This is a genomic window from Sphingomonas jinjuensis, assembly GCF_014197105.1.
Taxonomy (GTDB): domain Bacteria; phylum Pseudomonadota; class Alphaproteobacteria; order Sphingomonadales; family Sphingomonadaceae; genus Sphingomonas; species Sphingomonas jinjuensis.
The window spans coordinates 314126-371796 of the sequence record NZ_JACIEV010000004.1 but is presented as its reverse complement, the minus strand read 5'-3'; the positions used below and the strand labels follow the sequence as shown (position 1 = coordinate 371796).

The 57671-nt window shown below is 68.6% G+C and carries 44 protein-coding genes (2 of these 44 running past the window's edge); 21 read left to right on the top strand and 23 right to left on the bottom strand.

Annotated elements, in window-relative coordinates; all coding sequences use genetic code 11:
• A protein-coding gene (locus GGQ80_RS09265) for a TonB-dependent receptor (RefSeq protein WP_183983997.1) crosses the window boundary here: on the top strand, positions 1-255 show its end. The gene continues 2019 nt to the left of window position 1, outside the view; the window shows 255 of its 2274 coding nt (coding positions 2020-2274); the start codon falls outside the window, past its left edge; its stop codon occupies positions 253-255.
• A 21-nt stretch (positions 256-276) separates the two neighbouring features.
• On the opposite strand, the gene GGQ80_RS09260 is transcribed toward GGQ80_RS09265, so the two are convergent.
• From GGQ80_RS09260 to GGQ80_RS09245, 4 genes are read right to left on the bottom strand one after another with little or no spacing between them, the layout of a single operon-like run.
• Positions 277-1950, bottom strand: coding sequence for a GMC family oxidoreductase (locus GGQ80_RS09260; RefSeq protein WP_183983995.1), 1674 nt, complete (start codon positions 1948-1950; stop codon positions 277-279).
• A gap of 46 nt (positions 1951-1996) precedes the next feature.
• The gene (locus GGQ80_RS09255) at positions 1997-2764 is read right to left on the bottom strand and encodes a TetR/AcrR family transcriptional regulator (RefSeq protein ID WP_343050979.1); all 768 of its coding nucleotides are present in this window, start codon (positions 2762-2764) and stop codon (positions 1997-1999) included.
• Between the two features lie 4 nt (positions 2765-2768).
• Positions 2769-4355 (bottom strand): AMP-binding protein, encoded by a 1587-nt coding sequence (locus GGQ80_RS09250; protein WP_183983993.1) that lies wholly within the window; start codon positions 4353-4355, stop codon positions 2769-2771.
• Between the two features lie 59 nt (positions 4356-4414).
• Positions 4415-6679, bottom strand: coding sequence for a TonB-dependent receptor (locus GGQ80_RS09245; protein WP_183983991.1), 2265 nt, complete (start codon positions 6677-6679; stop codon positions 4415-4417).
• A gap of 209 nt (positions 6680-6888) precedes the next feature.
• Here GGQ80_RS09245 and GGQ80_RS09240 point away from each other — a divergent pair, with 209 nt between their 5' ends.
• On the top strand, positions 6889-8406 hold the full coding sequence (locus GGQ80_RS09240) for a carboxylesterase/lipase family protein (protein WP_183983989.1): 1518 nt from the start codon (positions 6889-6891) through the stop codon (positions 8404-8406).
• Between the two features lie 31 nt (positions 8407-8437).
• Here the strand turns inward: GGQ80_RS09240 and GGQ80_RS09235 are convergent, their stop codons facing one another.
• Positions 8438-9067 carry a TMEM175 family protein gene (locus GGQ80_RS09235; RefSeq protein WP_183983987.1) on the bottom strand — a complete coding sequence of 210 codons (630 nt, stop codon included), beginning with the start codon at positions 9065-9067 and terminating at the stop codon, positions 8438-8440.
• Positions 9068-9363: 296 nt separating this feature from the next.
• On the opposite strand from GGQ80_RS09235, the gene GGQ80_RS09230 reads away from it, so the two are divergent.
• From GGQ80_RS09230 to GGQ80_RS09190, 9 genes are all read left to right on the top strand, one after another.
• Positions 9364-9570 carry a cold-shock protein gene (locus GGQ80_RS09230; RefSeq protein WP_183983985.1) on the top strand — a complete coding sequence of 69 codons (207 nt, stop codon included), beginning with the start codon at positions 9364-9366 and terminating at the stop codon, positions 9568-9570.
• Between the two features lie 68 nt (positions 9571-9638).
• Positions 9639-9839: a hypothetical protein gene (locus GGQ80_RS09225; protein WP_183983983.1), complete on the top strand. Its 201-nt coding sequence runs from the start codon at positions 9639-9641 to the stop codon at positions 9837-9839.
• Positions 9840-9841: 2 nt separating this feature from the next.
• The gene (locus GGQ80_RS09220; protein ID WP_183983981.1) at positions 9842-10591 is read left to right on the top strand and encodes a spermidine synthase family protein; all 750 of its coding nucleotides are present in this window, start codon (positions 9842-9844) and stop codon (positions 10589-10591) included.
• Between the two features lie 94 nt (positions 10592-10685).
• A complete protein-coding gene (gene epsC, locus GGQ80_RS09215; RefSeq protein ID WP_183984117.1) occupies positions 10686-11636 on the top strand; it encodes a serine O-acetyltransferase EpsC in 951 nt (316 codons plus the stop codon).
• Positions 11636-12394, top strand: coding sequence for a gamma-glutamyl-gamma-aminobutyrate hydrolase family protein (locus GGQ80_RS09210; RefSeq protein WP_183983979.1), 759 nt, complete (start codon positions 11636-11638; stop codon positions 12392-12394). Before epsC ends, GGQ80_RS09210 begins: the two co-directional genes overlap by 1 nt.
• Complete coding sequence (locus tag GGQ80_RS09205; RefSeq protein WP_183983977.1) at positions 12391-12627, top strand: hypothetical protein; 237 nt, start codon at positions 12391-12393, stop codon at positions 12625-12627. Before GGQ80_RS09210 ends, GGQ80_RS09205 begins: the two co-directional genes overlap by 4 nt.
• Before the next feature lie 139 nt (positions 12628-12766).
• Positions 12767-13093 (top strand): DUF485 domain-containing protein, encoded by a 327-nt coding sequence (locus GGQ80_RS09200; RefSeq protein ID WP_183983975.1) that lies wholly within the window; start codon positions 12767-12769, stop codon positions 13091-13093.
• Complete coding sequence (locus tag GGQ80_RS09195) at positions 13090-14793, top strand: cation acetate symporter (protein ID WP_183983973.1); 1704 nt, start codon at positions 13090-13092, stop codon at positions 14791-14793. The genes GGQ80_RS09200 and GGQ80_RS09195 overlap by 4 nt, the downstream gene beginning before the upstream one ends.
• A gap of 10 nt (positions 14794-14803) precedes the next feature.
• Positions 14804-16111, top strand: a complete 1308-nt coding sequence (locus GGQ80_RS09190; RefSeq protein WP_183983971.1) for an MFS transporter — start codon at positions 14804-14806, stop codon at positions 16109-16111.
• A gap of 2 nt (positions 16112-16113) precedes the next feature.
• Here GGQ80_RS09190 and GGQ80_RS09185 read toward each other — a convergent pair whose 3' ends face one another.
• A complete protein-coding gene (locus tag GGQ80_RS09185; RefSeq protein WP_183984115.1) occupies positions 16114-16989 on the bottom strand; it encodes a LysR family transcriptional regulator in 876 nt (291 codons plus the stop codon).
• Between the two features lie 97 nt (positions 16990-17086).
• Between GGQ80_RS09185 and bla the strand changes: the two genes are divergently transcribed.
• A complete protein-coding gene (bla, locus tag GGQ80_RS09180; RefSeq protein ID WP_183983969.1) occupies positions 17087-17953 on the top strand; it encodes a subclass B3 metallo-beta-lactamase in 867 nt (288 codons plus the stop codon).
• Positions 17954-17956: 3 nt separating this feature from the next.
• Here bla and GGQ80_RS09175 read toward each other — a convergent pair whose 3' ends face one another.
• The gene (locus GGQ80_RS09175; RefSeq protein ID WP_183983967.1) at positions 17957-19753 is read right to left on the bottom strand and encodes a DUF885 domain-containing protein; all 1797 of its coding nucleotides are present in this window, start codon (positions 19751-19753) and stop codon (positions 17957-17959) included.
• Between the two features lie 55 nt (positions 19754-19808).
• The gene (locus tag GGQ80_RS09170; RefSeq protein WP_183983965.1) at positions 19809-21137 is read right to left on the bottom strand and encodes a M24 family metallopeptidase; all 1329 of its coding nucleotides are present in this window, start codon (positions 21135-21137) and stop codon (positions 19809-19811) included.
• Positions 21138-21207: 70 nt separating this feature from the next.
• Here GGQ80_RS09170 and GGQ80_RS09165 point away from each other — a divergent pair, with 70 nt between their 5' ends.
• Together GGQ80_RS09165 and GGQ80_RS09160 are read left to right on the top strand one after the other, a co-directional pair.
• The gene (locus tag GGQ80_RS09165; RefSeq protein WP_221364287.1) at positions 21208-22137 is read left to right on the top strand and encodes an ABC transporter ATP-binding protein; all 930 of its coding nucleotides are present in this window, start codon (positions 21208-21210) and stop codon (positions 22135-22137) included.
• A gap of 11 nt (positions 22138-22148) precedes the next feature.
• The gene (locus GGQ80_RS09160; RefSeq protein WP_183983963.1) at positions 22149-25730 is read left to right on the top strand and encodes an ABC transporter permease/M1 family aminopeptidase; all 3582 of its coding nucleotides are present in this window, start codon (positions 22149-22151) and stop codon (positions 25728-25730) included.
• Positions 25731-25743: 13 nt separating this feature from the next.
• Here the strand turns inward: GGQ80_RS09160 and GGQ80_RS09155 are convergent, their stop codons facing one another.
• From GGQ80_RS09155 to GGQ80_RS09140, 4 genes are read right to left on the bottom strand one after another with little or no spacing between them, the layout of a single operon-like run.
• The gene (locus GGQ80_RS09155; RefSeq protein ID WP_183983961.1) at positions 25744-27291 is read right to left on the bottom strand and encodes a phospholipase D-like domain-containing protein; all 1548 of its coding nucleotides are present in this window, start codon (positions 27289-27291) and stop codon (positions 25744-25746) included.
• Between the two features lie 46 nt (positions 27292-27337).
• The gene (locus tag GGQ80_RS09150; protein WP_183983959.1) at positions 27338-28609 is read right to left on the bottom strand and encodes an Hsp70 family protein; all 1272 of its coding nucleotides are present in this window, start codon (positions 28607-28609) and stop codon (positions 27338-27340) included.
• Positions 28610-28669: 60 nt separating this feature from the next.
• Positions 28670-30265 carry a carboxylesterase/lipase family protein gene (locus GGQ80_RS09145; RefSeq protein WP_183983957.1) on the bottom strand — a complete coding sequence of 532 codons (1596 nt, stop codon included), beginning with the start codon at positions 30263-30265 and terminating at the stop codon, positions 28670-28672.
• Complete coding sequence (locus GGQ80_RS09140) at positions 30262-31557, bottom strand: spinster family MFS transporter (RefSeq protein WP_343050975.1); 1296 nt, start codon at positions 31555-31557, stop codon at positions 30262-30264. The genes GGQ80_RS09145 and GGQ80_RS09140 overlap by 4 nt, the downstream gene beginning before the upstream one ends.
• Before the next feature lie 139 nt (positions 31558-31696).
• Between GGQ80_RS09140 and GGQ80_RS09135 the strand changes: the two genes are divergently transcribed.
• From GGQ80_RS09135 to GGQ80_RS09130, 3 genes are all read left to right on the top strand, one after another.
• Positions 31697-32587, top strand: coding sequence for an SDR family NAD(P)-dependent oxidoreductase (locus GGQ80_RS09135; protein ID WP_183983955.1), 891 nt, complete (start codon positions 31697-31699; stop codon positions 32585-32587).
• A 25-nt stretch (positions 32588-32612) separates the two neighbouring features.
• On the top strand, positions 32613-32891 hold the full coding sequence (locus GGQ80_RS18300) for a hypothetical protein (RefSeq protein ID WP_221364286.1): 279 nt from the start codon (positions 32613-32615) through the stop codon (positions 32889-32891).
• 105 nt (positions 32892-32996) lie between these two features.
• Positions 32997-33899, top strand: coding sequence for a CE1 family esterase (locus GGQ80_RS09130; protein WP_183983953.1), 903 nt, complete (start codon positions 32997-32999; stop codon positions 33897-33899).
• Between the two features lie 74 nt (positions 33900-33973).
• On the opposite strand, the gene aqpZ is transcribed toward GGQ80_RS09130, so the two are convergent.
• The 5 genes from aqpZ to GGQ80_RS09105 form a co-directional block, all read right to left on the bottom strand.
• Complete coding sequence (gene aqpZ, locus GGQ80_RS09125; protein ID WP_183983951.1) at positions 33974-34786, bottom strand: aquaporin Z; 813 nt, start codon at positions 34784-34786, stop codon at positions 33974-33976.
• Positions 34787-34896: 110 nt separating this feature from the next.
• Positions 34897-35181, bottom strand: coding sequence for a CsbD family protein (locus GGQ80_RS09120; protein ID WP_183983949.1), 285 nt, complete (start codon positions 35179-35181; stop codon positions 34897-34899).
• A 98-nt stretch (positions 35182-35279) separates the two neighbouring features.
• On the bottom strand, positions 35280-36833 hold the full coding sequence (locus GGQ80_RS09115; protein ID WP_221364285.1) for a methyl-accepting chemotaxis protein: 1554 nt from the start codon (positions 36831-36833) through the stop codon (positions 35280-35282).
• A gap of 181 nt (positions 36834-37014) precedes the next feature.
• Entirely contained in the window at positions 37015-40161 is a 3147-nt protein-coding gene (locus tag GGQ80_RS09110; RefSeq protein ID WP_183983945.1) for a TRCF domain-containing protein, read from the bottom strand.
• 121 nt (positions 40162-40282) lie between these two features.
• On the bottom strand, positions 40283-40504 hold the full coding sequence (locus tag GGQ80_RS09105; RefSeq protein WP_183983943.1) for a hypothetical protein: 222 nt from the start codon (positions 40502-40504) through the stop codon (positions 40283-40285).
• A 163-nt stretch (positions 40505-40667) separates the two neighbouring features.
• On the opposite strand from GGQ80_RS09105, the gene GGQ80_RS09100 reads away from it, so the two are divergent.
• The 3 genes from GGQ80_RS09100 (at position 40668) to GGQ80_RS09090 (ending at position 46875) form a co-directional block, all read left to right on the top strand.
• On the top strand, positions 40668-42890 hold the full coding sequence (locus tag GGQ80_RS09100) for an alpha-galactosidase (protein ID WP_183983941.1): 2223 nt from the start codon (positions 40668-40670) through the stop codon (positions 42888-42890).
• A 161-nt stretch (positions 42891-43051) separates the two neighbouring features.
• Positions 43052-45838 carry a TonB-dependent receptor gene (locus tag GGQ80_RS09095; RefSeq protein ID WP_183983939.1) on the top strand — a complete coding sequence of 929 codons (2787 nt, stop codon included), beginning with the start codon at positions 43052-43054 and terminating at the stop codon, positions 45836-45838.
• A 14-nt stretch (positions 45839-45852) separates the two neighbouring features.
• Positions 45853-46875 (top strand): aldose epimerase family protein, encoded by a 1023-nt coding sequence (locus GGQ80_RS09090; RefSeq protein WP_183983937.1) that lies wholly within the window; start codon positions 45853-45855, stop codon positions 46873-46875.
• Positions 46876-46983: 108 nt separating this feature from the next.
• Here GGQ80_RS09090 and GGQ80_RS09085 read toward each other — a convergent pair whose 3' ends face one another.
• The gene (locus tag GGQ80_RS09085; RefSeq protein WP_183983935.1) at positions 46984-49209 is read right to left on the bottom strand and encodes a penicillin acylase family protein; all 2226 of its coding nucleotides are present in this window, start codon (positions 49207-49209) and stop codon (positions 46984-46986) included.
• 59 nt (positions 49210-49268) lie between these two features.
• Here GGQ80_RS09085 and GGQ80_RS09080 point away from each other — a divergent pair, with 59 nt between their 5' ends.
• The gene (locus GGQ80_RS09080; RefSeq protein WP_221364284.1) at positions 49269-50630 is read left to right on the top strand and encodes a M24 family metallopeptidase; all 1362 of its coding nucleotides are present in this window, start codon (positions 49269-49271) and stop codon (positions 50628-50630) included.
• Positions 50631-50758: 128 nt separating this feature from the next.
• On the opposite strand, the gene GGQ80_RS09075 is transcribed toward GGQ80_RS09080, so the two are convergent.
• The 5 genes from GGQ80_RS09075 to ptsP all read right to left on the bottom strand — a co-directional run.
• Entirely contained in the window at positions 50759-51088 is a 330-nt protein-coding gene (locus GGQ80_RS09075) for an L-rhamnose mutarotase (protein WP_183983931.1), read from the bottom strand.
• Positions 51088-51948 carry an IclR family transcriptional regulator gene (locus GGQ80_RS09070; protein WP_183983929.1) on the bottom strand — a complete coding sequence of 287 codons (861 nt, stop codon included), beginning with the start codon at positions 51946-51948 and terminating at the stop codon, positions 51088-51090. Before GGQ80_RS09070 ends, GGQ80_RS09075 begins: the two co-directional genes overlap by 1 nt.
• A 93-nt stretch (positions 51949-52041) precedes the next feature.
• Positions 52042-55128 carry a TonB-dependent receptor plug domain-containing protein gene (locus GGQ80_RS09065; protein WP_343050974.1) on the bottom strand — a complete coding sequence of 1029 codons (3087 nt, stop codon included), beginning with the start codon at positions 55126-55128 and terminating at the stop codon, positions 52042-52044.
• 164 nt (positions 55129-55292) lie between these two features.
• Complete coding sequence (gene nagE / locus GGQ80_RS09060) at positions 55293-56975, bottom strand: N-acetylglucosamine-specific PTS transporter subunit IIBC (protein ID WP_183983927.1); 1683 nt, start codon at positions 56973-56975, stop codon at positions 55293-55295.
• Positions 56972-57671 carry the 3' end of a phosphoenolpyruvate--protein phosphotransferase gene (gene ptsP / locus GGQ80_RS09055; protein ID WP_183983925.1) on the bottom strand. Its footprint extends 1760 nt past the window's final position, so 700 of the gene's 2460 nt are visible here — the last part of the coding sequence; the start codon falls outside the window, past its right edge; its stop codon occupies positions 56972-56974. Before ptsP ends, nagE begins: the two co-directional genes overlap by 4 nt.

Below are 57671 nucleotides of genomic sequence, written 5' to 3'. Positions count from 1 at the left end.
ACCGGCGATCGGATCAGCGACTATGCCAACCGCTTCCCCAAGCGACTGGGCGCGTTCACGACGTTCGACCTGCGCGCCGGCGTGCAGACCGGTGCCATCTCGCTGTCGGTGTTCGCGCGTAACATCACCGACAAGCGCGCCTATCTGATCACGCAGCAGCAGGGGCTGGCGCCGAGCAACACCTCGGGCGCCTTCTACGCCGCAGCGGTCAACCAACCGCGCCTGATCGGGGCGGAGGCCGCGTTCCGCTTCTGACTCGGCGACGTCGCCCGGCGCTCAGGTGGCGTCGCGGCGGCGGTCGGCGAGGATCATGTCGCTAGCCTTTTCGGCGATCATGATCGTCGGTGCGTTGGTGTTGCCCGAGGTGAGGCGCGGCATGATGCTGGCGTCGACGACGCGCAGGCCCGCGATGCCGTGGACGCGCAGGGCAGGGTCGACGACGGCCTGGCGGCCGTGGCCCATCGCGCAGGTGCCGACGGGGTGATAGATGGTCGCCCCGGCGGCGCGCGCGAAGTCGAGCAGTGCGGCATCGTCGCCGACGGCTGGACCTGGCACCGTCTCGCGCTCGATCAGCGCCGCCAGGGCCGGCTGCGCGGCGATCGCGCGGCCCTGCTTCAGCCCGGCGACGATCGTCTCGCGATCGAGCGGATCGAAGAGGTAGTTGGCGCGGATCGCCGGATGCTCGGCGGCGTCGGTCGAGCGAAGCCGTACCCAGCCGCGCGACTCGGGGCGCAGCTGGCACACGCCGAAGGTGAGGCCGGGCTCGCGCTCCAGCTCCATCGCGCCGCCGGTCGCCAGCTTCTGGCCATCGAGCGTCGCGGGCAGGATGTGGAACTGGAGATCAGGCGCCGCCAGTCCTTCGCGCGAACGGGTGAAGGCGGCGACGTGCGCGGCGGACAGCGTCAGCAGCCCGGTGCGGCTGACCAGGTAGCGCAGCACCTCCCGCCCCAGCGCCAGCCCGCGCGACTGGGCGTTGACCGAGGGTACGCCGCGCTTCAGCCGGAACTGCTCGCCGACGACATAATGGTCCTGCAGATTCTCGCCGACGCCGGGCAGGTCGGCGACGACGGGGATGCCGTGGTCTGCCAGCAGCGCGGGTGCGCCGATGCCCGACAGTTGCAGCAGTTGCGGCGAGCCGATGCTGCCGGTGCAGACGATCACCTCGCCGGCGGCGCGCGCCACCTGCCGCCGGCCATCGGCGACGAACTGCACCGCGCTCGTGCGGCCGCCCTCGATGACGATCCGCTCGGCATGGGCGCGGGTCACGATGCGCAGGTTGGCGCGGCTGCGGGCGGGGTTGAGATAGGCAGAGGCGGCCGACCAGCGGCGGCCGTTCTTCACCGTCAGCTGGAACCAGTCGACGCCCTCCTGCTCGGGCCCGTTGATGTCGCGATGGGGCAGCCCCCATTGCCGGCACGCCTCGATCACCGCCGCCGAGACGGGGTGCTTCGACGTCGGATCGGAGACGTGGAGCGGGCCACCCGCGCCATGGACCGCGTCCTCGCCGCCGAGCCGGTCTTCGCTGCGGCGGAAATAGGGCTCGACGTCGTCCGCGCTCCAGCCTTCGCAGCCGAGCTGTCGCCAGCCGTCATAGTCCGCCGCCTGACCGCGGATGTAGAGCAGGCCGTTGATCGACGATGATCCGCCCAGCACCTTGCCACGCGGCCAGACATGCTCGCGCCCGCCGGTCTCGGGATCGGGATCGGTGCGGTATAGCCAGTTGACCCGAGGGTCCTTCAGATTGGCGGCGTAGCCGACGGGGATGTGGATGTTGAGGTTGGCGGTGAATTGCCCCCGCTCCTTGCCGGGCCGGTCGTCGCCGCCTGCCTCGAGCAATAGCACTCGGCTCCTGCCGTCGGCGGACAAGCGGTTGGCGAGAACGCATCCCGCCGATCCTGCGCCGACGATGATATAATCGGCCGACCAGTCGGCGGTATCGTCGCGTCGCATGCGCTCTCTCTCCTAAACGCCGCTATTACCGGTCGTTAGGGGGACGCTAGATCATCGGCGGCGGCGCACCAAGCGGTTGCTTGCGCGCCGCGCACGTCGCGATGAACCCGGCGGCCATGAAGCGCGCCATGCGTTCCTTGACCGCGGCGAAATCCTCCGACCGGCACAGCCCGCCCGACAGCTTGTCGATCCGCCCGGTGCGCCCCAGCGTCAGCATCAGCGCGCCGGTGACGAAGTGATAGCCCCAGAACAGATCCTCCTCGGGGCAGTCGGGCAGCGCCTGCTTGAGGATCGCGATCAGGCGCAGCACGACGGCGTCGAAGTGGGTGTCCATCAGCTCGGCGCCCCATTCGGCGGTGTTGCTCATCTGCGCGCCGAGGCGGCCGAAATGGCGCCAGCCGATGTCGCCGCTGCCATAAAGGTCGAGGTCGGCATCGAGATAGGCGTGGAGCGCGCCCTCGACCGTGGGCTTGCCCGCCGCGTCGCGCTCATAGGCGTCGAGCGTGGCGAGCCGGCGCTCGATCGTCACCGGCGCCCGGCGCGCGATCACCGCGTCGAACAGCTCCTTCTTGTCCTTGAAGTAATAGTGAAGCAGCGTTTGGTGGACGCCGACCTGCTGCGCCACCTCCTTCAGCGTCACGCCATAGAGCCCGCGCTGCGCGAACAGCGCCTCGGCGGCGTCGAAGATCTGCTCCATCGTCTCCGCGCGCTGTTCGGCCTTCTTGTTCGGCCGGCGGGTGGGACGGGTCGGCGCGTCGGTCATGCTGCTCCTCTGCAGGCCCGCCGTCACCGCGGCAGGGGCCAGCGCGGTCATGGCCTCACCCATGCTCGGCCCGCAAGCGCATCTTGTCGATCTTGCCCGTCAAGGCCAGCGGCATGGCGGCGACGCGGACGATCGTTTCGGGCATCCACCAGCTGGCGATGCGCCCGCGCAGCGCGTCGAGCAGCGTTTCGTCGGAGAGCGCGGCGCCCTGGCGTTCCTCGACGATCAGCACCGGACGCTCGCCCCATTTGGGATGCGCGCGGCCGACCACGGCGACGAGCGCGACGTCGGGCAGCGCGCCGACGATCGCCTCGATCTCGCCGGGATTGATCCATTCGCCGCCCGACTTGATGAGGTCCTTGGCGCGACCGGTGATGCTGAGGTTGCCGTCGGCATCGATCCGCGCGAGATCGCCGGTGTCGAACCAGCCGTCGGCGTCGGTCGCCGGTTCGTTTTGGCCGAAATAGCGCTCGACCGCGCTGGCGCCGCGCACCCACAGCCGCCCCTCGCCGCCGCGCTGGTCGGCGAGCGGCACCCCCGCCTCGTCGGTCAGGCGCAGGTCGACGCCGAGCGGCGGGCGACCCGATTTCGACGACAGGCGGGTCGGCTGGGTGGCGGGGGTGACAGTGCCGACCGGCGACAGCTCGGTCATTCCCCAGCTGGTCTGGACGATGACGCCAAGCCGCTCCTCCAGCCGATCCATCAACGCCTGCGGCACCGACGAGCCGCCGAGCAGGACGCGCTGGAGCGAGGGGAGCGTGGCGCCGGTGTGGTCGAGATGGTCGACCAGCCCCAGCCATACGGTGGCGACGCCGGCGGCGACGGTCACGCCTTCGTCGGCGATCAGCCGCGCTAGGCTCGCGCCATCCTGGTGGCGGCCGGGCAGTACCAGCTTCGCGCCCGCCGCCGGTCCGGCGAAGGCGAAGCCCCAGCCGTTGGCATGGAACATCGGCACCGCGACCAGCACCACGTCGTGCACACCGATCCCGATCACATCGGCCGCCAGCGAGTGCATGGTGTGGAGATAGTTGGACCGGTGGGTATAGGTAACGCCCTTGGGCGAGCCGGTCGTCCCCGAGGTGAAGCAGAGCCCCGCAGGCGCGTTCTCGTCGAACCCGCCCCAGGGCATCGCCGCGCCATGGGCGTCGAGCAGCTCGTCGAGCCGCCAGATGCGGACGCGGTCGGACTGCGGCAGCGACGCTTGCGTGCCGGCTTCGTCGAACAGCACGACATGCTCGATCGTCGGGCAGCGCTCGAGCAGTTCCTCGACCAGCGGCGCGAGGCTTGGGCTGACCGCGAGCAGGCGATTGCCCGCCTGGTGGATCATCGCGGCGAGATGGGCGGGGGCGAGGCGCGGGTTGAGCGTATGGCAGACGATGCCGATGCCCATCGCGCCGTACCAGCATTCCATGTGCGCCTGGCTGTTCCAGGCCAGCGTGGCGAGGTTATCGCCGGCCGTAAGCCCGAGCGCGGCGAAGGCGCCCGACAGGCGGTTGGCCCGGTCCCGCAGGCTTGCGTAGTCGATCCGGCTGCTGCCGTCGTCGCCACCGGTCACGACCTCGGTCCCTCCGTGCCACTTCGCGGCGTGGTCGATGAACTTGTCGAGGGTCAGTGCATAGGGCTGCATCGAGCCGGGGGTCATGGTGGCGTCTTTCCGAAGCTGGTGGGGGCGCGGCCGGCGTGGCCGCGCCCGTCCGACGATCAGAACTTGGTGCTGACGCGGATGCCGTACTGGCGCGGCGGTGCGGCGAAGCGGCGGATGCCGTTGAGCGAGCCGATATAGTGCTGGTCGGTCAGGTTGGTGGAGAACCCAGCGATCGACCAGGTGCCGTTGTCGAGCGTCAGCTGCGCGTTGACGATGTTGCGCTCCGCCAGCCGGTCGCCGAGCTGCGGCTGCTGGAACAGCGTGCCCCAGACCGCGGCGATATGGGCATAGTCGACGCGCGGCGTCAGCGTCAGCCCGTCGGCGAGCGGGATGGCGTACTGGCCACCGAGGCTGAGCGTGAAGGCTGGCGAATAGCTCTGCCGACGCCCGCCCAGGTCGATGCAGGTCGCGGTCGCCGGGCCCGAGGTGGCGTTGCACGTGCCGGTGGTGGTGCGACGTGGATCGCGGGCGAAGAACTGGCCGAGCTCGGACTTCGACAGCGAGGCCGAGACGTCGAACAGGAAGCGGTCGAACGACCCTTGAGCCGATGCCTCGACGCCGTACAGCTTGGTGGCGCGCGGCACGTTGAAGATCGAATTGAAGTTGGGCGTCTGCGGGTCGACGATCGTGACCTGGAAGTTCTTGTAGACGTTGTAATAGCCGCCGAGCTGGGTGCGCAGGCGGCCACCCATCAGCGTGCCCTTCCACCCCAGTTCGTAATCGGTCACCTTTTCAGGCACGAAGGCGCGCGGGGTGACGCCGAACAGGTTGGCGCCGTTGAGGCCGCCTGCCTTCGTGCCGGTGGCGACGAAGGCGTACAGGAAGTGGTCGGGGTTGATCGTCCAGTTCAGCGCCAGCTTGCCGTCGACGTTGCTGTTGGCGTTGAAGTCGTTCTGGACCAGCGTCGTCTTGAACGTCGGCAGCGCGCCGAGGAACAGCTCGATCGGATAGCGCACGTCGTTGCGCGACGTGGTGCGCGACCAGCGCCCGCCGAGCGTCACCTGAAGCGCGTCGGTCAGGTGATAGCCGACCTGGCCGAAGGCGGCGGTGGCGGTGTGGGGGTTGGTGCCCTCGATGCGGAGCGAGCGCACCACGCCGGTCGGCGACAGCGAGACATAGCCGTTGCCGACGGGGAACTCGTATTTGTCATACTGGTAATAGGCGCCGACGAGCCAGGTGAACGGGCCCTTGTCGGGGGAGATGATGTTCACCTCCTGCGACCAGATATGCTCGTTGGCGAAATCCTGGAACGTGTCGCTGCGCGCCGCGGTGCCGTCGGCGTCGAGCGTTTCCTGGAGCGTGCCCTTCTGGAAACCGCTGATCGAGCGGATCATCAGCCCGCTGTCGAAGGTGTAGCTGATGTTCGCCGAGATGCGGCCGAACTCGTCCTGCCCCGACAGATAGGTGTTGCTGCTGATGACGAACGGGTCGCTGGTGTTGAGCGTCGGCGCGTTGGCGGTGCCGAAATACGCCGGGCTGTTGGGGTAACCGCCGACGTTGATCTTGTTGTAGTCGCCCTTGATCAGCACGCGCAGATGGGTGTCGGGCTGCCACAACAGGCTGGCGCGGCCGCTTTCCGAATGGAGGTTGCCGGGGTTGCCCGTCCACGGCCCGGTGATGGTGAAGAAGGTGTCGCGCTTTTCCAGATTGGTGGCGAGGCGGATCGCCAGCGTGTCGCTGAGCGGAATGTTGATCGCGCCCTGCGCCTTCAGCTGGTTGTAGTTGCCGTACTGGGCGGTGGCGAAACCCTTGATCTTGTCGGTGGTCGGGTTGGTCTCGGTGATGAACACCGCGCCGCCGGTCGCATTGCCGCCCGCGAAGGTGCCCTGCGGCCCGCGCAGCACCTCGACCGACTGGATGTCGTAATAGGGCTCGGTCTGGAAATAGCCCGGGAACGTGGCGACGCCGTCGCGATAGGTGACGACGCCGACACCGACCGAGCTCGAGATTTCCGACTTGCCGATGCCGCGGATGTTGAAGCTGTTCGCTTGGCCCGAGGTGTTGACGGTCAGCGACGGGGTGGCGAACTGGAGCTGCTCGACGCTGTTGACGCTCTTGCGGACCAGGTCTTCGCCGGTCAGCACCGAGGCGGCGACGCCGGTGCGCTGGAGGCTGGTCGAACGGCGTTCGGCGGTGACGACGACGTCGTCGCCGATCGTGCCGGGGATTGCGTTGGGATCGGCCGCATCGACCGGGTTCTGCGACGCCTGGGGCGTCTTCTGGGCGGTGGTCGCGGGCGAATCGGCGGGGCCGACCTGCGCCATGGCGGAACCCGACGTCATCATGGCGATCACCGACGCCGACAGCAGCAACGTGCGCATCCTATGTCCTCTCCGATTAGCGCGCTCTGCGGCGCGTCCGGTCATTGATTGACATCGCTGAAGGGCCGCTGTCAACTTTCATTATACGACTAGTGAAGATTATTTTTTAGGATAGGATGATGGTCGTGACGTCGCTCGAGCGGCGCGCGTGGAGAGGATGGTCGGCGGCTCGCGCTTGGTGGTCCGCCGCACGAAAGGACAAACGCGTCATGCGGATCGGGCATTTGCTAGGGATGGCGACGGCATTGGTCGCGGCGTCGGGAGTGGCGGCACAGGCGCCCGTCGCGCGGATCGATACCGGCAGCCTGCGCGGTGCCCGCGCGGGCGACACGATCGCGTTCAAGGGCATTCCCTATGCCGCGCCGCCGGTCGGCGCGATGCGCTGGCGACCCCCGGCACGACCGGCGTCGTGGCCGGGCACCCGCGAGGCGACGTCCTTTGGTGCCGCCTGTCCGCAGGGGCCGGAGCATCGCGAGCCTTGGGCGCAGGTCGGCCCCATGAGCGAGGACTGCCTGTTCCTAAACGTGTGGCGGCCGGTGCGGGCGGGGCGCTATCCGGTGATGGTCTTCATCCACGGCGGTGGCTTCACCTATGGCGCGGCGGGCGTGCCGCTGTACGACGGCGCGGCGCTGGCGGCGCGCGGGGCTGTGATCGTCACGATCAACTATCGGCTCGGCCGGCTCGGCTTCTTTGCGCATCCGGCGCTGACCGCGGAGGATCCGGGCGGGCGGCTGGGCAACTATGCGATCATGGACCAAGTCGCGGCGCTCGAATGGGTGAAGCGCAACGCCGCCGCCTTTGCCGGCGATCCGGGCAACGTCACCATCTTCGGCGAGTCGGCAGGCGCCGGCAGCGTCCAGCTGTTGATGGGGTCACCCGCGGGGCGCGGGCTGTTCCACAAGGCGATCTCGCAGTCGGGTTCGGGGTCGAGCGCCTTGTTCCCGATCCGCGGCGGCGCGATCAATGCCGAGAGATTGGGCGCGATGTGGGCGGAAAGCATCGGGTTGAAGGACGCGACGCCGGCACAGCTGCGCGCGGTGCCGCTGGCCGAGGTGGTGCGGAACGGCCGCGCCTTTCCCTGCATCGACGGCACGGTCGTCACGCAGAGTCCCGGCGAGCCCTTCTATCGCCAGGCTGAGATGCGCATCCCGCTGATGATCGGCGGCAATTCAAACGAATCCAGCCTGGGCGGGATGACCGAGGCGGCGGCAAGGGGGCTGCTGGGTCCCGATTTCCAGCCGCTGTTCGACGGCTATGTCGCGATGACCGGCAAGCCGCCGGCGTCGGCGGCGGTCGATCTGGCGGAGGATGTCGGCTTCGTGCTGCCTTCTTACGCCCTCGCCGATCGCCATGCGGCGGCGGGCAATCCGACCTTCGCCTATTATGTCGACCAGGTGCCGGTCGACCAGCGGGCTGGTGCGGCGGGGACCGATCATGGCGGCGAGCTGGAATATGTCTTCGGCACCAGGCCGGTCGAGCATCGCTGGGATGCGCGCGATACCGAGGTGGCGAGGCTGATGGGCGATTACTGGGTCCGCTTCGCGCGCACCGGCAACCCGAATGGCGGCGGCGCACCTCGCTGGCCGGCGGTGGGGAACCGGCCGACCGAGCGGCTGGTGATCGGCGCCGCAACCGGGGCGGCGCGGCTGCAGCCGGTGCAGGAACGGGCGAAGGACGCCGCGATGGCCGATGCGCGGCGCAAATGGACGGCGATGCCGCGGCCGTAAGCCCTGCCGCCGCCGGCCGCCGCCGGCGGGCTCAGCGGCGGCGTAGGATGTAGGAGATGATCGGGCTGCCGATGGCGAGGACCGCAAGCCCGGCGAACGGAAAAGCGATGCCGGCGGCGAATGCCAGGGTGCCGATGACGATCGGGATCCAGCTGGCGCGCAGCAGCGGGCGCAGCGCCTCCGCGCCGCTGCGCGGATCGTGGAGGTCGGGATCGGAAATGCCGATGCGGATGATCCGCTGGTTGAGCAGCCCCAGCAGCACCAGCCAGGCTGAATAGAAGCCGACGCCGACGCGCAGCTGCGCGAATTCCGCGACCACCGCGGTGGGGAAGGGCATGAACGCGACCGCGAGGAGAAGGAGCAGGTTCGCCCACAACAGGCGCAGGTTCGTCGCGCGCAAGGTGCCGAGGACGACATGGTGCGACACCCAGAAGCGGGCCAGCACGAGGAAGCTGATCAGGAAACCGACATAGCTGGGGACCAGGCTGAGCAGGGCATTGCCGAGCGACGCATCGTCGAAGCGCGTGACATGCGGCAGCTTCACCTCGATCACCAGCAGCGTCATCGCGATCGCGAACACCGCATCCGAGAAAAACGCCATCCGCTCCAGCTGCGCCTTGGCATGCGCGCGACTGTCGGCCTCGTCATCGTTGGTTTGCATCGTCTTGCCCCCTGGCTCACCCCGCGGCGGGGGAAGCCATGGGCGACGGGAGGCTGTCAAACCAAATACGTGCCCGACGCATCTTCGAGCGCGGAAATGGCCGCGCGGCACGCTCATTTCGCCCGAAGCGGATGCGTGCCCTATCTTTTTCGCCGTTAGCGTCTATATCCAGGGGGCTGACGTCGCCTGCGACGGATACCGGACCGCTAACGCCCTCCTTTGTCCTTTCTAGCCTCACGACGCCGGGATGCGCCACGTCGGCGCATGCCCGTCACCCCATGGACAAGGATACGCCCATGATCACCGGAACCGTAAAATTCTTCAACGCCGACAAGGGCTATGGCTTCATCGCGCCCGAAACCGGCGGCGCTGACGCCTTCGTGCATATCAGCGCGGTCGAGCGTGCGGGCATGAGCACGCTCGATAAGGACCAGCGCGTCTCGTACGAGCTCGAGACCGATCGGCGTGGCAAGACGAGTGCGGTAAACCTGCAGTCGGCTTGACCCGTGGTTGGGCGGGCGACCCCATCGGGGACGTCCGCCCGCCGTTCCCACGTTCCAGGAGGCGCCTCATGTCACCCACGGTTTTCTACCGAGCCCAGGCCGAGCAGCAACAGCAGGCCGCCGACGATGCCGACCTCGACAATGTGCGCGATCGCTGCCAGCGCGCCTCCGATGCCTGGACCGCCCTCGCCAAGCGCAGCGAGCGTAGCGACAATGCGCGGACCAAGGCGGATGCCGAACGGCTGCTTCCGGACGAGCCTGGCGCCTGATCTTGGACGTTCAGACCGCGGCGCGACCGGGCGCCGATGATCCGTTCCCCTGGGGCGAACTGATCGACACCGCCGACATTCCTGGCGGCGGCAAGCTGCATCTCTACCGTCACGAGGACGATTACGAGATATTGTTCGGCGAAGACCAGCTGATGGGCAGCTGGGCCTATCGCTCCGAAGAAGCCCTGGCGACGCTGGTCGCGGACCGGTTGGACGGTGCCGTGGACCGGGTGCTGATCGGCGGACTCGGCATGGGCTTCACCCTGGCTTCCGCACGCGCCGCCTTTGCCCCGCCGACGCGGATCGTCGTATCCGAACTGGTGCCGCAGGTCGTCGCTTGGGCGAAGGGCCATCTGGCGAGCATCGTCGGCAACTCGCTGCTCGATCCGCGCGTCACCGTCGAGATCGCCGACGTCCACGACATGATCGTCGCCGGCCACGGCCAGTATGATGCGATCCTGCTCGACGTCGACAACGGGCCGGACGGGCTGATCCACCTCGCCAACGAGCGGCTGTATTGCGACTGGGGGCTTCGCGCCGCCCACGCCGCCCTGCGTCCCGGCGGCATGCTGGCGATCTGGTCGGCCTATCCCGACGATGCCTTCAGCCACCGGCTGCGCAAGGCCGGCTTCAGGGTCGAAACCCGCGACGTCGATGGCGGCAACGAATCCGAACCGCCGCACGTCATCTGGCTCGCGGCCAGAGAACAGACGTCTGCGACAGCGGCGACGGTCGGCCTGATCCAGCTTTAGTCCGCCCAAGCTTTTCTTGCAATCCCTATCGGAATGATGGGATATGCTGGCGGGCAGGAGGTGACTCGTGCCGCCAACGACCGACGCCCCGGCATTGCCCGGGCTCCACCGGATCGAACGCCGGGGCCAGCCCGCGATCGATGCCGCCATATCCGCACTGCGCGCCAGCCGCGGCGCCTGGCGTGAGCGACAGGACCCGCTGCGGCGGGTCGACAGCTTTCCGGCACGCGCGGCACTGGGCCGGATCGTCGATCTGCTGGCCGCGGCGCTTTACCCGCGGCGGCTAGGCGGCTTTCGCGGCGCCGACCGCGACGAGGACGCCTTCGTGGCCGCCAAGCTGATTTCGGCCTTCGCCGAGCTGGAGAAGGAAATCGGGCGGGAGCTCGGCTATTGGCAGGCGGAGGCGAGCGCACCGTTCGACGCCGACCAGCCCGGCACGATCGTCCGGCTGTTCGCGACGACGCTGGGCGAGGTGCGTCGCCGGATCGACAGCGATGTCGAGGCCGCCTTCCACGGCGATCCCGCCGCACGCAGCGTCGACGAGGTGTTGCTGTGCTACCCCGGCGCTATCGCCAGCCTGCACCATCGCATCGCCCACGAGCTGTACGAGCTTGGCGTGCCGATCATCGCCCGGATCATCTCCGAACTGGCGAACGAGCGGACCGGGATCGACATCCATCCCGGCGCGACGATCGGCGACGGGCTGTTCATCGACCACGGCACCGGCGTCGTCATCGGCGAGACGGCGATCATCGGCGCGCGCGTCCGGCTGTACCAGCATGTCACGCTGGGCGCGGCGGCACGCTCCATTGCCAGTCCTCGCGAGCGCCACGCCCGCCATCCCATCGTCGAGGACGATGCGGTGATCTATGCCGGGGCGACGATCCTGGGTCGGGTCACGATCGGCGCGCGGGCGGTGATCGGCGGCAACGTCTGGCTGCTCGACGACGTGCCGGCGGACGCGCAGGTCTTTCAGCCGGAAGCGGCGCAGCTGTCGCATCAGGACCAGCCGTCACCCCGCCTGCCGATCGCGCGGGGGCACTGATGGGCAGCCGCCGCCCGATCGTCGGCGTCATGTGCTGCAACGAGCAGACGTCGCGGCCCATCCAGGCGGTGGCGACGCGCTTCGTCCGGCCGCTGGCCGATATCGCCGGGGCGTCGGTGGTGCTGGTGCCGGCGGTCGCGGATGCAGTCGACGCGCCGTCGGTTGCCGATACACTCGACGGATTGTTGCTGACGGGCTCGCGCTCCAATGTCGCAGGCCATCGCTACGCCGGCCCGAGCGACCCGGACGAACCGGTCGACGAGGAACGCGACGAGGTCGCGTTGCGGATGGGTGCGGCGATGATCGAGCGCGGGCGACCGGTATTCGGCATCTGTCGGGGCATGCAGGAGATCAACGTGCTGTTCGGCGGCACGCTGTCGCGCGAGGCGTGCGGGGATCGTCACCTCAGCGGGTCGTGGGACGATCACGAGGCGATCTTCGCGCACCGGCACGATGTGGTGCTGACCGACGGCGGGCTATTGTCGCGGAGCATCGGTCATCGCCGCATCAGCGTGAACTCGATCCACGAACAGGGTGTCGCCCGGCTCGGCACGGGCTTGCGGATCGAGGCGATCGCGCCCGGCGACGGACTGGTCGAGGCGGTGGCGACCGATGCCGGCGATGCTGCGGTGCTGGCGGTGCAATGGCATCCGGAATGCGATCTGGCGGCACCCGCGGGTGCCAGCTTCTTCACCTTGCTCGGCGCGGCGGTGCGCGGGGCATCGATCCATTCGTTTTCAACAAGGGGACTGCAATGAAGACCGTAATTTCCGCCACGCTGCTGATCGCCGGCGCGCTGACGCTCGCCGCCTGCACGAGGGGGACCGATGCAGGCAACGCGGTGACCGAGAACACTGCGCTGCTGAACGAGGAGGGCGCGGCCCCCGACACGAACCTGACCGTGGTCGACGAGCCCGATGCCAACGGCATTGCGCTCAACGCCGCGGGCGAGCTGCCGCTCGCCAACGACGCGACAGGCAACGCGTCCTGACCGGTTTTGAGGGGGCGAGTCGCCCCCGCACCACGAACGCCTGGTAAGCTCCCTGGCGCACCTCGGCCCGGCTTTCCGCCGGGCCGCTTTCGTGTGCGCCAGCGGTTGCCATGGGCGAGAGCCTCGTCGATGATGCAGCATGTCCACATCAGACCATGACGGCACGGCGATCGAGGCGCGGGTCGCCGCCGATCCCCGCTACGCCGCGCTCGTCCGCGACCGGCAGCGTTTCTCCTGGATCCTGACGATCGTCACGGTGGTGACGTACAGCAGCTTCATTTCGTTGATCGCGTTCGACAAGCCGCTGATGGCAACGCCGATCGGCAGCGGTACGACCAGCCTGGCGGTGGTGCTGGGCTTCGCCATGCTGGTGGGGACGGTCGCGATCTGCGCGATCTATGTCCGGCGCGCGAACGGCGAGTTCGACGCGCGCCTCGCCGCGATCCTGGCGGACGAGGCGGCATGATGCGCCGGCTGGCGCTGATCGCCGCGCTGCTGACGGGGCTTGGCTGGACCAGCGGCGCGAGTGCCGCGATCGCGGGCGCCGTCGCTCGCCAGCCGGTCAACTGGACCGCGATCCTGATGTTCGGCGGCTTCGTCGCGATCACGCTGTGGATCACGGGGCGCGCCGCGGCGAAGACCCGCAACGTTGCCGATTTCTACACCGGCGGCGGCATCACCGGATTCCAGAACGGGCTGGCGATGGCGGGCGACTATTGCTCGGCGGCGTCGTTCCTGGGCATCACGTCGCAGATCTTCAACGACGGCTATGACGGGCTGATCTATGCGATCGGCTTTCTCGTCGGCTGGCCGATCGTGCTGTTCCTGGTCGCGGAAAAGCTGCGCAATCTCGGCCGCTTCACCTTCGCCGACGTGGTGTCGTACCGCTTCCTGCAGGGACCGGTCCGCAGCTTCGCTGCGGTCAGCACGCTGCTGGTCGTCAGCTTCTATCTGATCGCGCAGATGGTCGGCGCGGGGCAGCTGATCCAGCTGCTGTTCGGCCTGCCCTATCTCTATGCGATCACGATCGTCGGCGGGCTGATGATGGTCTACGTCCTGTTCGGCGGCATGCGCGCGACGTCGTGGGTGCAGATCATCAAGGCGGTGATGCTGCTGTGCGGCGCGACCTTCCTGGTCCTTGGCGTGATGGCGCATGTCGGCTTCTCGTTCGAGGCGCTGTTCGCGCAGGCCGTGGCGGTGAAGACGAAGATGGCGCTGGCCGCGGGCCTGTCGCCCGGCGAGGCGGCGGCGAAGGCGCGCGCGATCATGGGGCCGGGCGGGTTCATCAAGGACCCGATCTCCGCGCTGTCCTTCGGCTTCGCACTGATGCTGGGGACGGCGGGCCTGCCGCATATCCTGATGCGCTTCTTCACCGTTCCCGACGCGCGCGAGGCGAGGAAGTCGATCCTCTGGGCGACGGTGTGGATTGGATACTTCTACGCGCTGACGTTCGTGCTGGGTTTCGGCGCGATCGTGATGATCTCGTTCAACCCCGACTATGTCGATGCAGCCGGCGCCCTGCGTGGCGGCAACAACATGGCGGTGATGCACCTGGCGCACGCGATCGGCGGCAACCTGTTCCTGGGCTTCATTTCCGCCGTCGCCTTCGCGACGATCCTGGCGGTGGTCGCCGGCCTGACGCTGTCGGCGGCCTCGGCGATCAGCCACGACATCTATGCCAGCGTGCTGCGAAAGGGGCGCGCCGACCCGAAGCAGGAGCTGCGCGTGTCGCGGATCACGACGATCCTGCTCGGCATCGCCGCGATCATCCTGGGCATCGTCTTCCAGAAGCAGAACGTCGCCTTCATGGTCAGCCTGGCCTTCGCGCTGGCGGCGTCGGGCAATTTCCCGGTGCTGGTCATGTCGCTGCTGTGGAAGGGCTGCACGACGCGCGGCGCGGCCTGGGGCGGCGGCGTCGGCCTGCTGAGCGCGTTCGGGCTGACGGTGCTGTCGCCGGTGATCTGGGTCGCCGTGCTCGGCTTCGCGACGCCGATCTTCCCCTATACCTCGCCGGCGCTCTTCTCCGTGCCGCTGGCATTCCTGGCGATCTGGCTGATCTCGATCCTCGATCGCTCGCCACGTGCCGCGATCGACCGGGCGGGCTATCCCGCACAGCGGCTGCGGTCCGAAACCGGGATCGGCATCCACGGCGCCGCAGCGCATTGAGGGGGTGGGCATGAGCGCTTCCGACCCGGCCAGCGGCGGCGTGGCGATCACGCGCGAGCGGATGAAGGCGATCGTCGGCGGTTCGACCGGCAATCTGGTCGAATGGTACGACTGGTATGCCTATGCGGCGTTCACGCTGTACTTCGCGCCGCATTTCTTCCCGTCGGACAACAAGACCGCCGAGTTGCTCGGCGCGGCGGCGGTGTTCGCGGTCGGCTTCTTCATGCGGCCGCTCGGCGCCTGGATCATGGGGATCTATGCCGATCGCCATGGCCGCAAGAGCGGGCTGGCGCTGTCGGTGACGCTGATGTGCGCGGGCTCGCTGCTGATCGCGATTGCGCCGACGTACGAGAGCGTCGGGCTGCTCGCGCCGGCGATCCTGGTCATCGCTCGGCTGATGCAGGGGCTGTCGGTCGGCGGTGAATATGGCGCGAGCGCGACCTATTTGTCGGAGATGGCGGGCCGGGGACGGCGCGGCTTCTTCTCGTCGTTCCAGTACGTCACGCTGATCGGCGGCCAGCTGGTCGCGATCGGCGTGCTGCTGGCGCTGCAGGCGACGATGTCCAGGCCGGCGCTGGAGGCATGGGGCTGGCGCATCCCGTTCGCGATCGGCGCGGTGCTGGCGGTGGTGGTGTTCTACATCCGCCGCGGGCTGGCCGAGACCGAGAGCTTCACCAAAGCGAAGGTCAGCGACGCGCCCAAGTCGAGTGCGCTGGCGCTGTTCAAGCTACACCCGCGCGAGGCGATGACGGTGATGCTGCTGACCGCGGGCGGTACGCTCGCCTTCTACGCCTATTCGATCTACATGCAGAAGTTCCTGGTCAACACCAGCGGCTTCGACCGAGAGACGGCGTCGCGGATCAACGGCGGCACGCTGTTCCTGTTCATGCTGCTCCAGCCGATCGCCGGAGGCTTGAGCGACCGGATCGGGCGCAAGCCGCTGCTGATCGGGTTCGGCGTGCTGGGCGTGCTGTGTACCTATCCGCTGTTCGCGACGCTGGAGACGACGCGCGATCCCGTCACCGCCTTCCTGCTGGTGATGGGCGGGCTCATCATCGTGTCTGGCTATACGTCGATCAACGCGGTGGTGAAGGCGGAGCTGTTCCCTGCGCATATCCGCGCGCTGGGCGTCGCGCTGCCCTATGCGCTGGCCAACACGATCTTCGGCGGGACCGCGGAATATGTCGCGCTCAGCTTCAAGAACCACGGCTGGGAGCGTGGCTTCTATTGGTATGTCACCGCGATGATCGGCGTGTCGCTGATCGTCTACATTCGCATGCGCGATACACGTTCGAATAGCGCTATCGCCGAGGATTGAGTTCAGTCCGAACCGTCGATTGCATCGAGCAGCCACTGGCGGAAGGCGCGCATCGGAGGCGACGGCTTGCGCGAGACGAGCCGGGTCAGCCAGTATCGGCCCGCATCGATCTCGGTCGAGAAGGGCTGGACCAGCCGCTCGGCGGTGAGGTCGTGGGCGAACATCGCCTTCGGCGCCAGCGCGACGCCGAGCCCCGCCATCGCTGCGCTCGCCATCAGCGCGGAACTGTCGAACAGCGGCCCACGCAGCATCGGCGCCCGCGCACCTGCGGCGTCGAACCACATCGTCCACTCACTGGCGCGATAGGAGCGCAGCAGTCGTTCGCGCGCGAGGTCGGCGGGGGTCGAGAGGCGGCGAGCGATCAGCGGGGTGCAGAGCGGCGTCAGCGGCGCGGGCATCAAGGGCTCGGCATGCGTGCCGTGCCACGCCCCGTCGCCGAAGCGGATCGCATAGTCGAGCGCCTCGCCCGCCAGATCGACGCGGTTGTTGTTGGTCGACAGCCTGATCTCGATATGGGGGAAGGCGGCGGCGAAGCCATCGAGCCGATGGAGCAGCCAGCCGGTCGCGAAAGTGCCGACGACGCCGATGTTGAGCGCCTCCTGATATCGCCCCTCGGCATAACGATCGAGCGTCGCGCCGATCCGGTCGAACGCCTCGGCGACGACGGGGACGAGCGCGACGCCGTCGTCGGTGAGCGCCAGCCCGCGTGGCAGGCGTTGGAACAGCCGCGCACCCAATCGCGCTTCCAATTGTGCGACCTGATGGCTGACCGCGCCCTGGCTGACGCACAGTTCGATCGCCGCGCGGGTGAAGTTGAGATGGCGCGCCGCAGCCTCGAACGCGCGCAGGGCATTGAGCGGCAATCGGGCGCGATCCATGGTGCTCGTCATGAGCTGAATTGATGGCTTCGTCGAGCGAAGATGCTTTGTCCCCGGCGGCACGCGGCGGCATTCAGCGCGGCGAAGGAGTTCGACCATGCGCGTTACATCACCGATCATCGATGCCGTCGCGATCGCCGCGGCCGCCCTGGCGCAGGTCGGCGCCGATCCGCTGACCCGGCCGATCGTGACCGATCGCGCCGCCGAATGGCTTGCCCCGCGGCCGCCGGTGCGAGTGTTCGGCAATACCTATCTGGTCGGGTTCGGCGGGTTGAGCGTCGCGCTGATCGATACCGGCGACGGGCTGATCCTGATCGACGGCGCGCTGCCGCAGGGGGTGGTGGCGATCCTGGCCAACGTCCGCAAGCTCGGGTTCGCGCCGCACGACATCAAGTACATCCTCAGCACCGAACCGCATTTCGATCACGCCGGCGGCCTCGCCGCCCTGGCGCGCGATACCGGCGCGACGGTGGTGGCGAGCCGGCGCGGGGCGGAAGGGCTGCGCAGCGGGCGGCTGGCAGCGGACGATCCGCAACTGGGCTATGACAGCCGCTTCCCGCCGGTGCCGCATGTCCGCCCGATCGGCGATGGCGAGGCGCTGCGGCTGGGACGCACCGTCGTCATCGCGCGGGCGACTCCGGGGCATACGATGGGGAGCATGAGTTGGACCTGGCGATCGTGTGAGGCGCGGACCTGCCGATCGATCGTCTTCGCCTCCAGCCTCAACCCGGTTTTCGCCGACGGCTATCGCTACAGCGCTCCGGCCAGCCGACCGATCGTCGACGGCTTCCGCCGAAGCCATGCGGTGATGGCGCGCCTGTCGTGCGACATCCTGATCACCGCGCATGCCGATCAGGATGGCGCGACCGATCGTTTCCGCACGGATCCGGGCGCTTGCCGCTCGCTCGCGAAGGCGTCGGCGGACAAGCTGGACAAGCGGCTGCGCGAGGAGCGTGGCCGCTGACGGCTACATCCGCTCGCGCGCGACGCGTTCCAGCACGCTGAGCGGCATCGCACCCATCGCGAGCACGCGGTGGAACGCCTTGGGATCCCAGCGAGCGCCGGCCTTCTTCTTCGCCTCGTCGCGCAGGCGCACCCAGACGGTGTGACCGATCTTGTAGCTGCAGGCCTGGCCCGGCCAGACGGTGTAGCGGTCGATCTCGCCCTGGCTGCGGCCGCGCGCGATGCCGGTGGTGGCGATCAGGTAGTCGGTCGCCTTCTCGCGGCTCCACCGCTTGGCGTGCATGCCGGAATCGACGACAAGGCGCGTCGCGCGGAACAATAGCGACTGAAGATAGCCGACCTGGCCGAGGGGATCGCCCTCGTACATCCCCATCTCGTCCGCCAGCTGTTCGCTGTAGAGGGCCCAGCCTTCGGAATAGCCCGAATAGAAGCCGCGGCGGCGGATCAGCGGGATGTCGTCGCTTTCGAGCGCGGTCATGACCTGGAGATGATGGCCGGGCACCGCCTCGTGATAGCTGAGCGTCGCAAGGCCGAACTTCGGCCGATCGAAGGTATCGCGCAGGTTGATGAAATAGATCGCCGGCCGCGTGCCGTCGAGCGAGGCGGACTGGTAATAGCCGCCGGGGGCCCCGGCCTGGATCGCTTCCGGCACGCGGCGGATTTCGACAGGCGCGCGAGGCAGGATCGCGAACTGCTCGGGCAGGCGCTTCGTCATCGCCGCGACCTGCGCGCGCAGCTGGTTCAGCAGCGCCTCGCGGCCCGGATCGGTGTTGGGATAAAGCTGATCGGGGCGCTTGTTGAGCGCGACGAGGCGATCGCCGACGCTGCCCTGGGTCATGCCCTGGCCCTTCAGGATCGTATCGATCCGCGCGCCGATCTCGGCCACCTGGGCGAGGCCGAGGCGGTGGATTTCGTCGCCGCTCATGTCGACGGTCGTCGCGGCGCTGGCGGCGGCGGTGTAATAAGCCTCGCCATCGGGCAGCCGCCAGACGCCGGCGTCGTGGACGGCGCGGGCGTGCAGCTGGGTGACGAGCGCACGCTGGCGGTCGAGCGCGGGAAAGACGCTCGTTTCCATCAGCCGGGCGACTGCGGTGGCGCGATCGGGCGGCAGGTTCGCGGCCTTCAGCTTGGCGGCGAGATCGGTGGCGGGGCCGGTCGCCTCGGGCGCCTTGTCGCGCACCGCCGCCAGCTGCTTGAGCGTGGTGTCGAGGATATAGTCGGGCGCGAACACGCCCTTGGCCGCATCCTCGCGCTGGCGCTCGGTCTCGGCGTCGATCGCGCGCGCGAAGGCGGCGACGCGGGCGACATAGGCGTCGGCATCGGCGGCGCTGGCGACGCGATGCTGGTTGGCGAGGAAGTCGGGAACGTCGCGATAGGCGCCGGTCAGCTGGGTCAGGACATAGGGGGCATAGCGGCCGGCGCTGGCGCCGTAGGTGTAGCGTTCGCCGGCGATGACGCGATCGAGGCCATAGGCGACGACGTCATAGTCGAGTCTGGCGGTGTCGCTCAGGCTCTCCCGCGGGATCGACCGGAGCATCGCCAATTCACGCTTGGCGCGGGCGAGCTGGCGGGCCTGGCCAGCACGCGACGTGTCGTCGAGGCGGCTCTTGAGCGCCACGCGCTGGCCGGTGTCGAGGCCGAGCGAGGTCGCCTGCTCCGGGCTGTCCTGAAGCCGGTCGTAGAAGAAGCGATCGAGCATCGCGCGCAGATCGGCGTCGCGGGTGGCGGCGTCGGCGACCGAGGGCAGGGCGGTGGCGGCGGCGGTAAGGCTGGCGCTGGCGAGGAAGTGGCGGCGGTGCATGATCTCTCCCGTGATCGCGGCTAAGTGGCTGCCGTAAATGACGAACCGGGCCGTGTCACGGTGACGGGATCAGGTGAAGCCTGGTCTGCCGCCCGTCGAGATAGGTTACCCGCCTGCCGTCGAACCAGGCGTCCTGCTCGGTCTTGAAGCCGATCGGCTGGCCGCCCCATTCGGGCACGGCGTGGGTGGCGCTGAGTTCGATCGACCAGGCGGTGTTCGCGTGGATCGCACCCTGCCCGCGCGGATCGGGCTGCTGATTGTCCCAGAAGCCGATCGAGGGGCCGGCGCCGTGACCATGATAGCCGATCGGATGCGAATAGATCGTCGGCGCCAGCCCTTGTGCGATCGCGGCGGCGCGGGCGGTGGCGAGCAGTTGGTTGCCGGTGATGCCGGTGCGGAAGCTGCCTGTCAGCGCGTCCTGGACCCGGTTGCTGGCGGCAAGGCCGTCGCGCAGGCCCATCGGCGCCTCGCGCTCGCCGGGGCGAAGGACGTAGGCATTTTCCTGCATGTCGGTGTTGAGGCGCAGATAGGTGATGCCGAAGTCGGTCCAGAGGAGATCGCCCGGCTGGATGACGGTATCGCCCTCCAGCGGCGTGGCGACGCCGCGGCGGCTGATCGCGACCGAGGGGTGGAACCACGTCGAGAGGCCGAGCGCGGTCACCTTGTCGCGCATCCACCAGACGACGTCGTCGGCGGTCGTCTTGCCGGGCGTGATGACCGCGGGCGAAAAGGCCTCGGCGATGATCGCGTGCGACAGGCGCGCGATGTCGGGGTAGAGCGCGATTTCGGCGGGGATGCGGGTTTCCAGCCAGCGCACCGGCAGCACCTCGTCGCGGACCAGTCGTCGGGTCCAGTCGGGGCCGAGCGCCCCGGTCAGCTCCTCCCAGGCCGACAGCGTCATGCCATCGGCATAGGCGGTGAGGCGAGAGGAATTGACCGCGATCCGCCGCGGGTTTCGTTCGCGGACGATCGCCGCCACGCAGCGCCATTGGTCGGGCTCGCCCGACGGGTCCCAGGCTGGCGCGAACAGGCCGCCGAGGCCGTAGCGGCTGACGGTCATCCGCTCGACCGGTCGCCCGTCGCCGGGATCGGCGAAGATCAGGATCGTGCGCCGCCGCGCCGCCAGGCTGCGCGCGTCGAGCATCGTGCGCACCACCGGATCCTCGAAATTCTCGCGCGCGACCAGGATCCACATGTCGACGCCGCGTTCGCGCATGATCGCCGGCACGACGGTGTCGAGGCGTTCCTTCAAGATGCGATCCTCGACTGCAGCGCGGGCGCGCATGTCGAGGACCGGCGGATAGGCGCGGGGCGCGGTCTGGGCATGGGCGCCCAGAGGCAGCGCGACGAGCAGGGCGAGGAGGCGGAGGAAGAGGCGGGTCATGGGGCATCGTCGCAGGCGGCTCGCGCCGCGGCAATGGCGTGTCGTTCTTGTCCGGCAACTAGTGCTTTACATGGGTGACACGGCTGATACGCTGCCCGTCATTACGTCGGGGGGACGACCAGTGCTGCAGATCGAACGGCTGACTCATGTCTATGGCAACGGCACGCGGGCGCTCGACGACGTCACGCTGACGATTCCGCCGGGGATGTTCGGGCTGCTCGGCCCCAATGGCGCGGGCAAGTCGACGCTGATGCGCACGATCGCGACGTTGCAGACGCCGACGTCGGGCAGCATCATGTTCGACGGCATCGACGTGATCGCGCAACCCGAGCTACTGCGGCGAACCCTGGGCTATCTGCCGCAGGATTTCGGCGTCTATCCGCGGGTGTCGGCCTACGACATGCTCGACCATATGGCGGTGCTGAAGGGCGTCGCCGGTCGAGCCGAGCGCAAGGACACGGTCGAGGCGCTGCTCAACCAGGTCAATCTGTGGTCGGTGCGCAAGAAGGCGCTGGCCGGCTTTTCGGGCGGTATGCGCCAGCGGTTCGGAATCGCGCAGGCGCTGATCGGCAACCCCCGTCTCATCATCGTCGACGAGCCGACCGCGGGGCTGGACCCCGAAGAGCGCAACCGCTTCCTCAACCTGCTGGCCGAGATCGGCGACAACGTCGTCGTGATCCTGTCGACTCACATCGTCGAGGACGTCGCCGACCTGTGTCCGCGGATGGCGGTGCTGGCGAGCGGGCGCATCCTGCTGGAAGGACCGCCGCTCGAACTGATCGCGGCGACGCGCGGGCAGGTGTGGCAGAAGACGATCCCGCGCGACGAGCTGGAGGCGTATCGGACACGCTATCGCGTCATCTCGACGCGGCTGTTCGCCGGGCGGACGATCATCCACGTCATGGCGGACGGGTCGCCGGGCGACGGGTTCGAGCCGGTCGAGGGCGGGCTGGAAGACGTCTATTTCTCCACGCTCGACGCCTCGCGTCGCGCGGCCTGAGGGGGCTGGCCATGTTCGCCGGCATCCTCGGCTTCGAATGGCGATATCAGCTGCGCAACCCGGTGTTCTGGGTCGCGGTCGTCATCTTCTTCCTGCTCGCGTTCGGCGCGACCACGGTGGACCAGATCCAGATCGGATCGGGCGGCAACGTCCACAAGAACGCGCCGTTCGCGCTCGCGCAGATGATGCTGATCCTGACGCTGTTCTACATGTTCGTGTCGACCGCGTTCGTCGCGAACGTGGTGGTGCGCGACGACGAGACCGGCTTCGGCCCGATCGTCCGTGCGACCCGCGTCACCAAGGGCGCGTATCTGTTCGGCCGCTTCGGCGGCGCGTTCCTGGCGGCGGCGATGGGCTTTCTGGCGGTGCCGCTGGGCGTGCTGGTCGGCAGCGTGATGCCGTGGGTCGACGCCGAGACGCTGGGGCCGAACAACCCGGCCTATTATCTGTCGGCCTATCTGTTCCTGGCGGTGCCCAACATCCTGCTGACGTCGGCGCTGTTCTTCGCGCTGGCGACGGTGACGCGGTCGATGATGGCGACCTATGTCGGCGTCGTCGCGTTCCTGATCCTGTTCACGGTGGCGAGCGTCGTGCTCGACAAGAACCCGGCCTATGAACTGTGGGGCGCCTATGGCGAGCCGCTGGGGATCGGCGCGGCGAGCTATCTGACCAAATATTGGACCGCGGCCGATCGCAACGCGATGACGATCTCGATCGCGGGTATCCTGCTGTGGAACCGGCTGCTGTCGCTGGCGATATCGGCGGCGGCACTGGGCATCGCCTATGCGACGTTCCAGTTTGCCACCAAACCGTCGAAGAAGGCGCGCAAGGCGGAAGCGCTGGCCGAGCACGCCGAGGCGCCGGTCACGGTGCGGCGGGCGGGCGCGCTGCCGAGCCCGCGCCACGATCGCGAGACGGCGCTGGCGCAGCTGGCGGTGCGCACCCGGCTGGAGATGGTGCAAGTGTTCCGCAGCCCCGCCTATGCGGTGCTGCTGGCGCTCGGCCTGTTCAACTCGATGGCGGCGCTGATCGATCTGGGCGAAGTGTTCGGCACGCCGGTGCTGCCGGTGACGCGCGTCGTCATCAAGCTGCTGGAGGGGTCTTTCTCGATCATCCCGGTGATCGTCGCGATCTATTACGCCGGCGAGCTGGTCTGGCGCGAGCGCGACCGCAAGACGCACGAGATCATCGACGCGAGCGCGATTCCCGACTGGGCGTTCGTGCTGCCCAAGGTGCTGGCGGTGACGCTGGTGCTGTTCTCGACGCTGATCGTCAGCGTGCTCGGCGCGATGCTGATGCAGCTGTTCCACGGCTATAGTCACTTCGAGATCGGCAAGTATCTGCTGTGGTACGTGCTGCCCGAGACGGTGGACTATACGCTGCTCGCGGTGCTGGCGGTGTTCGTCCAGGCGCTCAGCCCGCACAAGTTCGTCGGCTGGGGCATCATGGTGCTCTACATCGTCGCGCGCACGACGCTGGGGCAGCTGGGCTTCGGCGACGTGCTGTACAACTATGGCGCCGGGCCGGGCGTGCCGCTGTCCGACATGAACGGCCAGGGGCGGTTCTGGATCGGCGCGTGGTGGCTGCGCCTCTATTGGTCGGCGTTCGCGGTGGTGCTGGTCGTGCTGGCGCATGCGCTGTGGCGGCGCGGGACCGAGACGCGGCTGCGGCCACGGCTGGCGCGCTTGCCGCGGCGGCTGAAGGGCGGGGCCGGCCTCGTCGGCGGGGTGGCGCTGGCGGTGTTCGCCGCCACCGGCGCGTTCATCTACACCAACACCCACGTCTGGAACGAGTATCGCACCCCGGTATCGGACGACGAATTCGCCGCCGACTATGAGAAGACGCTGCTGCCGTTCGAAAAGGTGCCGCAGCCGTCGGTCCAGGCCGTGAAGGTCGCGGTCGACCTGCGGCCTGACCAGCCGGGGCTGACCGCGACGGGGCGAATGGTGCTGGTGAACCGCACCGGCAGGCCGCTCGACCGGGTCGATGTCAGGCTGGGCGATCGCCGGACGAAGCTGGTGTCGGTCACGATCCCGGGCGCCAGCGTGGCCAAGGATTTCCCGCGCTTCCAGTATCGTGTCTACCGCCTGTCGACCCCGCTGGCCCCGGGTGCGACGACGACGCTCGATTTCCGTACCGAGCGGCGCCAGCGCGGCTTCGCCAACAGCGGCAACGACAGCCGCGTCGTCGCCAACGGCACCTTCGTCAACAACGGCGAGTTCGCGCCGGTGATCGGCATGGACCGGCAGGAGCTGCTGCAGGACCGCGCCAAGCGCCGCAAATACGGCCTGCCGTCGGAATTGCGCCCGCCGAAGCTGGAGGATCTCGCCGGCACGCGCTTCAGCGCCTTCCACGTCGATTGGGTGAAGACCGACATCACCGTGTCGACCGATGCCGACCAGACCCCGATCGCGCCGGGCGAGCGGGTGGCGGATACGACCGCGAACGGGCGGCGGACGGCGCGGTTCGTGACCGCGGCGCCGATCCTGAACTTCTATTCCATCCAGGCCGGGCGCTATGCCGAGAAGCACCGGATGCACAACGGCATCGACTTGGTCGTGTATTACGACCCGCAGCACGGCGCCAACGTCGACCGGATGCTGGCCGCGTTCGCGCACGGGCTCGACCTGTATCAGCCGGCGTTCGGGCCGTACCAGTTCAAGTCGGCGCGGATCATCGAATTCCCGGACTATGCGCAGTTCGCGCAGGCCTTTGCCGGCACGATGCCCTATTCCGAAGGGATCGGCTTCATCGCCGACCTCTCCGACCCCGACAAGATCGATTACGTCAGCTATGTCGCGGCGCACGAGCTGGGGCACCAGTGGTGGGCGCATCAGGTCATCACGTCGGACAACCAGGGCGCGACGATGGGGATCGAGACGCTCGCGCAATATTCGGCGCTGATGGTGATGGAGCATCTGTACGGGCGCGACCAGATCCGCCGGTTCCTGAAGTATGAGCTGGATCGATACCTGCGCAGCCGCGGCGGCGAGGTGATCGAGGAGCTGCCGCTCGCCAGGGTCGAGAACCAGCAGTACATCCATTATCGCAAGGGCAGCCTGGCGATGTACCGGCTGAAGGACGAGCTGGGCGAGGCGCGGGTCAATGCGGCGCTGAAGCGGTACGACCAGCGCTTCCGCTTCACCGGCCCGCCCTATCCGCGCAGCCTGGACCTGATCGCCGAATTCCGGCGCGGGGCAACCCCGGCGGAGAATGCGCTGATCACCGACCTGTTCGAACGCATCACGCTGTACGACATCAAGACGACCGGCGCGACGGTGAGCCGGCTGGCGAATGGGCGGTATCGCACGACGCTGACGGTCGAGGCGCACAAGCTGTATGCCGACGGTCGCGGCAACGAGCGCGAGGCGCCGATGACCGAGACGGCGGAGTTCGGCGCGTTCGCGGCGATGCCGGGCCGCGGCACGTTCGCGGCGAAGGACGTGCTGGCGCTGAAGCGGCTGCCGATCCGGTCGGGGAAGCAGACGGTGGTGCTGGACACGGCGGCCAAGCCGGCGTTCGCGGGCGCCGATCCGTACAACACGCGGATCGATCGCAATTCGGACGACAACGTCACCACCGTCACGGAGTGACGGGGCGCCGTCGTCAGCGGCGACGGCGGCTCCACCACAGGCCGGCGGCGAGCGTCGCGGCGGCGATGCCGGCACCGGTCGTTACCGCTTTGCCCGCCTTGGTTCGTGGGCGATGGGGGCGAAGGCGTGCGAGCAGCGGGGTGCGCGCGGACAGCGCCTCGAACATCTCGCCGGGGCCTTCGGGATCGAGGATCTTGTTGTCGGCGAGCCATGCCTGGACGGCGTCGAGCTCGGGCACCTCGTAAGGGCGTAGCGACCGGCCGTCGCCGCGCAGTCGCTCGACCGTCTCGATCAGCGAGCGCGTCTCCGCGATCGTCGCCGCCACCGTGGCAACGTCGACGCCCAGATGCTCGGCGAGCAGGCCGTCGCGGATCGCGGTGATGGTCTGGCGTTCGTCGGCATTGCCACCGCGCTCGGCATCGATGACGATGTCGCATTCGGTGTCGAGGCGAAGCGAACGATTGTTGAAGTTCGACGAGCCGACCCGAAGGATCGTGTCGTCGACGATCGTCACCTTGGCATGGACGTAGATCGGCGTCCCGCCGGCGGTGTAGGGGTTGTAGAGGCGCAGGCGATGGTGCGGGTCCTGGTCGCGCAGCGCCTCGACCAGCCGGGCGCGTGCCGTGTCCATCGCCAGCGGTTCTAGCCAGCCCTGCGCGGTCACCGGATGGACGATGACGAATTCGGGGCCGTCGGGTTCGCGCAGGCGCTTGCCGATCGCCTCGGCGACCTTGCGCGAGGCGAAATACTGGCTCTCGGCGTAGAACAGCTTCTTCGTCCGGGCGATCAGGTCGATATAGAGTGCCTCGACCTCGTGGCGCGGATCCTGGCCGGCCATTTCGGGGACGGTGAGCGCGATGCCGACCTCGACGTCGGTGAAGTCGGCGGCGACGTCGGTGGGCCAGCTGCTGTCGACGTCGTCGATGGCGGGCAGCTCGTCGCCGCCCGACAGCTGCCAACGCCCGCGGCACATGTCGCCGAGCGCGCGCGCGGCGGGGCCCTCGAGCAGCGTCGTCGCGTCGTGCCAGGGGCCGTAGGGCGTGCCGTCGGGCTCGACGCGACGGGGGGCGTCGTCGTCGTGGTCGCGCGTGTCCCAGCGGTCGACGGTCATGTCGATCCCGCCGCAGAAGGCGACCGCGTCGTCGATCACGACGACCTTCTGGTGATGCGATCCTGCCGGCGGGTGATGACCGTCGAGGCGCAGGTGGACCTGCGGGTCGGCGATCCACTTGGCGATGCGCAGCAGCGTGCGGCCGTGCGCAAGCGTCTTGATCGCGCCGGTATCCCAGCGGAGGATATGGACCTGAAGCCCCGGCGTCCGCTTCACCAGCCAGCTGATGAAGCGGCCGATCTCGATCGGCGCGCCGTCGTCGACATCGCCGCCGAAGCGGATGCGCGCGTCGAAATCCCAACCGACGAGCAGGATCTGCTTCTTTGCGGTCAGCATGGCGGCGCGGGCGATGCGGAAATAGTCATCGGCATCGATGATGACGCGCGCGCGCGTGGCGCGTTCGATCCGCCAGCAGTTGCGACCGGTTTCGAGCAGGGTGTCAGACGCCATGGGGCGTCGCTAACTCACTTGAGCGGCGGCGGCTATCGTCAAAGGGTTACGACGCCGTCCAGGCGGTGACGTCGTCTTCGCCGGCGATCAGTGCCAGGCCGTGCGCGATCGAGGTCAGCTCGCCGCCGGAGACGATGCGCTCGGCGCCGAAGCGATCGGTGAACAGGCGGCGAACGGCGGGGACGAGCGAGGTGCCGCCGGTCAGGAAGATGCGGTCGATCCGGCCATCGTCGACGCCTGCGGTGGCGAGGGCGCGGTCGAGCGTCGCGGCGATGCGCTGGACGTCGTCGGCGATCCAGCCCTCGAACTCGGCGCGGGTGACGTCGGCCTCGATATCGACGCCGGCGCCGTGGAAGGCGAAATGGGCGCCCTTGCCGGTGGTGAGCGCACGCTTCAGCTTGCTGACCGCGTCGTAGAGGGGGAAGCCCAGCTCGTTGTCGATCAGCGCGATCATCCGGCCGATTGCCTCGGGATCGAGCGCGCTCTTCTTCAGCCGGTCGAGCTCGGCGAGGGTGCGGCGGTTGCGCATCAGTGCGAGCTTCGACCAGTCGGCGACATCGGCGAAATAGCCCGGTGGAATTTCCAGCACCTTGTCGAACGAGCGATAGTCGCCGCCCTTGCCGAGGAACGGCAGCACGAGCTTGTCGACGATGCGCGCATCGAAACGGTCGCCGGCCAGGCCGATGCCGGCATGGCCCATCGGCGTGCAGCGCTGGGCGGCGCCGGGAGCGTCAACGCGGACGACCGAGAAGTCGCTGGTGCCGCCGCCGAAATCGGCGACGAGCAGGGTGGCGGGCTGCTCAAGCTGCGCGGCAAAGCCATAGGCGGCGGCGAGCGGTTCGTAGACGTAATGCACGTCGCGCGCGAAGCCAGCGAACATCGCGTCGTAGCGCTGGCGCGCGATCGCCTCGTCGGGGCGGCTGCCGGCATAGGTGACGGGGCGGCCGACGACGACGCGATCGAGCCGGTCGAGCGCGCCAGCGGCATGGCTGCGCAGCTTGTCGAGGAACAGGCGGCCGAGGTCTTCGAAGCGGTAGCGCTTCTCGAACACCGGCGCGGTGTCGAACGAGGCGCTGGCGGCGACCGACTTGAACGACTGGATGAAGCGGCTGTCGCTGGGAAATTCCAGATATTCGCGGATCGCCGCCGGCCCCGCCTCGACCGCGAGGCCGCCGCGGACGTCCTCGTCGTGCCAGAAGCACAGCGCGGTGCGGAATACGCCGTCGGCGGCGCCGTCGAGCGGGATCAGTGCGTCGGCGGTCGCGGCGACGGTGTTGGTGGTGCCGAAATCGAGCCCGAGCACGCGGCGATCGGTCATGGCGGCGGCGCTCCTGATTCGCTGACGAGCGGACGCCTATAGGAGCGGGCGTCGATCAGGTCATGGGGTGGGGAGCGGTGCGTTGAGGCCGACGTTCCAGTTCCAGGGTATCGTGCCGGCGGCGCGGCGTCGGCGGACGACCGCCTCGTTGAAATCATACATGCCGGCGAGCAGGCTGGGCTCGACGCGCGGTGCAGCCGTAAAGTGCATGATCGGGAGGGTCGCGTCGAAGGCGGGCCAGGCCGGACCGCCGGCGGTGCGCGGCGTGCCGGTGGCGGCGAAGCTGGTCCAATAGTCGAGCATCGCGTTGGACAGGCGGCGCTCGTCGGGGGTATCGGGGACCTTGGGCCAGTTGGGGCCGGTCAGCGACAGCGTGCCGAAGGTGAAGGGCAGTTCGCTGGCGTGGAAGGCGTGGAGGTTGGCGTCGTCCATCGCGGGATAGCCGTGATCCCATAGGTAGAGGTAGCTTGGGCGGCCGGCGGCGGTCTGGCTGCGCACGAGGCGTTCGCTGGTCCAGCCATATAAAGCATCGCGTGGGGTGAGGAGGATGCTCTCCCGATAGGTTACGGCGGGATAGAGGCGCAGAAAGGCGTCGGCCATGTCGCCGTAGCGGGCGCGGATGCCCTGCTCATAGGCCTCGGCGCTGGCAGGCGGTTGCGCCGCGAGGACGCGGAGCGAGCGGATCTCGCCCTGGTTGAAGCCGGCGAGGACCGGCACCTTCGCCTGGTGGCCAGCGTCGAAGGCGACGACGGGCTGTTCGGGCAGGACGACGCCGTCGACGTTGGCGAAGGGCAGGAAGCCCGCCGCGGCGGCGCCGTTGGTCAGCGTCTGCGCGTCCATCCGGCGTAGCGTCGCGGCGTCGCCGGCGGGTAGCGCACGGGCGCCGATCGCTTCGGCCGGCGGCAGGCCGAAGGCGGCGGTGCGGAGCGCCGGGGTGGTGACGAGATAGCCGCTCTGCACGATGGCGCGGCGGAACAGCGGGCGCGCGGCGGGCGTGACCATCAGATAGGTGGCGCTGAGCGCGCCCGCGGACTCGCCGGCAATCGTGACGTTGGCGGGATCGCCCCCGAAGGCGGCGATGTTGCGCCTGACCCAGGCGAGCGCGGCGACCTGGTCGAGCAGCCCGTAGTTGCCCGAGACGTGGCGGGGATCCTCGGCGCTGAGCGCGGGGTGGGCAAGATAGCCGAGCGCGCCGAGGCGATAGTTGATCGACACGACGACGAGGCCGCGGTCGGCGAGGTGCCGGCCGTCGTAGAGCGCCTCGCGCGAGGAACCGGTCAGCAGCGCGCCGCCGTGGATCCAGACGAGGACGGGTGCCCGCTTCGCCTGCCGGGGTGCCCAGATGTTGAGCGACAGGCAATCCTCGCTGGTCGGCAGCGGGGTGGTCGGCGCGTAGACCGAGGTGGCGGGGACGCTCGGCTGGATGCAGGCGGGGCCGAAGTCGGTGGCGGGGCGGGTGCCGGCCCAGCGTGGCAGCGGCTGCGGCGCGCGCCAGCGGCGTTCGCCGACGGGAGCTTGGGCGTAGGGAATGCCCTTGAAGACCGCGAGCTTGCCCTGGGCGATGCCGGTGACGCGCCCGGCGGGGGCATCGACGAGCGTCTGGGCGGCGGCGGGGGTGGCGAGGGACGCCAGAAGAAGGGCGCGGATCAGGGTCATGCCGCGGTCTTTCGCAGGCGACGGGCGAGGAGGAGGAAAAGCGCGATCGCGACGAGGTAGAAGGGCGAGAGCGTGTAGAGCGCGACCTGAAGCGCATGCGGCGTGCCGCGCGCGGCGAACCAGTCGCTCGCCGCGCCGACATAGGTCGGCCCCAGGCCAAGGCCGATGAAGTTCATCACCAGCAGCAACAGCGCGCCCGACAGCACGCGTTGGTCGGGCCGCACCTCTTCCTGCACCAGCGCGACCGAGCAGGAGAGATAGACGTAGTTGAACAGCATCGCGACGGTCAGCAGCGCGAGCGCGAGCGGCCAGCCGGGCGCGGCGACGAAGCCGACGTAGAAGGGCAGCGCGACCGCCAGCGACACCGCGGGGGCGATGGCATAGACGGCGCGCGATCGACGGGTGAAGCGGTCGATGACCTTGCCCGACACGATCATCCCGGCGCTCATGCCGACGCCGACGGCGATCGCATACCAGACAGCGACGTCGGCCAGCGTCATGCCCTTTTCCCGCATCAGGAACAGCACCGCGAAGTTGCCGAGACCGTAGGTGACGAACTGGGTGGCGCCGCTGCCGAGCGCGGCGAGCATCAGGACGGGGTGGGTGAAGAACATGCGCAGCGTGCCCCAGAAGGGTGCGCGGGCGGTCGTGCGGCCACCGGCCGGTGCCGGATCGAGCGCGCCGCGTTCGGGCTCCTTCACCAGCAGCTTGACGGCGAGCGCGGTGACGATGCCGACGATGCCGATCGCGATGAACGCGTGGCGCCAGTCGAAGGCGGCGGCGATGCTGGCACCGAAGGCGATGCCGAGCGCGGCGCCGATCGGCGGGCCGAGATTGTAGATGCCGAACGCCATGCCGCGGCGGCCCGGCGGGAAGGTGTCGGTGATGATCGCATAGGACGGCGGCACGCCCCCCGCCTCGCCGAAGCCGACCATCATCCGCGCGACGACCAGCTGCGGATAGGTGCGCGCGAGGCCGCAGGCGATCGTCGCCGCGCTCCAAATCGCGCACGCCAGTGCGACGATGCTGGTGCGGTTGGTGCGATCCGCCAGATAGCCGATCGGCACCGCGATGAAGCAGTAGAAGAAGGCGAAGTAGAGACCGCCGATCAGGCCGAGCTGGCCGTCGGTGACGTGGAGCGAATCCTGGATCGGCTTGGCGAGGATGCCGAGGAGCTGGCGATCGAGAAAGTTGATGACGTAGACGAAGGTCAGCGTCGCGAGCACGATACGCTCGCGCCGGCGGGTCACCCCGCGCGCCTCCTCGACCACGTGCCCGGCGATGCTGGCCACCCGTCCCCTCTCCTTCTTTATCGTTGCCAGCGATGATGATGCGGCCACCGAGCGCTGTCAACAATCACTATCGTAAGGATGAATGTTCTGATATTTGGATCCTCATACGAAAATGAATGTTCGGACCGGAGGAGGATATATGCAGCTGAAGGGTCGAGTCGCGCTGGTCACGGGTGCGGGCGGCGGGCTGGGGCGGGCGCATGCGCTGTTCCTGGCGCGGCAGGGGGCGGCGGTGGTCGTCAACGACCTGTCGATCGAGGCGGCGGGCGCGGTGGCCGACGAGATCGTCGCCGTCGGTAGCCAGGCGATGGCGGTGGCGGCATCGGTGACCGACGAGGCGGGCGTCGAGGCGATGGTCGCGCAGACGCTCGATCGCTGGGGGCGGGTCGACATCCTCATCAACAATGCCGGCATCCTGCGCGACAAGAGCTTCGCCAAGATGTCGATCGCCGACTTCCGCACCGTGGTCGACGTCCATCTGATCGGCGCAGCGATCTGTACCAAGGCGGTGTGGGAGACGATGCGCGCGCAGGGGTTCGGCCGGATCGTGATGACCACCTCGTCGTCCGGGCTGTACGGCAACTTCGGGCAGGCGAACTATGGCGCGGCAAAGATGGCGCTGGTCGGGCTGATGCAGACGCTGGGCATCGAGGGCGAGAAGTACGGGATTCGCGTCAACTGCCTGGCGCCGACCGCGGCGACGCAGATGACGCATGGCGTGCTGAGCGAGGACAGCCTGGCGCTGCTGGCACCCGAGATGGTCAGCCCGGCGCTGCTGCCGCTGGTCGCCGACGACGCGCCGACGCGCACGATCCTGTGCGCGGGCGCTGGCCATGTCGCGGCGGCGCATGTGACGCTGACCGAAGGCGTGCAGATCGGCGGCGGTGCGGATGCCGGCGAGCGGCTGCTCGGCCAGATGGCGGCGGTAACGCGGCGCAACGGCGAGATGGTGCCCGGTTACGGCTTCTTCCAGGCCGAACGCGAACTGGCGGCGGCCGGATTGCCCGCCGATGTCGCGGTGGTCGGCTGATATGCGCGGCGGGCCCGCCCTGGTGGTGAGCCTGATGCTGGCGGGGTGCTCGCGTGCGCCGGAGAACCCACGCGATGAGGCGGTGGCGGTGCGGGGTGGCCGGGCGATGGTCGTCGCTGCGCCGTCCGCTGCGCCGAGCCCGGTCGCGACCACGGCGCCGCCGCTTCGGCATGCGGAGCGCAAGGCATTCGTCGATCCGCCATTACCCCCTGAACTGGTGAATCCGCCGGGATTGGCGCCGCTGCCGACAAATCCTCCCCTGCAAGGGGAGGGGGACCATCAGGCAGCGGTGGTGGAGGGGTAGCCACGGGCCGCGTCGCTTGCCGCGATTACCCCTCCACCACGCCCTGCGGGCGCGGTCCCCCTCCCCCTCAGGGGGAGGAATGAGAAAGATAAAAGGAGGAGAGTGATGATGCTTCGTCTTGTCGTTCGTATCCTGTTGCTGCTCGGGCTGGGGACGTTGGCGCCGCCGGCGATGGGGGCGCCGTGCCAGCGCGACTGCCTGGCGCCCGGCGACTATGATCTTTCGATGATGTCGGGCGGGTATCTGCGGCTATACCGCGTGCATGTGCCGCAGCGCTATTCGGGGCAGGCACCGGTGGCGTTGCTGCTCGACATCCATGGCCATGCGCTGACCAACGACGACCAGATGAAGCGATCGGGGCAGCGCGAGCAATCGGATCGGCTGGGCTTCATCGTGGTGTGGCCGCAGGGGATCGCCAACAGCTGGAACGGCAATGGCTGCTGCACCACCGCCTATGACTTGAAGATCGACGATGTTGGTTTCCTGCGCGCGGTGATCGGCCAGCTGTCGGCGCGGGCGAACGTCGATGCGGCCAAGGTCTATGTCACCGGATGGTCTAACGGCGGCGGGCTCACGCAGCGGATGGCGTGCGAGGCCGCGGACCTGGTGACCGCGATCGCGCCGGTCGCGCATCCGCTGAACACCAACAGTTGCCGGCCGTCACGCCCCGTCGCGGTGCTGGCGTTCCACGGCACCGCGGACACGACCATCCCCTATGACGGTGGCGGCACCGTGCTGCCGCGCGAGGTGTTGGGCGTGCCGCTCGGCTGGCAGGGGGCGTTGCAGAGCCTGGCGGCGTGGAAGGGCATCTTGGGCTGCTCGTCGGCGGTCCAGGCGACGCAATTGCCGGGCGCGTCGCGCGACCAGAGCTATACGGCGTGCAACGGCGGCAAGACGGCGGGGCTGGTGACGGTCGCCGGTGGGGTCCACGACCTTTACACCGACGACGGATCGGCGGGGCATGTCGATGTCGCCGCCTATATGTGGGCGCATTTGTTCCGGCCGTGACGGATTCACACCGGCCGACGCGACATGGCGGCCCCGGTGGGCCGCCATGCGCTAGCTGACGAAGTCGGGACCGGTCAGCGTAGGCCGGAAGCGCGGTCCTCCTCGACCATCAGCTCGACCGGGGTGTCGCCGATCGGACCAGGCGACTGATCGTGGGTCTCGTGGGCGAACAGCCAGCGGCCGAGCAGCCCGGCGACGGCGGCGCCGCCGATCGGTGCGACCCAGAACAGCCACAGCTGCGAGATCGCCCAGCCGCCGACGAACAAGGCCGGGCCGGTGCTGCGGGCCGGATTGACCGAGGTGTTGGTGATCGGGATCGAGACGAGGTGGATGAGCGTCAGCGCGAGGCCGATCGCGAGCGGGGCGAACGGGGTCGGCGACCGCTCGTCGGTCGCGCCGAGGATGACGATCAGGAAGATCGCGGTGAGCAGCGCTTCGGCAACGAAGGCGCTCGCCATCGAATAATTGGCCGGCGAATGCTCGCCATAGCCATTGGCCGCGAAGCCGCTGCCGACGATGTCGAAACCGGGATGGCCGCTGGCGATAAAGGCCAGAACGGCAGCCGCGGCAATGCCGCCGACGAGCTGGGCGCCGATATACCCGGGCAGGTCGCGCGCCGAGAAGCGGCCCGCGACGGTGAGGCCGATGCTGACGGCGGGATTAAAATGGCCGCCCGAGATAAAGCCGACCGCGAACGCCATGGTGAAGACGGTGAGGCCGAAGGCGAGCGCGACGCCGGCCATGCCGATGCTGCCGGGCAGCGCGGCGCCCGCCGACACGACGGCGGCACCGCAGCCGCCGAGTACCAGCCAAAAGGTGCCGATCACTTCGGCGGCCAAGCGTCGGGCGACAGCCGCAGGACGCGGCCGGGCGATAACATCAGTCATGAAAATACCCCTCCCCTAGATCGGGACAGCGTAGGACGCAGGCATGTCGAAAGAAAAGGGGGTGCTGCGACAGCGACGCCAAAGGCGTCGCCGTCGCGGGACGACGCGGCTTACTTGCCGCGCAGAGTGTTGATCAGCGCGATGCCGAGGACGCCGCCCAGCGCCGCTGCGGCGAACGGGCGCTCACGTGCGAACTGGCGCGCGTAGTCGACGATCGGACGCACGGAATCTTCGACGAAATCACGGGCTTCGCCGTAAACCTTCTGCGTCTTGCCTTCGAGCTGGTCGGCCTTGCCCTCGGACTGGAGCTTCTTGTCGCCCAGCGCATCGCCGATGCCGTCCTTGATCTTGCCGCCGATGTCGGTCGCATTGCCGGTCAGGGTGTCGGTGTTCATCGATAATCTCCTCGTTACGATCGAATGGTGGGCCGGGCACCAGCCCGGTCGACGCGACGTTATCGATTGACGAGGATCAAGGTTCCGCGACTAGTACTTCACGCGGCGCGTAGTTCGACGACGAAGTAATGGGCGCCGCGGCTCAGCCCTTCGGCCCGTTCGGCCATCGCGGCGGTGGCGGCGGCCATGTCGGCGGCGAGGCGTTTGCAGGCGTCGGAGGCAAGCGCCGCACCTTCGACGCCGATGTGCAGCCGCTCGTTGTCGGAGGCCGCGTTGCGGGCATCGCGCGAGATGGTGACGGCGACCTCGGTCTGTTCGTCGGCGGCGGCGCGGATGCCGGCGGCGGCGTTCGACACGTCGCCGATGCGGGTCAGGATGCCGCCCATCTTCTCGGCCGCCATCTCGACGCGCCGCTGCATCGCGACGATCATGTCCTCAATGACGCGTGTTGCGGTCTTGGTCTGGACGGCGAGCGATTTCACTTCGTTGGCCACGGTGGAGAAGCCGAGCCCCATTTCGCCGGCGCGGGCCGCCTCGATCGCGGCATTGAGCGCGAGTAGGTTGGTCTGTCCGGCGATGGCCGAGATCATCGCGACGACCTGGCCGACCTCGTTGGCATCGGCGATCAGCGCGGCGATCACCGTCTCAGCTTCCTGCGCGTCCTCGGCGACGCTGCTGGTCGCCTCCGCCTGGAGGGCAACGCGCTGTGCGACCTCGCCCGCCGAACTCGACAAGCGGTTGGCGGTGACGTGCATCGACGAGGCGGTGTGGCTGGTCCGTGCGGCGGCGGCGACGATCGCGCCGGTCTGATCGGCCTGGGCGGCGCTGCTCGCGGCGAGTGTGGTGGCGCAGTCGCTGGTGTCGCGCGCCGCTTCGCCGAGCGCCTTCACCGCCTCGCCCAGCGACGCTTCGAAGCGTTCGGCGAGCGCGATCATCTCGGCGCGGCGCAGTTCGTTGGTCTGGGCCTGTGCCTCCTGAAGCACGCGCGCCTCGGAAATCTCGGCACGGGCGCGCTCCTGGAGCCGTGCGGTATCGGCTGCTTCGCGCTGGCGGGCCGAATCGAGAAGGTCGAGGCCGGCGTGATAGCTTTCCGAAAAGAGCCGCGCCTGCGACATCACTGCCTTGGCGAGCATCGCGACGAAGATGCAGATCAGCAGGAAGGTCGTGAGGGGCAGGCCGGTGAGAAAGACGATCGGCGTGGTCACGACCATCGCGCCGACGAGGAACATCATGCTGGCGACGGGTAGCGCCGCGATGTTGAGCGCGCCGACCGCCATCACGCCGGCGATGATCCCGCAGATCAGGATGCGTTCTTCGGGGCGACTCTCGATGAAGGAGAAGCCGAGCAACAGGTTCCAGGCGACGGCCGTCGCGAACGCCATGGCGGCTTGGTGAAGGATGACCGATTGGGCATCGTCCACTGCCCAGTCGCGGCGCTTGTCCTCTCGCCAGACCTTCAGCGAATAGACCGCTATGGCGACGAGAAGACAGAAGAAGGGCGCCGTCAGGTCAAGACGCCGCGACTGCATCATCACCAGCGAGCCGGTGATGATCGTGAAGCAGAACATCTGCGGATAGCTTTTCCGCGCTGCCCGGAGCTGAGCCGAAACCAGCGCCGTCGGCAGTCCGCGGCCGTCGTGGCTAAGCTCCATCCGGTGCATGAAGCGCAAGATCAGAAGCTTTGGCGATTTGCCCATGAACGCCGAAATGCCAGCGTATGCCTAACGAGCCGTTAAAATAGCAACATGTGTTAAAGATCGTCAGCACCAGCCGACGTCGACCCGATAGTCGTACACAGGCCGGCGCCGTCGGCAGTGAGCGCCCCCGGAGCGGTCAAGCGTCGAGCAGCGCCACCAGCCGGTCCAGCCGCGCTGCCGGATCCTCGATCCGCTCACGGAGCAGCAGGCGGTCGCCGTTCGCTTCCAGCCCCAGCCGCTCGGCAAGGTCGTCGGTGCCGCGGCGCGGCGTGATGGCGATGGCGGCGGGGCCGGCATCGATCCGCACGATCCCGGCGGTCTTGGCGGCGGCCCGGACGCGCGAGACGGCGATCAGCGTCGCGGCTTCGGGTGGGAGGGGGCCGAAGCGGTCCTCCAGCTCGTCGGCGAAGCGATCGAGCGCGTCGTCGTCCGCTAGCCGGGCGAGGCGGGTATAGAGGGTGACGCGGAGCTCCTCGTCGGGCACCCAGCTTTCGGGAATGCGGCCTTCGATGCCGAGGTGCAGTTCGGGCGTCCAGCGTTCGACATGCTCGCCCCGCGCCTCGCGCAGCGCGGCTTCGAGCAGCTGCTGGTAAAGGTCGACGCCGATCAGCTTCATGTGGCCGGCCTGCGTCTCGCCGAGCAGGTCGCCGGCGCCGCGCATGTCGAGATCGCGCGCACTGATCGCAAAGCCGGCGCCGAGGCGGTCGAACGCCTCCAAGGTGCGCAGCCGCTTCAGGGTGCGCGGCGCGATCTCGTGATCGGGCTGGGTCATCAGCAGCACCTGGCCGCGCCGGCTGCCGCGCCCGACCCGCCCGCGCAGCTGGTGGAGCTGCGACAGGCCGAAGCGGTCCGCGCGCCAGATCACCATGGTGTTGGCGCGCGGCACGTCGAGCCCCGCCTCGATGATGTTGGTCGCGAGCAGCACGTCGCCGTCGCCGTTGCCGAAGCGGACCATCGCCTCGTCGATGTCGGCGGCGGGCATCTTGCCATGTGCCTGGAGCAGATCGAGTTCGGGGACGAGCTTGCCAAGCTTCACCGCCAGCGGCGCCATGTCCTCGATGCGGGGCACGACGACGAAGCTCTGTCCGCCGCGGCTCTTCTCGCGCAGCAGCGCGGCACGGACGATGGCGTCGTCGAACGCGCCGACCGCGGTGCGGATCGGCTGGCGGCGTGCGGGCGGCGTGGCGATGATCGACAGCTGCTGAAGGCCGACGAGTGCGGTCTGCAAGGTGCGGGGGATCGGGGTGGCCGAGAGCGTCAGGACGTGCCCCGCCGACAGGTCGCGCAGCCGGCCCTTGTCGGCGGCGCCGAACCGCTGTTCCTCGTCGATGACGACGAGGGCCAGGTCCTTGTAGGCGATGCCCTTCGCCGCGACGGCGCCGGTGCCGACGACGACGCCGATGCTGCCGTCCTTCAGCCCCGCCTTCACCCGGCGCTTCTCCGCCGCGGAGGACAGGCGCGACAGGCCGGCGACTTCGATCCCGGTGTCCGCGAAACGGCGCGTGAAGCTTTCGAGGTGCTGGCGCGCGAGGACGGTGGTGGGGGCGGCGATCGCGACCTGGTGGCCGGCCAGCGCGGCGACGGCGGCGGCGCGTAGCGCGACCTCGGTCTTGCCATAGCCGACGTCGCCGACGACAAGACGGTCCATCGGCTTGCCCGAGGCAAGGTCGGTTCGGACCGCTTCGATCGCCTTGGCCTGATCGGCGGTTTCGGTGAAGGGGAAGCCGGCGGCGAAGCGTTCGTAGGCGGCGGTATCGGGAGCGAGTTTCGGCGCGGTGCGCGCGTCGCGCTCGGCAGCGATGGCGGTGAGCCCGCGCGCGCTTTCGGCGATGGCGGCGGCGATCTCGCCGCGGCGGTTCTGCCAGCTCGATCCGTCGAGGCGGTCGAGCGTCACCGCGTCGGCATCGGCGCCGTAGCGCCACAGCCGGTCGGCCTCCGCGACGGGGACAAGACGCTTGGCGTCCTTGGCATAGGTCAGGCGGATCGCGTCGCCGCCCTGATCGTCGATCGGCTCAAGCCCCGCGACGACGCCGATGCCGTGATCCTCGTGAACGACGACGTCGCCGACCCGGATCTCGCCAAGGTCGAAGGCGGCGGTGTCGGCATAGGTCGGGCCGACGTCGTCACGCTCGGCGCGACTGCCGAGTAGGTCTGCGGCGGCGACGGCAAGGATGCCGGGACGGCGGAAGCCGCGGTCGATCGCGAGGGGAAGCGACAGCAGGCTGGCCTTCTTCGCCTTGACCGCGGACCGCCAGTCGGCCGCAGGATCGATGGCCCGGTCGAGCGCCTTGGCGATGCGGTGCGACAGGAAGCGCAGGTCGCGCTCGCCGCCGAGCAGGACGACGCGGTCGCCATCGGCAAGTGCCGTGCGGGCGAGGTCGGTGAAGGCACGCACCGGGCGCTTCTTCTCGACGAAGCGCGGCGGGGGATCGCCCGCGCGGTCGAGTGTCGTGGTGTCGCGGTCGGCGAGGGCAGCGCGCCATGCCGTGTCGTCGACGATCTCCCGCACGGCGCGGTGCGGCGCGCGCTTGCCGGTGTCGGCGGTGAGCGCGAGGAAGCGGCGACGTCGATCCTCGGCGGCGGGTTCGACGATGACGCAGGCGTCGGTGCAATGGTCGAGCAGCGTCGTGCGGTCGTCGCCGAGCGGCGGTTCCGACACGCGGCCGAGTTCGCGCCGCTCGCACTCGCTGGTCGTGCGCTGGTCGGCGGGGTCGTAGGTGCGCAAGCCGACGACCTTGCCGTCGGCGATCTCGACGCGCAGCGGCTGGGGGGCGTCGGCGGGGAAGACGTCGAGCACCTGGCCGCGCCATGCGACCTCGCCGGGTTCGTCGACGCGCTCGTCGGCGATGTAGCCGATCGCTTCCAGCTCGGCGAGCATCGCGGCGCCGTCGAGGGGGGCGCCGACCGCGATGCAGGGCGGTTCGGCGCCGAAGGCGGCGGGGGGCGGATAGGCGCGGGCAAGCGCTTCGCCGGTGGTGATGCAGGCGACGCGGCGCTTGGTCTTCGCCTCGCGGGCGAGGCGGAGCTGGCGGAGTGCGGACACGCGCTGGCCGACGTTGACGGGCGAGGCGGGGGCGGCGTCCCCGGGGAGGGCATCGCTGCCCGGGCAGAAGACGATCACGTCATCCGGGGCAAGCGAATGGAGCGCGCGCGCAATGCCCTCGGCGCGGACGTCGTCGGACGCGGCGTAGAACAGGCTGTGCTTGGCGAGGCATTCGGCGAGCGCGGCGGCCGTTTCGCCGATCGAGAGGACGGGATCGGCCGGCGCTGTCGTGTCTTGCATCAGGGAAGCTGTCTCGCGATGATAGGATGCGAGAGCGCGTCGGCGCGGAGAGTGTTCCGACCGGTTGAGGGAGGTTAAAGCTCTTTGATCCTCCCCTTGGCGGGGGAGGATTGAAAAGGAGCTATTTCTTCGCAGCCCTTGCCTGCTCGCGGGCGGCGACTTTGGCGCGGTGGTGGCCGACCGCGCAGCCGATGGCGGCGCCGGCGACCGCATGACCCCGACCAACGAAATGGCCGCCGACGCCGCCTACCGCGGCGCCCTTCAGGCAACCTGCGGCATAGGATGGCGACGCCGCGAGCATGAGCGCCAGCGCCGCTGCCGAGCCGAGCTTATTCAAACGCATCGCATGTCTCCTCGCTACGGACCGATACGCCTCCGGGTCCGGCCAAAGATGAAGTGGCATCACGGGCGATAGCGCGGTGCCGGTGAAGCCGCGCTGACGTGGGCATGACAAAAGCGTTTGGCAGCGCTTGCTAAAATATATGACATTATTATCGTCGTCGTCCATGGCCAAGTCATCGATCCGGCGCGCGGCGCTGCTCCTTCCGCTCGGGGCGATCGCCTCGCTCTTTTCCTCGACCGAGGCGCTGGCCGAGGCGAGTTACGATGCCGCGAATAAGATGTTCAGGCTCGACGGCGGCGAGGTGACCTATGCGTTCAAGATCAACGCGGCGGGGATCCTCCAATCGGTCTATTGGGGCAAGCGCCTGCCCGATCGCGCGCCGCTCGCCGCGCCCGAACTGAGCGGGATGAGCGGCTTCGACGTCACCGCCAACGTCGTGCCGCAGGAATATGCCGGGCAGGGCGGCGGGCTGTATTCGGAGCCGGCGCTGAAGGTGACCTGGCCCGACGGCAACCGCGATCTCGTCCTCTATTATCGCAGCCATCAGGTGTCGGGCGATGAGATCCGGGTGACGCTGAGCGACCTCGACCGGCCGCTGTTCGTGACGCTGATCTATCGCATCGACCGCGCGACAGGGGTGATCGCGCGGTCGTCGGTGGTCGAGAATCGCGGGGCGACCGACGTGCGCGTCGACCAGGCGGCGGGCGCGGGCGTGACGCTGCCGGTCGCGTACGACTATCGCCTGCATTATTCGACCGGGCGCTGGGCGGCGGAGTGGACGTTGCAGGACCGGCCGCTGCGCGCCGGCGCGACCGTGCTGGAGAGCCGCCGCGGGTCGACGGGCAGCCAAAATAATCCTTGGTTCCAGATCACCCGCGCCACCACGACCGAGGAGAGCGGCCCGGCGTGGATCGGTGCGCTGGCGTGGAGCGGATCGTGGCGGATGTCGTTCGACCAGGACGTGACCGGGCGCATCCGCATCGTCGGCGGGTTCAACCCGTTCGACTTCGCCTATCGCCTGCGCCCGGGCGAGACGCTGGACACGCCGACCTTCTACATCGGCTATTCCGACGAGGGGCGCGGCGGCGCGTCGCGGCTGTTCCATCGGTTCGAGCGCGAGCGCATCCTGCCCAGGCGCGGCGGCAAGCTGCCGCTGCGCCCGGTGCTGTACAACAGCTGGGAAGCGACCGAATTCAAGGTCAACGAGGCCGAGCAGATGGCGCTCGCCGAAAAGGCGGCGAGCCTGGGCGTCGAGCGCTTCGTGATGGACGACGGCTGGTTCGGGGCGCGCAACAACGACAAGGCCGGGCTGGGCGACTGGCAGGTCAACCCGACCAAATTCCCCAACGGGCTGAAGCCGCTGATCGACAAGGTGAAGTCGCTGAAGATGGATTTCGGCCTGTGGGTCGAGCCGGAGATGGTCAACGCCGACAGCGACCTGTTCCGCGCGCATCCCGACTGGGCGATGCAGTTCAAGGGCCGGCCGCGGACCGAGGGGCGCAACCAGCTGGTGCTGAACCTGGCGCGGACCGACGTGCGCGATCACCTGCTCAAGGTGCTCGACGACCTGCTGACGCAGAACGACATCGCGTTTCTAAAATGGGACTATAACCGCAACTGGTCCGAACCCGGCTGGCCCGATGCGGAGGTGGGCGAGCAGCAGAACATCTACGTCGCCTATGTGCGCAACCTGTATTGGATCATCGACGAGCTGCGCAAGCGGCACCCCAATGTCGAGATCGAGAGCTGCTCGGGCGGCGGCGGGCGCGTCGACCTGGGCATCATGGCGCGCACCGACGAAATGTGGCCGTCTGATAATACCGACCCCTATGACCGGCTGCTGATCCAGGACGGCTATACCCAGGCCTATGCGCCGGCGACGATGATGGCGTGGGTTACCGATAGTCCCAACTGGGTCAACGGTCGGCAGACGACGCTGCCGTTCCGCTTCCTGTCGGCGATGCAGGGTGGCCTCGGCATCGGCACCAATCTGAACAAGTGGCAGGCGACCGACTTCGCGCTCGGGAAATATTATGTCGCTTCGTACAAGCGGATCCGCGAGACGGTGCAGCAGGGGCAGCTGTATCGCCTGAACCGCGAGAGCGACGCCGATCCGCGCTGGACCAACCTGTACGTTGCGCCCGACAAGAGCCAGGCGGCGCTGTTCACGCTGGTCGGATCGACCCACAAGCTCGACGTGATGCCGACGATCGCGCTGACCGGGCTCGACCCCGACGCCTATTACCGGATCGAGACGATGGAGGGTACGCCGCTGCCGGCGACGATCCCGGCGCGCGCGACGGGGGCCTATTGGATGAACCACGGCGTCGACGTAACGCTGCGCGGCGATTTCGTCGGCGTGGGCTTCATCTTGACGCGTGGTTGAGCCGCCCAAGCGACCGCCGGAGCGCTTCAAAAAATATATGACATAATGATAAAAGTATGACATTATCATCGGCGAGGTAGGGGAGCGGTCATTGGGGATCGTCCTGCCGACACGAGGCCGGCCGGGCTCAGGGAACGGCAGGCCGCATGGGGAGGAACGACATGATCTACGTCCGTCGCACCATCGCCGCGCTGCTCGCCGGCTCGGCCATCATGGTCGCCGCGTCCGCATCGGCGCAGACCGCCAACGACCAGCCGGGCGGCCTGCCGAGCAGCCAGCCCACGCCGGGCGCGCAGGTCGACCCGGCGGCGGGGGATGGCGCAGCCGAGGACGTCGTCGTCACCGGCATCCGCGCCAGCCTGGCCGACGCGCTCGAGATCAAGCGCCAGACGATCGGCGTCGTCGACGCAATCAGTGCCAAGGACATCGGCCAGTTCCCCGACGCGAACATCGCCGAATCGCTCCAGCGGATCACCGGCGTGTCGGTCGACCGCGTCAACGGCGAGGGGCGCGGCATCACCGTCCGCGGCCTGGGGCCGGAGTTCAACACCGTGCTACTGAACAACCGCCTGCTGTCGACCGAGGCGGGCGGGCGCTCCTTCTCGTTCGACATCCTGTCGTCGGAACTGATCACCGGCGCCGAGGTGTACAAGAGCAGCGAGGCGCGGCTGCAGGAGGGCGGGATCGGATCGACGGTGATCCTGCGCACCGCGCGGCCGACCGATCGCGCCGGGCTGCACTTCGCGGGCAGCGCCGCCGGTCGCCACGACAATACGTCGGATCGGATCACCCCGGTCGTGTCGGGCGTGCTCAGCTGGTCGAACGCCGACCGCACCTTCGGCGTGCTGGCGAGCGGCATCTACGACAAGCGCATCTTCAGCCTGTCGAACATCAGCACCGACGGCTGGATTCCCGACCAGAACGTCGACAGCAACGGCGATGGCGTGAAGGACCTGCGCATCGCGGTGCCGCGGACGCTGAATTTCACCAGCACCAACAGCCGGCGCGAGCGTATCGGCGGCACCTTCGCGGTCGATTTCGTGCCGTCGGACCGGCTGAAGATCGGCATCGACGCGCTGTATACGCAGCAGAAGGTGCAGAGCCGGACCAACCAGCTCGGCTTCTATACCGATCCCGATCGCATCACCCGCGCGACGGTCAACGGCAACGGCACGGCGACCAGCTTCACGGTACTGCCGGCGACGTCGTCGTCGGGGCTGGCGGCCGACAATATCGTGGCGACCAACCCGCAGAATGCGCGCACCTATCAGATCGGCGCCAACGCCGTCTGGGATGCGACCGACAATCTGAAGGTGGTGTTCGACGCCGCGCATTCGAATTCGCGCGATGCGTCGGACCAGCTGTTCTACGTCGTCGGCACGCGCGAGGTGGGCGTCACTCCGACCTTCCAGCTTGACGGTCCGGGCGGGCTGCCGACGATCACCAACATCCTGCCGACCGACGACAAGTCGGCACCGCGGCTGCACTGCTGCTCCGAGCGCGGCTATCGTTACGGCGATACAATCAACCAGGGCACGGTGGACGCGACCTGGACGGTCAACAGCGGCATTCTCGACAAGCTGCAGGGCGGCGTGCTGTTCACCAACCGCAAGAAGACGACGGTGTCGCGCGAATCGCCGGACCCGCTCGGCTGCTTCTATTGCGGCTATCTGGCGGTGGCGCCGGGATCGCTGTTCACCAACTTCAGCGCCAACGTCCAGGGCCGCGACCTGACCTGGCTCGATTACAACGCCGCGTCGTTGGTTCAATATTATGGCAGCGCGGCGGCGGTGAACCAGGTCGGCGGGACGAGCCAGTCGGCGATCGACGCGCGCAACCGCTTCCTGGCGGTGTATCAGGGCAACAACAACAGCCTCGATCCGATCGATCGCGACCGCGGGTCGGGCACGGTGCGCGAGAATACTTATGCCGCCTATCTGCAGGCGACGTTCGGCGGCAATTTCGGCGACAGCCGCTGGACCGGTATGGCGGGCGTTCGCGTCATTCACACCGATCTGCTGGCGACCGGCTATTCGGTGACGCTGTTGAACATCATCCAGAACCCGGCCGATCCGACCGCGGCAGTGCCGGTGTACAGCCCGACGGTGCCGGTGACCGCGAACAACAGCTATACCTATTTCCTGCCGACGCTGAACTTCCGCGTCGACATCACCGATCGGCTGACCGCACGCCTCGCCGGTTCGCGCACGCTGACCCGGCCGACGCTGTCGCGGCTGGGGCTGTCGCAGGACTTCACCTTCCGCCCGCCCAACTCGAACACGATCAGTGGCGGCAATCCCTATCTGAAGCCGTTCCTGGCGTGGAACGCCGATGCCTCGGTGGACTATTATCTGAGCAAGACCAGCTATGTCAGCCTGGCAGGCTTCTACAAAAAGCTGGAGAATTTCATCATCTCCGGCCAGCAGCCCGAGCAGTATTTCGGGCTGACGTTCATCGCCAATCGCCCGTACAATGCGCAGAAGGGCGACGTGTACGGCCTGGAGGCGGCGGTGCAGACGACGTTCGACTTCCTGCCGGCGCCGTTCGACGGCTTTGGTGCCAGCGCGAACTATACGCTGGTGAGAAGCTCGATCCGCTTCGACCCGTCGCTGAGCAACCAGACGTTCAACGTCGAGGGCCTGTCGGACACCGCCAACGTCGTGCTGTTCTACGAAAAGGGCGCGGTACAGGTGCGTGGTGCGTACAATTGGCGCGCGCCGTTCCTGCGCCAGACGTTCGGGCCGCAGAGCCAGCCGGAGAATATCTTCGGCTATGACCAGATCGATCTCAGCGCGTCGCTGCGGGCGAACGAGAATCTCTCGTTCTTCACCGAGGTGCTCAACCTGACCAACGCGAAGTTCAAGAGCTATTCGCGCTTCGAGGAGCGGCTGATCACGGTGTCCGACCAGGGCCGCCGTATCTCGCTGGGCGCGCGGGTGAATTTCTGAGCGCGGCAGGCGGCGTGGCGAAAGGGGGGCCGCGCCGCCTGCCCGACGGCCGCACCGCGCACGTCGTCGAGCTGGTCGGCGACGGCATCGCGGTGCGGCTGACCGATCTGGGCGTGACGATGCTGGCCATCGTCGCGCCCGATCGCGTCGGGGCCTTGGCCAATGTGCTGGTCGGCCCCGAATGGCCCGAGCTGCATCCTGCGGGCGGTGCGCCGGGGCCGGACGCGCGGATGGGGGCGACGTGCGGGCGCGTGGCGAACCGGATCGGCGGTGCCGCCTATACGATCGACGGCGTGCACTATCCGCTCGTCGCGAACGAGGGCGACAACCAGCTGCACGGCGGGCCGCTGGGGTTCGACAAGCGGCTGTGGACAATCGAGCGCGCCGATGCGACGGCGGCGGTGATGACGCTGGTCGGCGAGGATGGCGACCAGGGGCATCCCGGGCGGCTGTCGGTGCGCGCGACCTTCGTGGTCGAGCGCGCGACGCTGTCGATCCGGTACGAGGCGACGACCGATCGGCCGACGCATGTCAATCTGGTGGCGCATCCGTATTTCAACCTGTCGGGCAGCGGCGGATCGGCGCTCGACCATCGGCTGAGCATCGCCGCGGACGATTACCTGCCGATCGGTGCGGCGCAGCTGCCGACGGGCGCGGTGGTGCCGGTGGCGGGCACGCCGTTCGACTATCGCGAGGCGCGAGCCGTCGGCAGCCTGATCGGCGGCGCGGACGAGCAGCTGCGGATCGGCGATGGCTACAACCATAACTTCGCGCTGCGGGGTCAGGGCTTGCGCGATGTCGCCGTGCTGGTCGATCCGGCAAGCGGGCGGCGGCTGACGATCGCCAGCGATGCGCCGGGATTGCAGTTCTACAGCGGCAACGCGCTGGGCGATGGCTATGTGCGGCGATCGGCGCTGTGCCTGGAGACGCAAGGGTGGCCCGATGCGGCGAACCGGCCGGGTTTTCCCTCGACGCGGCTCGATCCGGGCGAGACGTATCGGGCGGAGACGCGGTTTACGTTGGATATCGTCGGGTGAGCTCCACCCCGGCGAAGGCCGGGGCCCAGTTGCAAGACGACCGTGAAGCAGGCTTCGCGCCGTCACCGACATCGTCGCAACTGGGCCCCGGCCTTCGCCGGGGTGGGATTATTCGCCGCACTTGCCGGTGATCGGCTCGACCTTCGTCACGGGACCGGCCGGACGAGATTCGCCGGGATGATAGCTCTTCAGCCCCGCCAGATCCTTCGCATCGAGCAGGATCGGGCGCAGGTCGCCGGTGGTGTAGCGGCGCGCCTGGTCGGTGAAGTGCGGTGAGGCGGGGTCACCGTTTTCGCCGCCAGCGGAAATCGCCCAGGCGCGGATCGTCGGGCCGAACTCGACGACGGCGACGAAGCTGTTGCCGCTGGTGCCGTAGAAGCAGCGCGTGCCCGGCTGGCGCTCGACGCCGAACGAGGCGAGCGACCCGAAATTGCCCGAGGTGAAGGGCACGGACAGGCTGGGGCCGCGATCGTCGAACCGCGCCTTGATCGCGCCCGACAGCCGTTGGAAGCGGTTGATCGAGCCCCAGGCGACGCGCCAGCTGCCCTGCTCGCGCGTCATCCGCGTGACCGCAGCATCGAGCGCCTCGACACGCGCGGCGTCGGTGGAGCGCTCCGTGAGCCACTGGAAGATCGGCATGTTGGCGGCGGCGGCCTTCGGACCCTCGCTCGTCCACAGCGCCTCGCCCCAATAGACCGCGAGCGAGGTCGGCTGCGACGTCGCCGACCAGCGCCGGTCCCAGCCGTCGAGCATGGCGAGCGGCGCGGCGAGGCGCTGGCGGCGCGGGTCGCCGGCCGGGAGCGCCGCCACGCCGCGGTCGAGCAGGGGGATCTGTTCGGCGAAGAGCGGCAGGAAGCTGTCGAAGGCGAGATCGCGCAAGGCGAGCGGCGTCAGGTCCTTGGCGTCCTTCAGCAGCAAGGCGGCATGGATGCCGCGTGGGTTCTCGCCGAGCTGGTCCATGTAGCGGGGGAAGGACGCCGCCTTGGGGCTGTCGGCGCCGGCGGCGGTCCAGGGCGCGTTGTTGGTATTCGCGATCCAGCCGCTGCCGGGGCGTACGACCTGGGGCAGGTCGGACAGCTTGTGCAGCCCCTTCCAGTCGGTCGCGGGATCGCTGCCGTCGACGGTGCGGGTGTAGTCGAAGCGGTCGTCGCGGATCGGCACGAATTGCGGATGGAGATAGGCGATGGTGCCATCGGCGCTCGCGAAGATGGTGTTGTTCGACGAGTTCGCCTTGCGATCGGCGATTGCCAGATAGTCGGCAAGGCTGGTCGCGCGGGTGCGCAGGAAGCTCTGCTCGAGCGCGGGGCGCGGGTTGTTGAGCATCGCGACCGCGACCCAGCGGCCGTTCTCGGCGCGGATGATCGGGCCGTGATGCGTCGACAGGATGGTGAAGCTGCGGCTGGCCATGGCGCCGTCGGCGCGGCGATAGGCGATGGTCGTCTGGCGGGTGCGGACCGGGCGCCATTCGTTGCCGTAGCGATAGGTCCAGCCGGTGCCGTTGCGCCGTACCTCGACGCTGAACTCGTCGATATTGTCGACGCCGCTCGACGTGTGCATCCAGCCGAGACGGCGATTGAACCCCTGGTAGACGAAGAACTGGCCCCAGGTCGCGGCGCCATAGACGTCGAGCCCGGCGTCGCTGGTCACCTGCTGCTCGGCACGGAAGAAGAAGGACGTGTGCGGGTTGATCCACAGGAGCGCGTGACCGTCGGCGGTCCGCGACGGGCCGATGGCGATGCCGTTCGATCCCTTGGGCTCGATGAGGCGGCCGGCGTCGGCAAGCCGCAGCGGTGCCGACGTCGCGGCGGTCGCGGGCGTGCGGTCGTAGAAGGCCTGGAGCGCCTTTAGGTCGACGCCGCGCTCGATGTCGCCGCCGATGCTGCCTTCGGAAAAGGCCAGCGCCATCCAGGGCTCGTAGCGGGTGATGCCGCGGCCGGCGCCGGGATGATCGGCGAGATAGGCGTTGAGGCCTGCCGCCCAGGCATCCATCAGCGTGCGCAGCCACGCGGGGCTCTTGGCATATTCGGCAGGGAGTGCGGCGGGATCGACGAACAGACGCTGACGCAGGTCCTGCCAGATCGCCTTGTCCCCCTCCACTTCGGCCAGGCGGCCGAGCGCGACGAGATAGTTGCGCTCGATCCGGGGCAGGTCGTCCTCCGCCTGCGCGTACATCATGCCATAGACGGCGTCGGCGTCGGTGCGGCCGTGGATGTGGGCGATTCCCCAGCGATCGCGGACGATGCCGACGTCGCGAGCGCTTGCAGATGGCGCGGCGAGCGCGCCTGCCGGGATCATCGTGCTCATCATCGCGGCCAGGATCGTTCGACGCATCATGCCTCCTTGTCTCGGCCAATAAGTCATATATTATCTGATGGCACAAGCAGGAGATGATGATGCCGCGGTTGCGCCAGCTGTCCATTCCCGATTTCGGCCCCATCAACGAGCCACCGACGCTGACCGGCGCGCTTTACACGGCGCGATGCGACGCAGCGCTGCGGGCGGCCGGGACCGAGTGGCTGGCAGTCTATGCCGACCGCGAGCATCTGGCCAACGTCATGTTCCTGTCGGGCTTCGAGCCGCGGTTCGAGGAGGCGCTGCTGCTGCTGGGGCCGGCGGGCCAGCGGGTGATCGTGACCGGCAACGAGTGCCTGTCCTATGCCGCGCGCTCGCCGCTGCCGGGCGTCACGCTCCTGCTGTCGCAGACCATGAGCCTGATGGGGCAGGATCGCACCGCCGCGCCGCGGTTGAGCGAGGTGCTGCACGAAGCGGGGCTGCGACCGGGGGCGAGCGTCGGCGTGGTGGGGTGGAAATATCTGGAGCCCGAAGAGGCGGACGGCGACACCGCACCCGGTTTCATCCCCGCCGCCTATCTGCGCGCGATCGAACGGGTCGTCGGGGCGCAAGGCGTGATCGACCGGACCGAGGTGCTGCTGCATCCCGAAACCGGGCAGCGGTCGATCATCGACGCCGACCAGATCGCGGTGTTCGAGGCGGCGGCGGCGCGCGGATCGTCGATGGTGTGGGACATCGTCAGCGGCGTGCGGCCCGGCGATACCGAGATGCAGGCGGCGGCGCGGATGGCGTATCGCGGCGAACCGCTCAACGTCCACACGATGATGGCGACGGGCGATGCCGCGGGTGGATCGGTGATCGGGCTGGCGAGCCCCGGCTGGCGGCGTATCGCCAAGGGCGACGGCGCGTCGACCGCGGTCGGCCTGTGGGGCGGGCTGACCGCGCGCGCGGGACTGGTCGACGACGACAACGACGATTTCGTCGGCCTGGCGGCTGGCTATTTCGCGGGGCTGATCGAATGGTATCGCGTCGCCGACATCGGCGTCGAGGGTGGGACGCTGCACGATGCGGTGGTGGGAAAGCTGGCCGAGGGGCGGCTGCGCTCACTGCTCAATCCCGGGCATCTGACCGGGCATGAGGAATGGTCGAATACGCCGGTACGGCCCGGGTCGACCGCGCGGCTGCGTTCGGGGATGCACGTCCAGGTCGACGTGATCCCGACGCCGATGCCCGATGGCTGGGCGCTCAATTGCGAGGATAGCGTGGTGCTGGCCGATGCGACGCTGCGCGCCGAACTGGCCTCCCGATATCCGGCGGTGTGGCAGCGGATCGAGGCGCGGCGCCGCTTCGTGCGTGACGAGCTGGGGGTGGAGATGGCGGAGGCGGTGCTGCCGCTGTCGTCGATCCCGCTGTGCCTGCCGCCGTTATGGCTGGCGAGCGATCGGTTGTTCGTGGCGGGGTAGGGGATGGGGGAAATGGCCCGCCCCACGTCCCGTTCGTGCTGAGCGCAGTAGAAGCACGTGGTTTGGGCGTGTCGCCGGGGCACGTCCTTCGACTTCGCTCAGGACGAACGGTTTGTAGGCGGGCAGGGTTAGATGCCGCCGAGGCGGTAGATCTCTTCCATCTCCCGCCATTTCGCCCCGTCGTGGGCCACGTCCTGGAAGCGCGCCATCAGCGCCTCCCAACGCTGCACCACGGGATCGGCGGCGTCGGCGGCGGCCTTGCGGGCGAAACTGAAGCCGTGGGCGACGTCGAGTATCATGACCAGCCGCGTGCCCAGGCGATGGATCGTCATCGTGTGGATGCCCGATGCCAGGATCGATGCCTCGATCTCCGGCCAGACGGCACGGTGGTGCTCGTCATAGGCAGCGATCAGCGCGGGGTCGTCCTTCAGGTCGAGCGTCAGGACGTGGCGCGGCATCAGTCGGCCTTGAGCGTCGAGGTGCGTCGGCGGCGAGGCGGGGTGGCGACGGACAGGCGCGGGACGGTCGGCGCCTCGTCGCGGTCGTACCAGCCGAGCAGCGTCGAAATCTGCGTCGTCGTGCTTTTGAGCAATGCCAGCGTGTCCTCGATCGACAGGTGCGGCGCATCGTCGATCGCGACGAGGAAGGGGATGGTCAGCGCGGCGACGACATGGCCATCGAAGCCGAAGATCGGGCAGGACAAGTCCGACACCCCGGCCATGCGCGCGCTGGGGATCGATTCATAACCCTGTGCCTGTACCGTGGCGAGCCGCTTGGCGAGGCCGGCGGGGATCGACCGATCGGCCGCGGCGGCACGGCGTTCGTCGTCCATGAAAGCGAGGAGGACATGGCCCGAGCAGCTGGTCAGCAGATCGATCTCGGTGCCCAGCCTGACGGCGAAACCGGTGGCGCCGGGGCTTTCTTGGCGTGCGACGATCAGGCCGCGGGTGCCGTTGACGACGGCCAGGTGGCACGACTGCATCGCCGCGGTGGCGAGCGCGTGCATCAGCGGTGCGGCGGTGTGGGTCAACTCCTGCGCCGGGGTGGCGCGATGGGCGAGTTCGAGCAGCTTGTAGGTGACGCGATAGCGATCGCTCGCCGCATCCTTGTGCAGCCAGCCGCGACGGTCGAGGACGACGACGACGCGGAACAGCTCGCTGATCGAGCGGCCGAGCCGCTGGGCGATTTCAGTGATCGTCAGCCCGAATGGCTCGCTGCCGAGCAACTCGATGATATCGATGCCCTTTTCCAGCGCGGGTGCGCTGTAGGTGGGCGGCGAGGCGGGCTTGTCACGAGACAGTGGTGGGCGGGCAGGCATCGGTCGCCATCGTAGCGGGCGCCGGCCCGGTTGTCATGACGGTGGCACCTGTCCGGGTCCCGCCTGGCGACGGAACCCGGGCAGGCGACCCGATCAGAAGCGGATCGTCGTGCCGATACCGATCTGGCGACCCAGGCCGTCGTAGCGCTGGGGGATGGTGTTACTGCGCGCGAGGCTGATGTTGTACGAATTCGCCACGATCGGCGGCACCTTGTCGAGCAGGTTGTTCGCGATCAGGCGAAGCTGGAACGACTTGGCGATCGCGAAGGTCATCGACAGGTCGAAGAAGCTCTGCGGCGCGATGCGGGCGAAGGTGGTCTGCGCCCGGTCTGCGGTGCCGCCGATCGCCGGATCACCCGAGTTGTTGGCGTTGGTCAGCGCGCCGACATAGCGCCAGTTGAGCGTCACCGACACCGTCTTGTCCGGCGTGGAGTAGGTCGTCAGCAGGCCGTGCACCCACTTCGGGATCAGCTGGCCGCAGCCGTTGCCGAAATAGCCGGCGCAGTTGCGCGGGGGCTGGATCGGCGAATCCTGGCCACCGGCAAAGGTGGTCAGCGAGCCGTTGAACGACCAGTCGAGCTGGCCGACGCCACCCAGCGGCAGCGCGTACTGGGCCTGGAAGTCCCAGCCATGCGCCTTGTTCTTGAAGGCGTTGGTCGTGCCCTGCTGAATGAAGCCGGTGGTCGGGTTGCTGGCGGGCGTGCTGTACAGCGTGCCGGTGCCCGGGTTGCGGACGATGTTCGAGCAGAAGAAGCTCGACCCGCCGCTGTCGAGGCAGCCCTGCTGGTAGTAGCTATAGTCGTTGTAGCCGATCGAGTCGTTGAGATCGATCAGGTAGCGATCCACCGAGAAGACGAAGCGCGGCAGGAAGCGCGGCTGCAGCAGGACGCCGAACGTCTTGGTATAGGCGGTTTCGGGGTCGATCGACGCAAAGCCGCCGGTGCGCACGGTGCACTGGTTGTTGGGGCACAGCAGCGTCGCGCTGCCGTACAGATTGTCGGCGAGCCCGGTCGCGCGGCACACGTCGCGCGAGGCGAGCGGGGTCGTGACGGTGATCGTCTTGCCCGGGTTCGCCGGATCGGCGACCTCACGCGGTACCGGCGCGCAGAAATCATTCTGCGAGCCGCCCTGCAGGCCGTAGCTCGATCCCAGCGCCTGGTTGATCTCGACCACGGTCGGCGCGCGCTGCGCCTTGTTGAACGAACCGCGGAAGGTGACGTCGGCGACCGGCGCCCAGACGCCCTCGATCTTGTAGGTGCTGAACTTCTGCGAATTGGTGTTGTACTTCGACAGGCGATAGCCGCCGTTCAGCTGGAGCAGATGCGTCCAGCTCTGGTCCTGGACCAGCGGGGCCTGCACCTCGACGTTGCCTTCCCAGACGTGCTGGTTGAGGTCGATGTCGCTGCCGCCGTTCTGGTCGCGGTACAGCGCGTCGGCGGTGCTGAAGAAGCGATCCTCGCGATATTCGCCGCCGATCGCGAAGGCCAGGCCCTGCGTCGCCAGCGGGCTGGTGATGCCGTATTTGCCGAGGTCGCCGCTAACGGTGGCGACGGCGTCATAGAGGATGCCGACGTTCTTCGACGTGCCGAGCGCGCCGGTGAACAGATAATTGTACAGCGCCTGGTTGTTGTTGCCGGCACGGAACGCGTCGAAGGGGACGCAGGCGCGGTCGGTGCCGGCGACGGTCGCGGCGCAGGTCGGCGTGCCGTTGACGCTGACGACGTTCAGCGAGTTGTTGATGCGGTTGACGTCGGGGAAGAAGCCCGGCGTGTAATCCTGCTGGTTGCGCGAATAGACGCCGCCGATGTCATAGTGCCACGCGCCGCCGAAGTCGCCGCGTACGCCCGCGTTCGCGCGGACACCCTGGTTGATGTAAGTGTCCGACGTCGCGGGGAAGTTGTCGAAGCGATAGCGCACGTCGAGCGGCGCCAGCGTACCGGTACCGGCATTCGCGCCGCAGATCGCCGTCGCTTGCGACGCTGACAGGAACGGGTTGTTGCAGTTCACCTGATAGGGCGAGCTGCCGAACACGCCATAGGTGTAGATGCGGGTCGGGAAGGGGTTGGTCGACTTGTCGCGGAACCAGATCCCGTTGCCATAGACCTCGAACGCGTCGGACAGCTTCAGCGTGACGAAGCCGCCGGCGTTCCACCGCTCGCTCGCGCGCTGGTAGGACAGGCCGTTATACGGGTTGGCCGCATTGCCCGCGCCATACGGCACGAAGGTGCGCGAGCCGTCAGGATTGTTGACCAGGCTGCGCCCGTTGTTGGCGCCGCTGAGCGGCTGGACGAAGCCGTTGGGCGTGTAGGTCGACAGCTGGCAGCTGAGCGGGCCGTCCTTGACCGACTGGTTGAGCTGGCACGCCGAGGTCGAGCGGTTGCCATAGGGCACCAGGTCGGTGTGGCGATAGTTGACGAAGCCGGTCAGGTGCAGCGCGTCGCCGAAGAAGCCCTTGCCCGCGGTCAGGGTGATGTCGGCGCGGGCGCCGTCGTTGATCAGGCCGAGCCGCGGCGTGAAGCCGTTGGCCTGCGCCAGCGGCGTGACGATGTTCGTCTTGTTGAGGTGGTTGTAGAAATTATAGTTGGTGTTGAGCTCGATGCCGTCGAAGTCCTTGCGCAGGACGAAGTTGATGACGCCGGCGACCGCGTCCGAGCCGTAGACCGACGAGGCGCCGCCCGAGAGGATGTCGATTCGCTGGATGAGCGAGGTCGGGATGATGCCCGTGTCCTGGCCGTTCTGCGTGCCGAGGCGCTGACCGTCGATGAGCACCAGCGTGCGCTCGAAGCCGAGGTTGCGCAGCTTCAGCCGCTGGCGGCCGTCCGAATCCTGATAGTTCTGCTGCGCGTCGGGCGCGACCTGGGGCAGGCGGTTCAACACGTCCTCGACGTTGACCGCGCCCTGCTGGCGGATGTCGGTCATCGTCACCGAGGTGATCGGCGCGGCCGAGGCGATGTTCGGGCGGGCAATGCGGGTGCCGGTGACGACGACGTCGCCGCCCTCCGCACCGGCGGTACGGCCGGTCTGGATCGCGGCCTTGGTATCGGTCGAGGCGGCGGCGTCGTCCTGGTCAGCCGTCATCTGGCCAGCGGGCGCCGGTGCGGTCTGCGCCCAGCCCGGCGTCGCCGAGATGGCCGCGAGCGCGATGCCCGTCGTCGCGAGCAGCATGTGCATGTTCTTCATCCCCGGAAAGGTCCCTTGCCTGTCGTTTTCGCCATCATGCGCCCGCTCTGGCGGGCATCGTGGCCGTGACGTCAGCAACCATAGGGGGAATCAGCTTTCAAGAAGGAAAGCTAATGTTTATCCGTGAAACGTCGCCCACTGTGCTGAATCGGCAACACACCGCGTCATGGCGCGACGATCAGGTGCAGCGTGCCGCGCGTCGGCTCGGCCACCGCGCGGGTGAGCGCGGCGAGTGCGGGATGATCGACTGCCGTGGCATCGGCGACGATGGCGCGGATGCGGCCGGGGCGAGTAGCGGCCTCGACCACGTTGGCGTTGCCACCCAGCGCCGCGGCGATGGCCGGGGGCAGGGCGATGGGCGGTTCGGCGACCGCCATTGCCGGCGCGGGCATCGCGCGCCCGCTGCCGACGACCGCGCGCATGTCCATCGCCAGGCCGTCGGCGATGCCGCCGACGACGACCTGCAGGCTGGTCGGCGACAGCCTGAGGACGCCGCGGGCGCCGATCGCGCGCAGCGCAGGCTCGTCGATCGCGCCGGTATCGGCGACGGTCAGGCGCAGGCGAGTGGTGCAGGCATCGATCGCGACGAGGTTTTCGGGCCCGCCCAGCGCGGTCACATAGGCCGCGGCGCGATCGTCGACCGCCACCGGCGCGGCGACCGCGGCACCGGGCTCGAGCGGCTCGCGGCCCGGCGTCTTCAGGTCGAAGCGGACGATCGCCCAGCGGAAGACACCATAGTAGATCAGCGCATAGGCGGCGCCGATCGGCAGCAGCAGCAGTGGCTTGGTCGCGCGGCCGAAGTTCAGGACATAGTCGAACAGTCCCGCCGAGAAGCCGTAGCCGAGGCGGATGTCGAGCGCGTTCATCAGCGCCTCGCTGGCGCCCGTCAGCACGGCATGCACCGCATACAGCACGGGTGCGAGGAACATGAAGCTGAACTCGATCGGCTCGGTAACGCCGGTCAGAAACGAGGTGAGCGCGAGGCTGAGCAGCATGCCGCCGACCGCCTTGCGCCGATCGGGCGGCGCCGAACGGTACATGGCGAAGCAAGCAGCGGGCAGGCCGAACATCATGACCGGGAAGAAGCCGCTCATGAAGGCGCCGGCGGTCGGATCGCCCGCGAAGAAGCGCGTCAGGTCGCCGGTCTTGCCGTGATAATCGCCGACGACGAAATAGGCGACGTTGTTGAGGATGTGGTGAAGCCCGGTGACGATCAGCAGCCGGTTGAGCACGCCGAACGCGAACAGCCCCCAGCCGCCCGCCGCGACGACGCCGCGGCTGAGCCCGTCGACCCCGGCCGAGATCCAGCCGTAGCTAGGCCCGATCAGTGCCGCGAAGCCGAGCCCGGCGATCCCTGCGAGGATCGGCACCAGGCGACGGCCGCCGAAAAAGGCGAGATAGTCCGGTAGCTTGGTGGTCGAGAAGCGGTTGTAGAAGCCGCCGCCGACAAGGCCGGCAATGATGCCGATCGGCACCTGAAGCTTGTCGAGCTGCGCCGCTTTCCACGCCGTCGTGAGCGCGGCGGCGATGGCGTCGGCGCTGCCCGGCGGGACGGTGCCGGGCGGGGCGACGAGGAAGGTCTGGCTAGCCTGGCCGATGACGAGATAGCAGACCACGCCCGCCATCGCCGCGGCGCCGTTGCCATCGCGCGCGAAGCCGGTGGCGACGCCGACCGCGAACAGCAGGCCGAGATGCGCGAAGATCGCCTCGCCCCCGGCGGTGACGAATGGGATGTTCAGGAGGTCGGGCTGGCCGAGGCGGAGCAGCAGGCCGGCGACCGGCAGCACTGCGATCGGCAGCATCAGCGCACGGCCGAGAGGCTGGAGCAGGGTGATCGGCGACTTCATGCCGCATTCTCCTCGGCGAAACGGCGGGCAAGCGCGCGGACCTCGGCGGCGGACGCGAGGGCCAGCGCCTGCTGCGCGTGCGTGCGCAATGCGAACAGCGCGTGAGCGGTGACGAGCGCCTTGGTCGCGGCGATGCGGCCCGGCGGCACCGACAGGGTGCGGACGCCGAGGCCGATCAGGATTGGCGCGGCGAGCGGATCGGCGGCGAGACCGCCGCAGACGCTGACCGGAGTCGAGCCCGCCCGGGTGCAGGTTTCCGCGATCAGTCGCAGCACGGCGGGGTGGAGGCCGTCGAGCATCGCCGCGACGCTCGCATTCCCGCGGTCCGCAGCGAGGGTGTATTGCGCCAGATCGTTGCTGCCGATCGAGAGGAAGTCGGCATGGCGGGCGATCAGGTCGGCGCCGATCGCGGCGGCGGGAGTCTCGATCATCGCACCGAGCTGGATGTGCGTGCCGGGCGCGAGGCGGGTCAGCGCGGCGCGGACGGCAGCGAGTTCGTCGGCGCTCGCGACCATCGGCACCATGATCCGCGCATGGGCAAGATCGGGCAGCGACAGGATCGCCGTTAGCTGGGCGTCGAGAACATCGGGCCTGGCGAGCGAGACGCGGACGCCGCGCAGGCCGAGCGCCGGATTCTCTTCGGCGGGCAGGTCGAGGTATGGCGCGGGCTTGTCGCCACCGACGTCGAGCAGACGG

Excerpts from the sequence above, each read along its gene's own strand:
- GGQ80_RS09155 (WP_183983961.1), bottom strand. The coding sequence starts at position 27,291 with ATGGCGTCTGACACCCTGCTCGAAACCGGTCGCAACTGCTGGCGGATC.
- GGQ80_RS09100 (WP_183983941.1), top strand. The coding sequence starts at position 40,668 with ATGGCCAAGTCATCGATCCGGCGCGCGGCGCTGCTCCTTCCGCTCGGG.
- GGQ80_RS09170 (WP_183983965.1), bottom strand. The coding sequence starts at position 21,137 with ATGACCCGCCTCTTCCTCCGCCTCCTCGCCCTGCTCGTCGCGCTGCCT.
- GGQ80_RS09110 (WP_183983945.1), bottom strand. The coding sequence starts at position 40,161 with ATGCAAGACACGACAGCGCCGGCCGATCCCGTCCTCTCGATCGGCGAA.
- GGQ80_RS09065 (WP_343050974.1), bottom strand. The coding sequence starts at position 55,128 with ATGAAGAACATGCACATGCTGCTCGCGACGACGGGCATCGCGCTCGCG.
- GGQ80_RS09070 (WP_183983929.1), bottom strand. The coding sequence starts at position 51,948 with ATGCCTGCCCGCCCACCACTGTCTCGTGACAAGCCCGCCTCGCCGCCC.
- GGQ80_RS09250 (WP_183983993.1), bottom strand. The coding sequence starts at position 4,355 with ATGACCCCCGGCTCGATGCAGCCCTATGCACTGACCCTCGACAAGTTC.
- GGQ80_RS09205 (WP_183983977.1), top strand. The coding sequence starts at position 12,391 with ATGAAGACCGTAATTTCCGCCACGCTGCTGATCGCCGGCGCGCTGACG.
- GGQ80_RS09075 (WP_183983931.1), bottom strand. The coding sequence starts at position 51,088 with ATGCCGCGCCACGTCCTGACGCTCGACCTGAAGGACGACCCCGCGCTG.
- GGQ80_RS09150 (WP_183983959.1), bottom strand. The coding sequence starts at position 28,609 with ATGACCGATCGCCGCGTGCTCGGGCTCGATTTCGGCACCACCAACACC.
- GGQ80_RS09230 (WP_183983985.1), top strand. The coding sequence starts at position 9,364 with ATGATCACCGGAACCGTAAAATTCTTCAACGCCGACAAGGGCTATGGC.
- GGQ80_RS09130 (WP_183983953.1), top strand. The coding sequence starts at position 32,997 with ATGATGCTTCGTCTTGTCGTTCGTATCCTGTTGCTGCTCGGGCTGGGG.
- GGQ80_RS09135 (WP_183983955.1), top strand. The coding sequence starts at position 31,697 with ATGCAGCTGAAGGGTCGAGTCGCGCTGGTCACGGGTGCGGGCGGCGGG.
- aqpZ (WP_183983951.1), bottom strand. The coding sequence starts at position 34,786 with ATGACTGATGTTATCGCCCGGCCGCGTCCTGCGGCTGTCGCCCGACGC.
- GGQ80_RS09145 (WP_183983957.1), bottom strand. The coding sequence starts at position 30,265 with ATGACCCTGATCCGCGCCCTTCTTCTGGCGTCCCTCGCCACCCCCGCC.
- GGQ80_RS09195 (WP_183983973.1), top strand. The coding sequence starts at position 13,090 with ATGATGCGCCGGCTGGCGCTGATCGCCGCGCTGCTGACGGGGCTTGGC.
- GGQ80_RS09210 (WP_183983979.1), top strand. The coding sequence starts at position 11,636 with ATGGGCAGCCGCCGCCCGATCGTCGGCGTCATGTGCTGCAACGAGCAG.
- GGQ80_RS09115 (WP_221364285.1), bottom strand. The coding sequence starts at position 36,833 with ATGGAGCTTAGCCACGACGGCCGCGGACTGCCGACGGCGCTGGTTTCG.
- GGQ80_RS09235 (WP_183983987.1), bottom strand. The coding sequence starts at position 9,067 with ATGCAAACCAACGATGACGAGGCCGACAGTCGCGCGCATGCCAAGGCG.
- GGQ80_RS09225 (WP_183983983.1), top strand. The coding sequence starts at position 9,639 with ATGTCACCCACGGTTTTCTACCGAGCCCAGGCCGAGCAGCAACAGCAG.
- GGQ80_RS09175 (WP_183983967.1), bottom strand. The coding sequence starts at position 19,753 with ATGCACCGCCGCCACTTCCTCGCCAGCGCCAGCCTTACCGCCGCCGCC.
- GGQ80_RS09095 (WP_183983939.1), top strand. The coding sequence starts at position 43,052 with ATGATCTACGTCCGTCGCACCATCGCCGCGCTGCTCGCCGGCTCGGCC.
- GGQ80_RS09245 (WP_183983991.1), bottom strand. The coding sequence starts at position 6,679 with ATGCGCACGTTGCTGCTGTCGGCGTCGGTGATCGCCATGATGACGTCG.
- GGQ80_RS09105 (WP_183983943.1), bottom strand. The coding sequence starts at position 40,504 with ATGCGTTTGAATAAGCTCGGCTCGGCAGCGGCGCTGGCGCTCATGCTC.
- GGQ80_RS09080 (WP_221364284.1), top strand. The coding sequence starts at position 49,269 with ATGCCGCGGTTGCGCCAGCTGTCCATTCCCGATTTCGGCCCCATCAAC.
- GGQ80_RS09120 (WP_183983949.1), bottom strand. The coding sequence starts at position 35,181 with ATGAACACCGACACCCTGACCGGCAATGCGACCGACATCGGCGGCAAG.
- GGQ80_RS09160 (WP_183983963.1), top strand. The coding sequence starts at position 22,149 with ATGTTCGCCGGCATCCTCGGCTTCGAATGGCGATATCAGCTGCGCAAC.
- bla (WP_183983969.1), top strand. The coding sequence starts at position 17,087 with ATGCGCGTTACATCACCGATCATCGATGCCGTCGCGATCGCCGCGGCC.
- GGQ80_RS09240 (WP_183983989.1), top strand. The coding sequence starts at position 6,889 with ATGCGGATCGGGCATTTGCTAGGGATGGCGACGGCATTGGTCGCGGCG.
- GGQ80_RS09165 (WP_221364287.1), top strand. The coding sequence starts at position 21,208 with ATGGGTGACACGGCTGATACGCTGCCCGTCATTACGTCGGGGGGACGA.
- GGQ80_RS09255 (WP_343050979.1), bottom strand. The coding sequence starts at position 2,764 with ATGACCGCGCTGGCCCCTGCCGCGGTGACGGCGGGCCTGCAGAGGAGC.
- GGQ80_RS09085 (WP_183983935.1), bottom strand. The coding sequence starts at position 49,209 with ATGATGCGTCGAACGATCCTGGCCGCGATGATGAGCACGATGATCCCG.
- GGQ80_RS09260 (WP_183983995.1), bottom strand. The coding sequence starts at position 1,950 with ATGCGACGCGACGATACCGCCGACTGGTCGGCCGATTATATCATCGTC.
- nagE (WP_183983927.1), bottom strand. The coding sequence starts at position 56,975 with ATGAAGTCGCCGATCACCCTGCTCCAGCCTCTCGGCCGTGCGCTGATG.
- GGQ80_RS09200 (WP_183983975.1), top strand. The coding sequence starts at position 12,767 with ATGTCCACATCAGACCATGACGGCACGGCGATCGAGGCGCGGGTCGCC.
- GGQ80_RS09190 (WP_183983971.1), top strand. The coding sequence starts at position 14,804 with ATGAGCGCTTCCGACCCGGCCAGCGGCGGCGTGGCGATCACGCGCGAG.
- GGQ80_RS09185 (WP_183984115.1), bottom strand. The coding sequence starts at position 16,989 with ATGGATCGCGCCCGATTGCCGCTCAATGCCCTGCGCGCGTTCGAGGCT.